We start from the raw sequence: 55,432 nt of genomic DNA on the forward strand, positions 1-55,432 counted from the left end.
ACCGATGAAGAGCGCGGGCGTCAGCTTGATGGCCGCCGCGAGACCGATGCCCACCCCGGCCCAGCGGCCGCGCCCGGTGGAAAGCAGCCATCCGTCGGTGAGGACGAGGGCCAGCAGGAGCACGTTCACCTGGCCGAAGCTGAAGGTGTCCCGCAGGGGTTCGAACAGCGCCAGTGCGCAGAGGGCGAGGGCACAGCCGTACCAGCCGTGGCGGCGCCACGCGCGGCCGGTGAGCATGCGCAGCACCGCCGCCAGCGCCAGCAGGTTCAGTACCAACGCGACGGCGATGGCGGTGTGCAGGCCGAGCAGGGCCATCGGCAGCATCGCGACGGCCGCGAACGGCGGGTAGGTGAAGCCGTACGTCGTACCGGGCACCTGGTAGTCGTAGAGCCTGCCGCCGTGGTGCACCCAGGTGTCGACGGCGCCGTAGTAGACGCGCAGGTCGAACCAGTCGCGCAGGAGCGGGACCGTCGCGGTGAACACGGTCACGGCGGTGGCGAGGGCCAGGACGAGGAGGAGCCGGGCGGCGTCCGTGCGGGGCGCTCTCATGCCGTCCGCCCGAGGGCCGGTGCCTGGGCGGCCTGGTGCGCCTGCCACAGGACGACCATGGCGAGGGCGCCGCCGGAGACCGCGAGCACCAGTTGTCCGACGTCGGCCGGGCCGCCGCTGGGCAGCACGGCGAGGGCGAGCACCGCCGTGACGGCGGCCACCCGGTGCCGTACCGAGGTGCTGGGCGCGGCGGCCGCTATGAGGAACAGACCCCACAGGGCGTACCAGGGACGTATCGCCGGGCCGAAGGCGGCCACCGCGGCGAGGCTCAGACCGAGCGCGTACACGGGGTGCGGGCGCAGCCGCCACCATATGACGAGGACGACGACCGCGGTCACCGCGAGGCCGAGCACGTGCCAGGCGGGCATCGCCAGCGGCGCGAGGTCGCTGCCGAACCGCTGGAGCAGGGCGCCGGTGGCCTTGCCGAGCAGGCTGCTCAGCGCCCAGTTGTGCGGCGAGACCGGGGTGTCCAGGGCGCCGGTCCAGCCGTATCCCGTGCCCGCCAGGGCCGTCGCGGCAACCGTGGTGGCGCCGACGGCGACCGTCGTCGTCAGGACGGCGCGGGCGGGGCGGTGGCCCGCGCGGATCTGGAGCACGAGCACCGCGGCCAGTCCGAGCGCCGCGGGCGCCTTCACCAGCGCCGCGAGGGTGATGAGTACGGCGCCGAGGACCGACCGCCCGCCGAGCGCCGCGACCAGGCCGAGGCCCAGCAGTCCGAGCATCATCGCGTCGTTGTGGGCACCCGCGACCAGGTGCAGCAGCACGAGCGGGTTGAGCACGCCCAGCCACAGGGCGGCGGCCGGATCGGCACCGCTGTGGCGGGCGAGGCGGGGCAGCGCGGCCGCCATCAGGGCCACGCCGACCAGCGCGACCAGCCGCATGCCGATGAGCCCGGCGGGGAGTTCGCCCCGGGTGAGGCCGGACAGCGCGGAGGCGACGCCGAGGAAGACCGGGCCGTAGGGGGCCGCGGTGTGCTGCCACAGCGGGGCGACCTCGTCCGCGAGCGGGCCGCCCAACTGCGCGGGCCCGTGCGCGTAGACGTCGATGTGGGCGTCCACCATGGCCCCCTGGGCCAGGTAGCTGTAGACGTCCCGGCTGAACAGCGGCGGCGCGATCAGCAGCGGGGCCGCCCACACCGCGAGCACCAGCAGCAGGGCGCGCGGGGTCGGCGGATCGGCGCTGCGGACGAGACGCCCGAGCAGCGCCCAGGCCGCTATCAGCAGCACGACGCCGAAGTACACCCCGACCAGGCCGAGGGCGGCCTGCGCCGAGGCCGGGGCGGGCAGTTCCCGGGCCGGCAGGGCGCCGGCCGTCTCACCGCCCAGCGCGAGAACGGCGGTACCGGCCAGGCCCAGAGCCTGGCAGCGGCGGAGATCGACGGGAAAAGCCATGGCCAACACTCGGTCAGGGTGTCAACGCCGGATGGCCGGAAGGCGACGGAGCGACTTCCACCCGACGGCCTGCGTATGACCGCCATGTGATCGGGGCACGAAATCGCCCACTCAGCCAGGCGCACACGACCGCCCACCCCGGAGGGGACGCCAAGTCGGCTGCCCGGTCAGGCACGCGGAAACGTCGGTCAGGCCGGCCAGGCGGGAGCTGGAACTCGTCCGCCGGGACCGGACGCCGAGGCACCCGCCCGGCCAAGGTCGCGGAACCGTCATTCCGGACGCGAGCGTGAACCCCCCGTGTCCGGGGTCGAGGAGTGGTCAGATGAACCTGGAGCTGCGTACGGGGCCGGCCGAGTTGAGACCCGCCCGGTCGCCCCGCAGCCAGGTGCCGCGTACGGCGGTGACGAACTCCGCGAGCCGGTCGTCCGGGTCCGCGGGCGTGGCGCCGTCGCCCTCGTCGGGCGCCGGGTCGGCCGCCACGATCTCCGCGGCGATCTCCGCCGCCGGGCGGTCGTCGGGTGCCGTGCGTTCCACTTCGCCGCTGTCCCCCAGCCCCAGGTGTCCCTCCCAGGGCGCCGACGCCGACTGGTGCAGCAGCGTGACGCTGTCCGCGGTCACGACCGGCAGGTCGGTCCAGTTGCTCGCGTGCTCGTGGAGCACCTGTCCCGCCGCCCGCTCCAAGAGCTGCCCGATGATCTCGGGGCCCTGGTCCGCCCGGGCCACCTCGTTGAGGTCGTAGGCGATGACGACGGTGTCCTGTCGTCCGGGAGCGAAGTCCCGCGCCGGAAGGCCCAGTACGTCGGCGGCGGCGAGGCCCAGGATCCGGCTGCCGCGGTCGGGCAGCAGCGACACGGAACGCGGGCGCGCCTCCGCGGCCTCCAGCACCGTCCGCAGCCGCAGCAGCCCCCGCAGGCACTGGTCGTGGGTGTCCTGGAGCCAGGCGAACCGTCCGGTCATCCCGGCGTCGAAGCCGTACGGGGACAACGTGCCCAGCACCGTGCCGCCCAGGACGAACTGCCAGCCCCGCAGGTCGCCGAGGTCGAGCGCGCTCAGCGCCTCGGCGCTCGCCGCGCGCTCCAGCATGCGCCCCTGACGGGCCCGCGCGCCCAGCCACCGCTGGTCCTGCGGATCCGGCAGCAGCGCGTGCTGCCGACGGGCCAGGGCCAGGTCTCCCGCCATCAGGGCGTTGTAGACGAGCAGATAGCGGTCGGGCCAGTCGGCCAGCCCGTCCTCGTGCGCGCTCAGCACCGCGACGGCCTCGGCGTGCCGGCCCTCGCGCTCGTACGCCGAGACGAGTTCGCGCAGCACAGCCGCCGAGCCGGGCGCCTGGACGAGGGCCTCACGCAGGGCGGGTATCGCCAGGTAGGGCACGTCACGCTCGACGCACGCGTAGCCATACGCGTACAGCGCCTGCGCACGGTCGGGGTCGGCGGCGAGCTCCGTGGCGGCCCGGTGGAGGTCGTCGAAGCCGGCCGTCCGCGCGGCTCCTGCCACCACGAGGGCCACCTCGTTCAACGGCAGGTTCTCGGCGCCGTCCCGCAGCGCGCGCAGGGCGCCGGGAATGTCTCCCTGGTCCAGCAGCTGCCAGGCCTTGAGCAGTTCGGGGGACTTCGAGCGGCGATTTCTGCGCGAGAACATGCCGACGATCATCGCCGACGACCCGTACGGCACTCAACCGCGTTTCCGAGCCCGGCTCTTGGACGAGTCACGCGTCCGTACGCGTTGAGTATCCGTACTCAGGACGCCGCACGGTACGGGACAGCACGCTGGTGCCATGACGACGGCACCCGTACCGCCCGCCCCGAGGCGCGACCACCCGCACCCGGTGGCCGATGTGTTCCTCGCCCTCGTGCTGCTCGCCGTGGATGCCTTGGCGGCGGTCGTCGCGTCCCTCGCGGGCCAGGCGAACGCCGGTTACGCGTTCTTCGACACCGGCGCCGACAACTCCGACGTCAGCATGACCGAGTCGGGCGTGTACGTCGCCGTCGTGGGCGTCGTCGTCCTGGTGACGGCCGTGGCGGCGGGCCGGGGGCGGGCGTACTTCACCGCCGTCGGACAGGTCGTCGCCGGACTCGTCCTCCTCGTGGTCGCGTCGGTCGCGCTGGCCGAGCAGTACCACCAGGACCACCCTCCCGCGCCGCGGCCCGGTCACAGCGGACCCCGGTCGCAGTGCCGGTCCGGCGGCGACAACAGCGAGTGCCAGGGCTCCTGAGCCGGCCGGGCGTCGACGGACCGGCTCAGAAGACGGACAGTCCGGTGAGGGTCGTGAAGCGGTCGAGCGCCGCGACCCCCACCACCGAGTTGCCGCGCTCGTCCAGACCCGGACTCCACACGCACAGCGTGCAGCGGCCCGGCACGACCGCGATGATCCCGCCGCCGACGCCGCTCTTGCCGGGCAGGCCGACACGGTAGGCGAAGTCGCCCGCCGCGTCGTAGGTGCCACAGGTCAGCATCACCGCGTTGACCTGCTTGGCCTGGCTGCGGGTGAGCAGCCGGGTGCCGTCGGCGCGAATGCCGTGGCGGGCCAGGAACGAGGTCGCCAGGGCCAGATCGGCGCAGGAGGCGGTGATCGCGCACTGGCGGAAGTACTGGTCCAGCAGGACCGGCACCGGGTTGTCGATGTTGCCGTAGGACGCCATGAAATGGGCGAGGGCCGCGTTCCGGTCGCCGTGGGCGTTCTCCGAGGCGGCGACCTCCTCGTCGAAGGCCAGGTGGGCGTTGCCGCTCTCGGCGCGCAGGAAGGCGAGCAGTTCGCCCGCCGCGTCTCCGGTACGGGTGTGCAGGCGGTCGGTGACGACGAGCGCGCCCGCGTTGATGAACGGGTTGCGCGGGATGCCGTGCTCGTACTCCAGCTGCACCAGGGAGTTGAAGGGGTTGCCGGAGGGCTCGCGGCCCACGTGCTCCCACAGGGTGTCGCCCTCACGGGCCAGGTCGAGGGCGAGGGTGAAGACCTTGGTGACGGACTGCGTGGAGAACGGCTCGCGCCAGTCCCCCACGCCGTACACCGTGCCGTCCAGCTCCGCGACGGCCATGCCGAAGCTGCGCGGGTCGCGAGCCGCGAGCGCCGGGATGTAGTCGGCGGGCCGGCCGCGGCCGGGGGTCCGTCCGACCTCGTCGGCGATGCGTTCCAGGACCGGCTGGAACGTGAGGGACGACGTCGTCACGATCACCATTCTGCCGCCGGGCCGGTCCGCGCGCGTCGCCGACGGTCGGGCCGCTCGGCGATCAGCGGGGCGGCCTCGTCACGGTGCCTCCACGACGACGGCCCTCATCGCACGGGACCGCGAGGGACGGCCAGGGACGGAGAGGGACGGAGAGCGACGGCCAGGGACGGCGCGGGACCGCGACGGACGCAGAGGGACCGCGCGCCGGCCGCTCCGCGTCGCGTGTCCTGGCTCAGACGGCTGAGTACGCGGGCAGCGTCAGTGGGTCGAGTGCGCGCACCGGCCTGACGCCGCCCACCGGCCGACCGCCCCCGAGCAGCGCCTCGCCCGCGAACTCGGCAAGGGCCGCCGGGTCGACACCCGCCCGGGCGAGGGCCGCCGCGGCGACCGGGACGCGGGCCCGGTTCGCGCCGTCGGCGATCTTGACCGCGATGGCGCGGCCGTCGGGGAGGGCGGCGACCTGGACGCCCTCGAAGCCGTCCTTGGCGAGCAGGCCGGGCACGGCCCGCATCAGCGCGGCCACGTCACGGCCGGCGCCTGAGGCCATCTCGGCGTGCTCACGCATCGCGTCCGCCACCCGCGCCTCCGGGGTGCCGGGGACGGCGGTGGTGATACGGGCGACCGCGCGGGCCAGGCCGTGCAGGGAGACGGAGAACAGCGGAGCACCGCAGCCGTCGACGCTCACCTGGGCGATGTGCTGTCCGGTGAGGTCCTCGACGATCTCCGCGATGGCCGTCTGGAGCGGATGGCCGGGATCAAGGTAACTGTCCAGGGGCCAGCCGTTGAGCCTGCACGTGTAGAGCATGGCCGCGTGCTTGCCGGAGCAGTTCTGGGCGAGCCGGGAGGGCAGCCTGCCTTCGCGCACCCAGGTGTCCCGCACGACCGGGTCGAACGGCAGGTCGGGGACGTTGCGCAGGTCGTCCTCGGTGACACCGGCGAGCTCCAGGATCCGCCGGGTACCGGCGAGATGGCGCTCCTCACCGGAGTGGCTGGCGGCGGCCAGGGAGAGCAGGTCGCCGTCGAGCGGGAGCCCGGCGCGCACCATGGCGACGGCCTGGACGGGCTTGATCGCCGAGCGCGGGTAGAAGGCGGCCTCGATGTCGCCGAGCTGGAGCCGGACCTCGCCGTCGGCGGCGAGGACGACGACGGAGCCGTAGTGGATGCCCTCGATCACCCCGCCGCGTATGAGGTGGGCGACGGGAGCGTGGAGGGGTTCACGGACCGCGGGGGCGTCCGCGAGACAACTGCTGTACATCACTGCCTGGATCGCTCGTGGGTGGACGGGGAGCGGCTCGCGGGTCACGTGCCGGCCCCGGTGGACTTGCGCGCGCCGGCCACGGCGTCGGCCTGGTGTGCCCGGCGCACGATGGCGGTGAGGCTGGTCTCGACGCGGTCGAGGTGGTGGGACATGGCCTCCACCGCGGCCCGCTCGCTGCCGTCGGCCAGTGCCTCGACGATCGCCCGGTGCTCGCGGTCGGACTGCTCGCGCCGGCCGCCCAGTTCGTTGAGGAACGCCGACTGGCGCGCCAGCGCGTCACGGATCTCCTCGATGACCCGGCGGAAGACCGGGTTCTGGGCGGACTCGGCCACGGCGAGGTGGAAGAGGGTGTCCATCGCGACCCACGCGGCGGTGTCCGTCTCCCGCTCCATGCGCTGCAGCAGCTGAGACAGGCGGTCCAGGTTCTCGGCGGTGCGGCGCCGAGCCGCGTACCCGGCGACCGGGATCTCGACGTGCCGGCGCACCTCCAGCAGGTCGCTGGCCGCGTAGTCGCCGAAGGTGGGGTCCTCGACGGCCCGGGCGATCACGAAGGTGCCCTTGCCGGTCCTGGAGACCGTCAGTCCCATCGTCTGCAGGGCGCGCAGCGCCTCCCGCAGCACGGGCCGGGAGACCTCGAGGGTGCGGCACAGCTCCGCCTCCGAGGGGAGCTTGTCGCCGATCGCGTAGGTGCCGCGCTCGATGGCGGAGCGGAGGTGGCCGAGCACCGCTTCCATCGCGCTGACGCGTCGCGGTGCCCCGCCACCTGTCTGGCTGTCTGACAGGTTCACAGGAACGATCCTGCGGCGGACGGGACGGCGATGTCAAGGCGGCGGCGACGGAGCCCGCGTGCGCGCGACCACCAGAAGCGCCCGGCCAGGAATGCCCCCGCAGGCGCGCGGCCGGAACACCCCGCCGGGAACGCCCGCGGGGTGGGAAGCCGCACGCCCCGGCTTCCCACCCCGCGCCGCACCACCGCCGCTCAGCGGTCGCTCAGCTCTCGCTCAGCTGTCGAGCACGCCCGTGGCCAGCAGACCGAACAGTGCCACGCCGATGACGATCCGGTAGATCACGAAGGCGTTGAAGGAGTGCTTGGCGACGAACTTCAGCAGCCAGGCGATCGAGCCGTAGGCGACCACGAAGGAGACGACCGTGCCGACGGCCAGCGGGGCGGCGCCGACGCCCGCGCCCAGGGCGTCCTTCAGTTCGTAGAGGCCGGCGCCGGTGAGGGCGGGGATACCGAGGAAGAACGACAGACGGGTGGCGGCCACCCGGTCCAGGTCGAGGATGAGCGCGGTGGACATCGTGGCGCCGGAGCGCGAGAACCCGGGGAAGAGCAGCGCGAGGATCTGGGAGCTGCCGACCAGCATCGCGTCCTTGAAGGAGGTGTCGTCCTCACCGCGCTTGTGGCGGCCCATCTGGTCCGCCGCCCACATCACGCCACTGCCGACGATCAGCGAGCCCGCGACCACCCACAGCGAGGCGAGCGGCCCCTCGATCAGCGGCTTGGCGGCCAGGCCCACCACGACGATCGGAATGGTCGCGTAGATGACCCACCAGGCGAACTTGTAGTCGTGGTGGTAGCGCTCCTCGCGGTTGGTCAGCCCTCGGCCCCACGCGGAGACGATGCGCACGATGTCCTTGAAGAAGTACACGAACACCGCGGCGATCGCGCCGACCTGGATGACGGCCGAGAAGCCGACGACGGCGTTGTCGTCGACGGGGATGTCCATCAGCCCCTCGGCGATCTTCAGGTGGCCGGTGGAGGAGACGGGGAGGAACTCGGTCACTCCCTCGACGGCTCCGAGGATGACGGCTTGGCCGACGGAGATGGCGCTCATGTAATCCGGAATCCAGTTCTGAGGAAATTGGTCGACAGTGCTGTAGACAGTCTTACTACGGCGGGGGCCTTCCGACCGCCTGCGCCCGCACTCCACGGGCGATTCACACCCTGGCGAACGCGCCGCCGAGGCCCGTCGCCGCGCTCGCGACGGCGTTGGCGGAAGCGTAGAGGCCCGCGCCGGTCCCGGTCGGCCGCGGCGTTTCGCGCGAGAAGGCCGAGTATGTCGTCAGGGCCTCGAACCGGCCGGTCGGTCAGGTGGCGCAGCGGGCGCCCACCATGCCGACGATGACCACCAGAGCCCAGTTCTCAACGACTTCTTACCTTCCCCGTCGTCCCCTATGACCGCTTTGTCAGCTTCGGCGGGTCAGTGCTCCCCTCCCGGCGTCACCCGTCACCCTCGAAGACCCGGAGGGGGCGGTACCCGCCGCACGCGGTGAACAGGGCCGGTCGACAGGGGACGCCGGGTTCATCGGACGGTCGGCGCCTCGCACACCGCGACGCCCCGCTCCCACAGACTGCCGAGGATCAGATGGCCATCGGCCTGACAGACGCTGGTGACCATGCGGAATCCGGAACGGCGGCGGCCGAGGTGGTGCAGCACCCGGCCGTCGTCGTCCACGGCGAGGACGCCAGCCGCTCCGATGGGACGGAAGGGTGCGCGCACGGCCAGGCCGGCCGCGGCGCGACGCACGGACGGCGCGGCGCGGTGGAGCAGGTCCAGCGGGGGCACCCGCGGTCCGGCCAGCGCCACCCAGATCGGTCCGTCGGGTCCGCCGCGCCAGATGTTGTCCGGCATGCCCGGCAGGTCCTCGACGAAGGGCTCGGCGTGGCCGGCCCGCGGTCCGGTGAGCCGGTAGCGGGTGAGCCGGCAGGCGCCGGTCTCGGCGAGGACCAGGGAGGAGCCGTCCGCGCCGAAGGCCAGACCGTTGGCGAACTGGAGCCCCTCCAGCAGCACTTCGGGCGTCCCGCTGCCGGGCGCGAGGCGCAGCAGCCGTCCCGTGCCGGTGTGTTCGACCAGGTCGCCGATCCACTGTCCGAGCGGGTAGCGGCGGCTGGAGACGGTGAAGTAGGCGGTGCCGTCGGGCCCGGAGACGACATTGCTGCAGAACCGCAGCCGCTCCCCCGCCACCGAGTCCGCGAGGATGCGGACGGTGCCGTCGTCGAGGTCGACGCGGAGCAGTCCGCGTTCCGCGTCGCACACCAGCAGGGAGCCGTCCGGCAGGAGTTCGAGGCCGAGGGGCCGTCCGCCGGTCTCGGCCAGCACCTCGACCTTGGCCGGCCCCGGGCCGGCCAGCCCGTCGAGGCGCAGGATGCGGCCGTCCTCGACGCCGGTGAGGACCCGGCCGCGGGCGTCGGCGACGACGTCCTCGGGGCCGCGGCCGCCGATGCCGACATACCGGACGGGTGCGAGAGCGGTGGATCGTCCCACGGGTACCTGGCCTTCGCTCGGGGAAGGAGCACGGCGACGCGGACTCCCGGGGTCGTTCCGGACGTTCACCAGCCCTTTTCGAACATGCGGGCCACCTCGGCCACCCGGATCTCGTCCCTACGGTAGTAGGTGCGGCGCCGGATCCGTCTGGTGCGCAGCAGGCCGATGCCCGCCAGCAGGCGCAGGTGGGTGTCGGCGACCGAGCGGCGTACGCCCATCTTCGCGGCGACGGCACCGGCGGTGACGCCGTCCTCGACGAGGTCGCCGTGCCGCTGAGGAGGGAAGTGCGCGGCGGGATCCTTGAGCCAGTCCAGGATGTCCAGACGCCTGTCACCGACCGGAGTCCTCAGCATCTCGTCCCCTCCGTCCGAGCCTCCTCGTACCGCGTGCTCCCCACTGTCGCGCAGTCGGGACCGCTTCGTCCGGGGCTTGGGCACTGCTGACCGATATCGAACGTCCAGCGCCGCGGGCCGGTCCGGCGGCGGCCGGCCGCGCGGAGACAGGCCCGGCCGCCGCCGAGCGGCCGGGCCCCGCGTCACGCGCTCAGCGGTGGCCGAACCACGCCATCGACGAGAGCGCCCTGTCGTCGTAGCCGAACAGCGCCTGGTTCTCCCAGCCGTTGCCGGACGTGGCGTCGGCCGGGTCCCAGCCGTTGCCGGTCACCGCGGTCCAGGTCGCCTCCCAGTAGAAGACGCCCAGGCCACGGCCGTTGGGCACGGCTTCCACGATGTTCGCCACGCTGTTCGTCCACGCCAACTGCCCGGCAGGCGTCGCCGGATAGCCGGAGACCAGCTCACCGGTGGTGTCGATCTGGTCGGGGAGCGAGTCGTCGCTGTCGAGACGGAAGGGGTAGGCCGTCTCGGCGACGAAGACGGGCTTGCCGTAGCGTGCGGCGACGTCGTCGAGGGTGGCCTGCGCCGCGGCGAGGGTGCCGTGCCAGTAGCCGTAGTACGACAGCCCGATCACGTCGTAACCGATGCCGTACGCGGCCGCGTTGTCGAACCACCAGCGGACGGTGGCGTCGTCGCCGGCGTTGGCCAGGTGCAGGGCGACCCGGGTGCCGGAGGAGACCGCCTTCGCCGCGCCGTAGCCGGAGTTGATGAGGCCGGCCAGCTGCGACCAGTGGTCGGTGGAGCCCTCGGACCACATCATGCCGCCGTTGATCTCATTGCCCACCTGGACCATGTCGGCCGTGGTGCCCTGCGCCTTCAACGCGTTCAACACGTCGTACGTGTGGTTGTACACGTCGGTCCTGAGTTGAGCGTACGAGTGGCCCGCCCAGGCGGCGGGCTTCGTCTGCTTGCCGGGGTCGGCCCAGGTGTCCGAGTAGTGGAAGTCGACCAGCAGCTTCATGCCCCGGGCCTTGACGCGCTTGGCCATGGCCAGCACGCGCGTCCTGTCGTTGTAGCCGTCGGCCGGGTTCACCCAGACCTTCAGGCGCGCGTAGTTCATCCCGGCGGACTTCAGGATGGCGAGCGCGTCGCCGGCGGTACCGGAGCCGGTCCGGTAGACGCCTCCGTAGGCCTCGCTCTTGGCGAGGGACGAGATGTCGGCACCCTTGATCGGCAGGCCGGTCGTACCGGACGTGAAGGTCAGGTCGTCGACATTGATCCAGTTGCCCGCGTTCGCGTCGCTGTTGACGCTGATCGTGCACTGGTTGTTCGTCACCTTGACCGACGTGACGATACGGATCCAGCTGCCGGACGAGACCGGGAGATCGGTGCGCTGCTCGGCGCTTCCGCAGTTCCTCAGGGCCAGGTAGGCGGAGTTCTGGCCGCCGCCCGAGCGGACCCAGGCGGTGAGGGTGTAGTTCCCGTCGGCCAGCCCGGACAGGTACTGATACGTCTCCACCTTGTAGGCGGTCGACGCGTACTGGCTCAGGCGGTGACCGCCGCCGTGGCCACCGGACTCGACGTACGAGGCGCCGGTGTCACCGTACTCGGACCAGCCGCCGGGCGTGGCCGTGCCGGTGCCGTCGGTCTCGAAGCCCCCGTTGGTGAGGGTGCCGGCGGCCTGTGCGCTCTGGGCGGGCGGCGTGACGAGGGCGAGCCCGGCGAGGAGCGGGAGCAGCAGGGCCCTGATGGTGCGTCTGGGATGGAACATCTTCGTTCGTCGTCCCTTCGACGTGGTGGGGTGGTGCGACGGGCGTGGGGGCGTACCCCTCCGGCCGCGCCTCACGGCTCGCACGGACGGAGGGGGGTCGGCTCAGCCGTCGAGGCGTACGACCCGGACGGCTCCCGCCGGGACCGCGAGGCGACCGGCGGCGCGTTCACCGGTGAGCAGCTCGGTGCCGTGCGTCTCGATCGGCACCTTGGCGTCCGTGGCGGTGTGGTTGATCGCGAACAGGAAGCTGCCCGGGTCGCCGGTGCGGCGCACGACCTCGACGTCGTGGGGCAGCTCGGCGCGTGGGGCGACACCCGCGTCCTGGGCGGCCCGGCCGAGGATCGTGTCGAGGCCCTGGGGGCCGAGGCGGGTGGAGACGTACCAGGCGGTGCCCTCGCCGAGCCGGTGGCGGGTGACGGCCGGGCGGCCCGCGGTCAGCCCGTCGGCGTACGTCCACACGGTCTCGGCGCCGCGCGGCACCACGAACTCCGTCCAGACGTCGCCGCCGAGTTCGCCGCCGTCGGGGCCGGTGAGCCGTACCGACTCGCCGGCCAGGAGGGGCGAGAACTCCTCGACGGTCAGGCCGAGGACGTCACGCAGCGCGCCCGGGTAGGCGCCTTCGTGGACGGCGTCGTGCTCGTCGACGATGCCGGAGAAGTACGACACGACGAGGGTGCCGCCGCCCTCGACGTACTCCTTCAGGTGGTGGCCGGCCGCCTCGGTCATCAGGTAGAGCGCGGGTACGACGACAAGGGGATAGGCCGACAGGTCGGCTTCCGGGTGGGCGAAGTCGACCGTGAGGTGGCGGTCGTAGAGCGCTTCGTAGAAGGCGTCGGCGCGTTCGCGCGGGTCGTGGTCCTCGCTGGGGCGCCACTGGAGGGTCTGCGCCCACCAGGAGTGCCAGTCCCACAGGACGGCCACGTCGGCCCGCGTGCGGGTGCCGCGGATCACGTCCAGCGCGTCGAGGCCGGTGCCGAGTTCGACGACCTCGCGCCACACGCGGGTGTCGGTGCCGCCGTGCGGGAGCATCGCCGAGTGGAACTTCTCGGCGCCGCGTCGCGACTGGCGCCACTGGAAGAACATGGCGCCCTCGGAGCCGCGGGCCACGTGGGCGAGGGAGTTGCGGGCCATCTGGCCGGGGGCCTTGGCGGGGTTGCGGGCCTGCCAGTTGACGCCCGAGGTGGAGTGTTCGAGCAGCAGCCAGGGGGCGCCGCCGGCGACGGAGCGGGCGAGGTCGGCGGCCATGGCAAGGTTGACGTGGGTGCGGCGGCCGTCGGTGATCAGGTAGTGGTCGTTGGTGACGATGTCGACCTCGCGGCCCCAGGCCCAGTAGTCGACCGAGTCGCACTGGCTGAGGGCCGTCATGAAGTTCGTGGTGACCGGGACGCCCGGCGCGAGGCGGTGCAGGATGTCCCGCTCCCGTACGAAGTTCCCGCGCATCGTGGCGTCGGCGAAGCGCCGGTAGTCCAGCGCCTGGCCGGGGTTGCCGACCGTCGGCGTCAGGCGGGGCGGGTCGATCTCGTCCAGGTCGCTGTAGCGCTGACCCCAGAAGGCGGTGCCCCAGGCCTCGTTGACGGCTTCGACGCCACCGTAGGAGTCCGCCAGCCAGTGCCGGAAGCGGGTGGCGCAGGAGGCGCAGTAGCAGGCCGAGACGGGGACGCCGTACTCGTTGTGCACGTGCCACATCGCCAGTGCCGGGTGCTGGGCGTAGCGCTCGGCGAGCCGGGTGGTGATGTCGGCGGCGGCGGCGCGGTAGTCGGGGTCGCTGTGGCAGATCGCGCCGCGCGAGCCGAACGCGTAGCGCGTGCCGTCGGCCGCCACGGGCAGCGCCTCGGGGTGCGCCCGGTAGAACCAGACGGGCGGCGCCGCGGTGGGGGTGCCCAGGTCGACGCGGATGCCGTTCTCGTGCAGCAGGTCGAGCAGTCGGTCGAGCCAGCCGAAGTCGTGGACCCCCGGCGAGGGTTCCAGGAGCGCCCAGGAGAAGATCCCGACGCTCACCATGGTGACGCCGGCCTCGCGCATCAGCCGGACGTCCTCGTGCCAGACGGACTCCGGCCACTGCTCCGGGTTGTAGTCCCCGCCGAAGGCCAGCCTGGTGAGGCCCCTGGGGGTGGTGTCCGGCATGGATCTCTCCCGTTTGAGTCGTTCATTTGGGAACGTGCACACACATGGATGACGGCGTGAGCCCAACATAACCGCACAGCAACAACCTTTGACAAGCGTCCAGGATGTTTCTCTACTGTGAACGCTCACAGAGCACGGCAAGGGCCCCCGGCTAATGGGGGCCACGCCATGTGAACGCTCACAGAAGCAGGGCGGGCGGCCCCCGCAGCAGGGCGGGGGCCCCAGGTCAGGGGAGAGATCCATGCCGAACACGAAACGCCGCCGGCTCCGCCGGGGTGTCGCCGTCACCGTCGCCGCCGCCCTCGGCGCCACCGCCCTCGCCGCCTGCGGCTCGTCGGACGACACCGGCGACGCCGAAGCGGGGCCGGTCTCGCTGACGTACTGGACCTGGACGCCCGGCATGGACAAGGTCGTCGACCTGTGGAACAAGGGCGCGGGCAAGAAGGCGCGGATCAGCGTCACGGTGAAGAAGCAGGCGTCCGGCGACACGCTGGTCACCAAGATCCTCACCGCGCACAAGGCCGAGCAGGCGCCGGACCTGGTGCAGGCCGAGTACCAGGCGCTGCCGACGCTGGTCAGCAATGACGCGCTGGCCGACATAGCGAAGGACGTCGGTGACGCGAAGAGCAAGTTCGCCGACGGCGTCTGGCAGCAGACCACCCTGGGCACGGACGCGGTGTACGCGGTCCCGCAGGACATCGGGCCGATGATGTTCTACTACCGCGCGGACCTGTTCAAGAAGTACGGCCTGACGGTGCCCACGACCTGGGACCAGTTCGCCGAGACCGCGCGCAAGCTGAAGAAGGCGGCGCCCGACACGGACCTGACCACGTTCTCCGCCAACGACTCCGGCCTCTTCGCGGGCCTGGCGCAGCAAGCAGGCGCCCGGTGGTGGACGACCTCGGGCGACAAGTGGAAGGTCGGCATCGACGACGCGGCGACCCGGAAGGTCGCCGAGTTCTGGGGCGGCCTGGTCAAGGAGGGCGCCATCGACAACCAGCCGATGTACACCCCGGCCTGGAACAAGGCGCTCGACACCGGCAAGCAGATCGCCTGGGTCAGCGCCGTGTGGGCCCCGGGCACGCTGACCACGGCCGCGCCCGACACCAAGGGCAAGTGGGCCATGGCCCCGCTCCCCCAGTGGTCCGCGAGCGACAACGTCACCGGCAGCTGGGGCGGTTCGTCCACCGCCGTCACCACGGACTCCCCGCACCGGGCGGCCGCCGCCGAGTTCGCGGCGTGGCTCAACACCGACAAGGAAGCACTGAACGCGCTGGCCAAGGAGGGCGGCATCTACCCGGCCCCCACGGCCGCCCAGCTCAGCGGCGCCTTCCTCACCCCGCCGGACTACTTCTCCGGCCAGGCCGACTTCTACACCGAGGCCGCCAAGATCGCCGAGACCACCGCGCCGTCCGCGTGGGGCCCGAACGTCAACGTCGCCTACACGTCCTTCCGGGACGCCTTCGGCGCCGCCGCCAAGAACAAGTCGGACTTCCTGACCGCCCTGCGCACCATGCAGGAGGAGACGGTGGCCGACCTCGAGAAGCAGGGCTTCGGAGTCGCTCGGTGACCAGCCCGGCGCGCCGGAGGGCGTACGGGGTCAAGGGGGCCCCGTACGCCTTCCTCCTTCCCGCGACGCTCCTCTTCTGCCTGTTCTTCGCGCTGCCCATCGGGTACGCCCTCTGGCTCAGCTTCCGCAAGGTGCGCGTCTCCGGGCTCGGCCTGGGGTCGGGCGCCCGGCGGGAGGTCTGGGCCGGCGTGGAGAACTACACCGCCGCCCTCACCGACGACGAACTGCTGGGCGGCGCGCTGCACGTGCTCGGCTACGGCTGCGTCGTCGTCCCGGTCATGCTCGGCCTCGCCCTGCTGTTCGCGCTGATGCTCGACACCGACCGGGTGCGGCTCGCCCCGTTCACCCGGCTCGCGATCTTCCTGCCCTACGCCGTCCCCGGCGTCGTGGCGGCGCTGCTGTGGGGCTTCCTGTACCTGCCGGACGTCAGCCCCTTCTCCTTCGTGCTCGAACGGCTGGGGCTGCCGCAGCCGGACCTGCTCGACGGCGGTCCGCTGTATCTGGCCCTGTCGAACATCGCCGTCTGGGGCGGCACCGGTTTCAACATGATCGTCATCTACACCGCCCTCCAGGCCATCCCGGCCGAGGTGTACGAGGCGGCCGAGCTCGACGGCGCCACTCCGCTCCAGACCGCGCTGCGGATCAAGATCCCGATGGTGGCGCCCTCGCTGGTGCTGACCTTCTTCTTCTCGATCATCGCGACGCTCCAGGTGTTCAACGAGCCCACCACCCTGAAACCGCTCACCAACTCCCTGCCCAGCACCTGGAGTCCGCTGATGAAGGTCTACCAGGACGCCTTCGGCAAGGGGGACATCCACGCGGCCGCCGCCGAGGCGACCCTGATCGCCCTCGTCACACTGGCGCTGTCCTTCGGGTTCCTGCGGACCGCGAACCGCCGCGACAAGCAGGAGGCAGCACGATGAGTTCTCTCGCCCTCGGCGAGGCCGCTCCCGCCGCGGGCACCGCCCCGGGCACCGTCCAGGGGCCGCCGCGCCGCCGTATCGCGCTGGTCCCGACCGTCACGCTGCTGCTCGGCGCGCTCTACTGTCTGCTGCCGGTGGCGTGGGTGGTGATCGCGTCCACCAAGTCCGGCAGCGAACTGTTCTCCACCTTCACCTTCCTGCCGGGCAGCGGCTTCGCCGACAACCTCGAGGATCTCGGCGCCTACCGCGACGGCGTGTACTGGACGTGGATGGGCAACTCCGCCCTCTACGCCGGCCTGGGCGCCCTCCTGTCCACGGCCGTCTCGGCGGTCAGCGGCTACGCGCTGGCGATGTACCGCTTCCGCGGCCGCGAGACGATGTTCGACATCCTGCTGGCGGGCGTGCTCATGCCGCCGGTGATCCTCGCCGTCCCGCAGTACCTGCTGATGGCGAAGGCCGGCCTCACGGACTCCCACCTGTCCGTGCTGCTCCCCCAGATCCTCTCCCCCTACGGCGTCTACCTCGCGCGGATCTACGCCACCGCCGCGGTCCCCTCCGACGTGGTCGAGGCCGGCCGGATGGACGGGGCGGGCGAGTGGCGGATCTTCACCCGGGTCGCGCTGCCGATGATGGTGCCCGGCCTGGTGACGGTGTTCCTGTTCCAGTTCGTGGCGGTGTGGAACAACTTCCTGCTGCCGTACATCATGCTCAGCGACGACGAGAAGTTCCCGGTCACGGTGGGCCTGTACACGCTCCTCGAACAGGGGGCGAACACCCCTGCCCTGTACACCCTGGTGATCACCGGAGCCTTCCTCGCCGTGCTCCCGCTGGTCGCCCTCTTCCTGGTCGTGCAACGGTTCTGGAGCCTGGATCTGCTGTCCGGGGCCGTAAAGTCATGACCATGAACAATGCGGGGGGCCGACGCAAGCCGCCGACCATCCATGACGTGGCGCGCGAGGCAGGAGTCTCACGGGGCACCGTCTCGCGTGTCCTGAACGGCGGCCACTACGTCAGCCCTTCCGCGCGGGAGGCGGTCGACGCCGCCATCCGCAGAACCGGCTACGTCGTCAACCGGCACGCCCGTTCCCTCATCACCGGACGCTCGGACTCGGTCGGCTTCCTGCTGACCGAGCCGCAGGAGAGGTTCTTCGAGGACCCCAACTTCAACATCCTGCTGCGGGGTTGCACACAGGCCCTGGCGGCGCACGACATCCCGCTGCTGCTGATGCTGGCGGGCACCGAGGACGAACGGCGGCGCATCGCGCGCTACATCACCGCCGGTCACGTGGACGGGGTGCTGCTGGTCTCCAGTCACTCCGGCGATCCGGTGGCGCAGGAGCTGTGCGCGGCGGGCGTGCCGCTGGTCGCGTGCGGCAAGCCGATCGGGCTGGGCTCCAAGGTGAGTTACGTGGCCGCCGACGACCGGGACGGTGCCCGCGACATGGTGCGCCATCTGCTGTCGCTGGGCCGCCGCCGGATCGGCGTGGTCACGGGTCCGCTCGACACCCCCGGTGGTGTGGAGCGCCTGGCCGGCTACCGGGAGGTGCTGACCGAGGCGGGTGTCGGCCTCGACGAACGGCTGGTCGTCTCCGGCGACTACAGCCGGGCCAGCGGCGAGGCGGGCGCCGAGCGGCTGCTCGCGGCGGCCCCGGACATGGACGCCGTGTTCGTCGCCTCCGACCTGATGGCCCAGGGGGTGCTGGCCACTCTGCGGCGGGCCGGCCGGCATGTGCCGGATGACATCGCTGTCGGCGGCTTCGACGACTCTCCCGCGGCGACGGCGGCCAGCCCCGCCCTCACCACCATCCGCCAGCCGTGGGACCGGATCAGCAACGAGATGGTGCGGGTGCTGCTGGCCCAGATCGGCGGCGAGGACCCGGCGGCGGTGATCCTGCCGACGGAGCTGGTCCGGCGGGAGTCGACCTGAGCGCGCGACGGCGGGGCTCCGCCGCGGCGCCGGTCCCGCACGGGGCCGTCGACAACAGGTCAGGATCGGAGAAGCCACCCGGCGCTCCCCCGGCCTAGCGTGGGAAGCACCGACCCAGACGCGTCGGTCCCTGTGACGAAGGAGCACCCCATGACCGCCGGCCTCAAGACGATCATCTACCCGGTCAAGGATCTCGCCCGGTCGAAGGCCTTGTTCAGCGCGCTGCTGGAGACCGAGCCGTACGCGGACGAGCCCTACTACGTCGGTTTCAAGGACGCCGGCCAGGACGTGGGCCTCGATCCGAACGGGCACGCCAAGGGCATGACCGGACCGGTGCCGTACTGGCACGTCTCCGACATCCGGGCCCGGCTGGCGGCCCTGCTGGCGGCGGGGGCCGAGCCGCTGCAGGACGTCCAGGACGTCGGAAACGGTAGGCTGATCGCCTCGGTCAAGGACGTCGACGGGAACCTCGTGGGGCTCATCCAGGACCCGGCGGCCTGAACCGGGACCGACCGCCGGCCGCCGGCCGCTTGCGTGCGCACTAGTTGCACACTCAATGAATGGCCGATTCGGTGTACCGTGCGGGTATGGCAGTGAAGACGCCGGCCGCCCGGCTCGAAGAACGGTGGCGGGACATCCTGTCCGTGCACGCACGCACGATGTGCGAGATCGACCGCGTACTGCACCCCCACGGCCTGGGTGCGAGTGATTTCGAGGTGCTCGACCTCCTCGCCACCGAGGCGCGCGAGGAGGGCGACCACTGCCGGGTGCAGAACATCGCCGGGCGGATCCATCTCAGTCAGAGCGCGCTGTCCCGCCTCATCGGACGGCTGGAAAAGGACGGCCTGGTCGAACGCTCCGTCTGTGTGGAGGACCGGCGGGGCGTCTGGGTCGCCCTCACCCGCAAGGGCCGCGACCTGCACACCGAGGTACGGCCCCTCCAGCGCGCCGCGCTGACACGGATGCTCGACTCCTAGGCCGTTCGCCCCGTCGCCTTCGCTACCCCTCAGCGGGCGCCTGCGGCTGCCGGTCGGCCGGACGCCGGGGTGGGACCGACGCGGCCGGGAAGTCACGGGGTCCGGTCCACGGCGCCGGGACCGCGTCGCAGCGGCGGCACAGCGCGTAGGCGACGGCCTCGTAGTTGACCCGCCAGCCGTGGAAGTGCGGCCAGGCCTGCGCGGGGGTGCGCTGGGCCCGGAACTCGGTGGTCTCCAGCATCGCCACGGCCGACTCGAACTCGGCGAACGTCAGCTGGATCGGGGCGTCCGGAGCCGGATCGGGATCGAAGGGGACACGGACCGCGCGGGCGATGTCCCGCAGCGCGGTGAATCCGGCGCGCAGCACCAGCCGGGCCTCCGTCGGGGCGTTGCGCGGGGTGAGCGCGAGCTGGAGGGCGGCCGCGTCCATCACGGCCACCAGTCCGACCAGCCAGTTGCGGTACGGCCGGGGCGACCGGAAGGCCAGCAGGACCGGATAGGTGGAGTGGCTCTCGCCCATGTCCGCCGCCAGCCGCTCCCAGGACCGGTACAGCTCCGGCAGGGCCGTCTCGGTGTCGACCAGCCACTGCCGGGCCAGGATCTCCGGCCCCCACGCGGGCTCCCCGGCCCGGGACTGGAGCAGGGTGACCTCCAGTTCACGCCGGTTGTAGGCGGCGTACAGCGTGGGCAGGTAGGCGATCTGGAGGGCGATGACGACGGGACCGGTGGCCGCCGCGACGAAGTCGAGGGCGGACAGGCTGCCCCGGGCTCCGCTGGCGAAGCCGAGCGTGAACAGGCTGGACCCGGCCTCCCGGAACGCGGTCTCCCAGGACAGCGGGGACAGCGCGTACAGGAGCATTCCGTAGCCGATCAGGGCACCGCCGAGCCAGGTCGCGAGCATGCCGATCAGCATGAGCGGGGCGAGCCAGGTCTGCGCGCGGTCGATGGCCCGGTAGCCACCGGAGAGCGCGGCCAGGCGCAGCAGCCGCCGCAGGCCCCACCACAGCCGGAAGACCAGCACGGAGTACAGGCCCCGGGGCACCACGAGGGTGCGCACGATACTGCTGAACACGAGAAGGAGGACGAGTCCGCCGGCCACGCCCGGGATCAAGAGCATGCGGTCATTCTGGACCGCGCCCGCCTCGGACCGGCGGCTCGCGTGCGGCCACGGTCACGGCCTGCCCACCCGGCCGGCCGGGTACAGCCTCCGGCCGCTCAGCCGTGCGGCCGGGCCAGCAGGGTGCGTACGCCTTCCGAGGTGAGGGTGAGGGCGTGGGTCCCGGCGGCGTCGATGGTGAGCGACAGGTCGCCGGACGGCCACTGCGCGGCGAGGGCGCCGAGCGGCACCAGGCGGTAGCGCGAGACGAAGGGCAGCAGGTGGGCCATCTCCGGCTCCGAGGTGAACACGGGCACCACCGAGGCGCCGTTCTGCTGTTCGAGGACGGGCAGCGACACGGAGGTGGCGTCGCTCGCCTCCTCCTCCGGGGCGTCGTCGGGCACGGGCACGAGCACGTCGCTGTGGGCGAGCGTGTCCAGCGCGGCCGTGTCCTCGGTGTTGTCGGCCAGCACGGCCAGCGCCCGCTGGGCGGTGCTGCCGGTGTCGTCGTGCGCGGGTGTCTCCATGGTGGATCCCCTGGTAGCGGCGGTCATGGTCCTGCCCCGTCCGGGCGGGACCCGGGCGCGGCTGGGATCGCGTACCCGATACGGACGGGACCATTCCCCGGACCGGGCCTACCGTGCCTCGCGGTAGAGGGCTGTGAGCAACTCGATCGCGTGCTGCGTGGCGGGATGCGGATCGTCCCGCCACCAGGCGAGCCGTACGGCGACGGGTTCGGCGTCGCGCACGGGCCGGTAGACCACGCCGGGCCGCGGGTACTGGTTGGCGGTCGACTCCGCGGTCACGCCGACGCACCGGCCGGTGGCGATCACGGTGAGCCAGTCGTCGACGTCGTGGGTCTCCTCGACGGCCGGGCGCGCGTCGGGCGGCCACAGATCGGGGGTGGTGGTGCCGGTGCGCCGGTCCACCAGCAGCGTCCGTCCGCCGAGTTCGGCGAGCCGCACCGAGCGGCGCCGGGCCAGCGGGTCGTCGGTGGCCAGGGCGCACAGGCGACGCTCCAGCCCGACGATCGCCGAGTCGAACCGCCGGTCGCCGGGCGGTCTGCGCACCACCGCGAGGTCGCAGCCGCCCTCCGCCAGACCGGCCGTGCCCGAGTTGGCGCGGACGAGGTGCAGTTCGGTCTCGGGACGGGTGTCGCGCCAACGGCGCTGGAAGGCCAGGGTGTGCCGTCCGAGGGCCGCCCAGGCGTACCCGACGCGCAGCCGGGTGTGGCCCGACGTGGCCTCCCGGACCAGGTCGTCGACCTCGGCGAGCACCCGCCGGGCGTGCGCGAGGACCCGCAGTCCGGTCCCGGTCGGCGTCACCTCGCGGGAGGTGCGCCTGAGCAGCCGGGTGCCCAGGGCGCGTTCGAGCGAGGCGAGGGTGCGGGAGGCGGCCGCCTGGGAGACGCCGAGCGCGATGGCGGCGTCCGTGAACGTGCCCTCGTCGACGATGGCGACGAGACAGCGCAGCTGCCGCAGTTCCACGTCCATGACTCTCGCGCCCATGACCCTCGCGCCCATGGCCCTCGCATCGATGACTCTCGCATCCATGACCGAAGCGTATAGATGGACCGCCGCATGCATTTTCCGTAAGGACGTGGGCCGCCGCACGATCGGGGCATGCGATCAGCTCCCGCACGTCCGTCGGTGCCGGTGGTCCACGCCGAGAGGGCCTCCCTGGCCGGCGTGGGCACCATGGTCGGCAGCGGCCTGTCCAACCAGGTCGGTGCCGCGGTCGGCTCGCTCGCGTTCCCGGTGCTGGGTCCGGTCGGGGTCGTCGCGGTCCGCCAGTACGTCGCCGCGATCGTCCTGCTGGCCGTGGCGCGGCCCCGGCTGCGCGACTTCACCCGGGAGCAGTGGTCGCCCGTACTGCTGCTCGCCCTGGTGTTCGCGACGATGAACGTGTCCCTGTACACCGCCATCGACCGCGTCGGCCTGGGTCTCGCGGTGACGCTGGAGTTCCTGGGCCCGCTGAGCATCGCGCTGGCCGCGGCACGGCGGCGCGTGGACGCGTGCTGTGCGGTGATCGGCGCGGCGGGCGTCGTCGTCCTGCTGCGGCCGCGGCCCTCCGCGGACTATCCCGGGATGGGCCTCGGCCTGCTCGCCGCGCTCTGCTGGGCGTCGTACATCCTCCTCAACCGCACCGTGGGCCGCCGGCTCCCGGGAGCGCAGGGGTCGGCGGCCGCCGCGGGGGTCTCCGCCCTGGCGTTCCTGCCCGTCGGGCTGGTCGTCGCCCTGACGCGTCCGCCGACCATGGGCGCCGCGGGGTGCGCGGTGGTGGCGGGCCTGCTGTCGTCCGCGGTGCCGTATCTCGCCGACCTGTTCACCCTGCGCCGGGTGTCCGCGCAGGCCTTCGGGCTGTTCATGAGCGTCAACCCGGTGCTGGCGGCGCTGGTCGGCCGGGTCGTCCTGGGCCAGGAGCTGGGCCGGGTGGAGCTGGCCGGCATCGGGGCCGTGGTCGCCGCCAACGCGGTCAGCATGCTCACCCGGCGCCGCTGACCTGCGATTCTCCGCCTCCGGTCCCGGCCGTCGCGGTCGCTCCCGCGACCCTCCTCGGGGCCTGGATCCGCCACGGGTTAACATCTGAGCACCGCCTAGCTCGAAAGATGAACCTGTGACTGTCAACGAGGACTCGTTCACCAACTGGAAGACCCGCGAGGAGATCGCGGAGTCCATGATCCCGATGATCGGGAAGCTGCACAGGGAGCGGGACGTCACCGTTCTGCTGCACAGCCGTTCGTTGGTGAACAAGTCGGTGGTCAGCATCCTCAAGACCCACCGATTCGCCCGGCAGATAGCCGGTGAGGAGCTCTCGGTCACCGAGACGCTGCCGTTCCTCCAGGCCCTGACCGTGCTCGATCTCGGCCCTTCGCAGATCGACATCGGCATGCTCGCCGCGACCTACCGCACCGACGACCGCGGTCTGTCGGTGGCGGAGTTCACCTCCGAGGCCGTCGCCGGCGCCACCGGCGGCAACAAGATCGAGCGCCGTGAACCGCGTGACGTCGTCCTCTACGGCTTCGGACGCATCGGCCGCCTCGTCGCCCGTCTGCTGATCGAGAAGTCCGGCTCCGGCAACGGTCTGCGGCTGCGCGCCATCGTCGTGCGCCGGGGCGGTGAGCAGGACATCGTCAAGCGCGCCTCGCTGCTGCGCCGCGACTCCATCCACGGCCAGTTCCAGGGCACGATCACCGTCGACGAGACGAACAGCACGATCGTGGCCAACGGCAACGAGATCAAGGTGATCTACGCGGGCGACCCCTCGGAGGTCGACTACACGGCGTACGGCATCAGGGACGCCATCCTCATCGACAACACCGGCAAGTGGCGTGACCGCGAAGGCCTGTCCCAGCACCTGCGTCCCGGGATCGACAAGGTGGTCCTCACCGCGCCCGGCAAGGGCGACGTCCCCAACATCGTGCACGGCGTCAACCACGACACGATCAAGCCGGACGAGCAGATCCTGTCCTGCGCGTCCTGCACCACGAACGCGATCGTCCCGCCGCTGAAGGCGATGGCGGACGAGTACGGCGTGCTGCGCGGCCACGTGGAGACCGTCCACTCGTTCACCAACGACCAGAACCTGCTGGACAATTACCACAGTTCCGACCGCCGGGGCCGCTCCGCGCCGCTCAACATGGTCATCACCGAGACGGGTGCCGCCTCCGCCGTCGCCAAGGCGCTGCCCGACCTCAAGGCGCCGATCACCGGCAGCTCGATCCGGGTCCCGGTGCCGGACGTCTCGATCGCGATCCTCAGTCTGCGGCTCGGCCGCGAGACCACCCGCGAGGAGGTCCTCGACCACCTGCGCGAGGTGTCGCTGACGTCGCCGCTCAAGCGCCAGATCGACTTCACCACCGCACCCGACGCGGTGTCGAGCGACTTCATCGGCTCCCGCCACGCGTCGATCATCGACGCCGGTCCCACCAAGGTCGACGGCGACAACGCGATCCTCTACCTCTGGTACGACAACGAGTTCGGCTACTCCTGCCAGGTCATCCGGGTCGTCCAGCACGTCTCCGGCGTGGAGTACCCGACCTACCCGGCCCCGGCCGTCTGACGCACCCGGCCCGCCCGGTCCGCACGTACGGGGACCGGGCGGAGGCGGAGGCCGGTCCGGCCGGCGCGCGGGTCGGCCGGCTCGTGGGTCCGCCGGAACGCAGGTCGCCCGTGGGTCCGCCGGAACGCGGGTCCGCCGGAACGCATTTGCGGTATCCCGTGCCCGGTTGACACGCTGCGATCATGACCTCCGAGTTCGACGACGTCCCCGGCTCCGCCACGCCGAGCCGGGCGACGGACTGGATCAGTACGCCCATCACCGCGGACCTCGTGCGTGGCGCCCTCGAACTGGAGCGCACCGAACTGGGTCTGCTGCCGCACCGGCTGCCCGCCCGGGCCCGCGCGCAGTCCTCCGACCCGCAACTGGCCATGGCGGAGGCCCAGCCGTCCGGAGTACGGCTGGTCTTCCGCACCCGGGCCACCGCCGTCGAACTGGACGTGCTGCCCACCAAGATGTCCTATCCGGGCCTCCCGTCCCATCCCCACGGCGTGTACGACCTGCTGGTCGACGGCCGTCTCGTCCACCGGGCCGTGGCGACCGGCGGGAACCTTCTGATCGTGGATATGACCAAGGGGACCAGGCAGACGCGGCCCGGCCCGGTCGGCAGCGTCCGGTTCGGGGCCCTGCCCGCCGACGCCAAGGACGTCGAGATCTGGCTGCCGTACACGGAGATCACCGAGTTGGTCGGCCTGCGCACCGACGCCCCCGTCGAGGCGGTGCCGGACCGGGGCCGCAAGGTGTGGCTGCATCACGGCAGTTCGATCAGCCACGGCTCCAACGCCGAGAGCGCGAGCACCACTTGGCCGGCGGTGGCCGCCTCCCTCGGCGGGGTGGAGCTGGTCAACCTGGGCCTCGGCGGCAGCGCCCTGCTCGATCCGTTCACCGCCCGCGCCCTGCGCGACACCCCTGCCGACCTGATCAGTGTCAAGATCGGCATCAACCTGGTGAACACCGATCTGATGCGGCTGCGCGCCTTCGCGCCGGCGGTCCACGGCTTCCTCGACACCATCCGCGAGGGGCATCCGACCACTCCCCTGCTGGTGATCTCGCCGCTGTACTGTCCCCTCCACGAGGACACTCCGGGTCCCACCGTCCCCGACTTCGTGGACGGGAACGTGTCGTTCGTCGCCGCGGGCGACCCCGCCGAGCGCGCCGCCGGGAAGCTGACGCTCCAGGTCATCCGGGAGGAACTCGCCCGGATCACCGCCGACCGGGCGGCCGGCGATCCCCGTCTGCGCCATCTCGACGGCCGTGAACTGTACGGCGAGGCGGACTTCGCCGAACTGCCGTTGCCCGACCGGCTCCATCCGGACCCGGCCGCCCACGTGCGGATCGGCGAACGCTTCGCCGGGCTGGCCTTCGACGCCGCCGGCCCGTTCGGCGAAGCGGGCGCCTGAACGGGCCCCGGGGCGGGACCGCGGCCGCCGAGTCAGCGGTCGCGGCCCGCACCAGGGGCCTGGTCCCGGAGGCGTCGGTTCGGCCTCCGGGGGGCGACTACCGGCGCGGACGCTCGAAGGTCAGCAGCAGTCCCTCGACGGCTCCGGGACCTATCCGGCCCTTGACGTCGGCGGAGGTGATCGCCTTCAGGCCCCACCCGTCCTCGGCGTGCTTGTTCAAGACCTTCTCCAGCTTGTCGCTGTCCAGCGCGTCGCCGATGAGCGACTCCCGGAAGGTGACGACCTTGTACTCGTAGCTGTAGGGGCTGCTCATGGTGGCGAAGTCCTCCTGCGGTCGGGCCGAATGGTGGTGTGGTGACCGGGGCCAGCCAATCATCCTCGGCGGCGCCGGACACCGACGGCCCCACCGCGCGGGACATCATCCGGTGATCCGACTGTCGTGTCACCGGGACGGCCGACGGGCGAAGACGTAGCGTTGCCCGCGGTGCGGAGGACGGAACCGACGGTGAATCCCTTGGTGGCGTGATGTGTTGGAGTGCGACGGCCGATCTCGTCGTGGGCGCCGGTGTCACGGCGGTCGGCGCGGCCTGTGTGGCGCGGGTGCGCGAGCCCCGGGATCTGCTGCTGGCCGGGCTGCCGTTGCTGCTCGGCGCCCATCAGATCACCGAGTCGCTGGTCTGGGACGCGGGCGGGGGCGGCGGGCCCGCCACCGTCGTCTGGGCCGTCATCGCCCTGCCCCTGCTGGCGCTGTGGGTGCCGGCGGGGGTGATGTGCGCCGCTCCGCCGCACGCCCGCCGCCGGCTGCTCCTCCCGCTCGCCGCCGGAACCGCGACCGCCGCGGTGCTGGCACACGCCGTGGCCACCGGCCCGGTGACGGCCGAGATCCGCGGTCATACGGTCGGCTACGTCCTCGGCCTCTCCCACGCGTCGCTGCTCGTCCCGGGCTATCTCCTGGCCACCGTGGGCTCGCTGCTGCTGTCCGGTGACCGACGGCTGCTGGTGCTGGGGATCCTGGTCGCGGTGGGCGCGGCGGTCTGCTGGACCGTGTGGCGGATGGAGTTCGTCTCGACCTGGTGCGCGCTCGCGGCCGTGTGCTCGGTGGTGCTGTTCGGCTGGGTACGCGCGCGCCGGGCCGCCGCGGCGCCGCTGCCCGGGCCGTTCGCGGGAGTCTGACCCCTCACCCGTCCCACCCCCACCGCCCTGCGCCGACCGAGGCGACGGGGGTGGTCGGCGTCCGGGCTCCCGCGCGACGGGAGCCCGGTCCGTCGTCAGCAGATCCTGGGCAGTTGTTCCCCGAGCGGCAGGTCGACCACGCGCGTGCCGCCCAGCCCGGTACGGGCCACCACCATGCCCGGGTGCTCCTCGACCGCCTCGCCGATGATCACGGCGTCCGCGCCCAGCGGGTGGGCGCGCATCGCCGCCAGGACCGCGTCGGCGTGCTCACGCGGCACGAAGGCCACCAACTTGCCCTCGTTGGCGACATACATGGGGTCCAGCCCCAGGATGGCGCACGCGTTGGCCACGGTCGGCGGGACGGGCAGGTCCCGCTCCCGGACGACGACGCCCGCGCCGGAGGCCGCCGCGATCTCGTTGAGCGCCGCCGCCAGACCGCCGCGGGTGGGATCCCGCAGCACGTGCAGATCCGGAGTGACCGCGAGCATGGCGTCGACGAGCCCGCCGAGCGCCGCGCAGTCGCTCTCCAGCTCCACTCCGAACTCCAGGTGCTCACGGACGCTCAGGATCGCCACGCCGTGGACGCCGATCCCCCCGCTGACGATCACGACGTCGCCGGGGACGACCCGCTGCGGCCGCAGGTCGACGCCCTCCGGGATGAGCCCGATCCCCGCGGTGTTGATGAAGATCCCGTCGCCGTGACCGGCCTCCACCACCTTGGTGTCGCCGGTCGCCACCTCGACCCGGGCGGCCCGCGCCGCGGCGCCGAGCGCCTTGGCCACCCGGTCGACGACGTCCAGTTCGACGCCCTCCTCCAGGATGAACCCGCAGGACAGGTAGGCCGCGCGGGCACCGCTCATGGCGAGGTCGTTGACGGTGCCGTTGACGGCCAGGTCGCCGATGCTGCCGCCGGGGAAGAACAGCGGTCGCACCACGAAGGTGTCGGTGGAGAACGCCAGCCGTACGCCGCCCAGGGTGAGGGCCGCGGCGTCGCCCATCCCGGCGAGCGCCTCGCCCCCGTAGGCGGGCGCGAAGATGTCCCGCACGAGCTCGGCGGAGAGTGCCCCGCCGCCGCCGTGGCCCATGACGACCCGGGGCCGGTCCCGCAGCGGAGCCGGACAGGACCAGGCCGCGGGGTCGAGGGTGATCTCAGACAACGGGGCTCGCCTCCCGGGGCGCGGTGGGGATGTCCAGTCGCCGGTAGAGGTAGTACGCGGCGCAGGCGCCCTCGCTGGAGACCATGGTGGCGCCGAGCGGGGTGCGGGGGGTGCAGAGGGTGCCGAACGCCGCGCACTCGTGCGGCTTGAGCAGGCCCTGGAGGACCTCGCCGCTGCGGCACTCCTCCGGTTCGCGGGTGCGGATGCCGGTGACGGAGAAGCGGTGCTCGGCGTCGTAGGCCCGGTACTTCGGGGACAGCCGCCAGCCGCTGTCGGGGATGACGCCGATGCCGCGCCAGGCGCGGTCGGTGACCTCGAAGACGTCCTCCAGCATGGCCTGGGCGGCGGGGTTGCCCTCCGGGCGGACGGCACGGGCGTAGGCGTTGTCGACGGTGTGCTCGCCGCGTTCGAGCTGGCGGACGGTCCGGCGGACGCCCTCCAGGATGTCCAGCGGCTCGAATCCGGTGACGACGATCGGCACCCGGTGGCGTTCGGCCAGTTCCGGATACTCCCGCACGCCCATCACGCTGCACACATGGCCGGCCGCCAGGAAGCCCTGGACCCGGCAGCTCGGGGACGTCATGATCGCCTCGATGGCCGGGGGCACCCGGACATGGGACACCAGCAGGCTGAAGTTGCGGATGCCGAGCTTGCGGGCCTGGTACACCGTCATGGCGTTGGGCGGCGCGGTGGTCTCGAAGCCGATGCCGAAGAACACCACCTCGCGGTCCGGGTTCTGCTGGGCGACCCGCAGGGCGTCGAGGGGCGAGTAGACGACGCGTACGTCGCCGCCCTCGCCGCGCACCTGGAACAGGTCCCGGCCGGTTCCGGGCACCCGCAGCATGTCGCCGAAGGAGCAGAAGATCACCCCGGGCCGGGAGGCGATCTCCAGTGCCTTGTCGATGACCTCCAGCGGGGTCACGCAGACGGGACAGCCCGGGCCGTGGATCAGTTCGACCTGGTCCGGCAGGAGTTGGTCGATGCCGTGGCGGATGATGGTGTGGGTCTGTCCGCCGCACACCTCCATCAGGGCCCAGGGCCTGGTCACCGTGGCGTGGATGTCGTCGAGGAGCCGGCGGGCCAGCTCCGGGTCCTGGAACTCGTCGATGTACTTCACTTGGACGCCTCCTCTACGGCGTTCCCGGCCATGGGCGGGGCGGCTCCGCCCGCGGCGGCCTCCCAGGGGTCGCCGAACTCCTCCTGCAGCATGCCGAGGGTGGCGAAGAGCTCCAGCGTCCGCTTCGCCGACTCCTCGTCCAGCCGTTGCAGGGCGAACCCGACATGGACGATGGCGTACTCACCGACCTGGAGGTCGGGCAGGTACTCCAGGCACACCTCCTTGACCACGCCGCCGAAGTCGACGTTGGCCATCCGGGTACCGTCACGTTCCTCGATGTCCAGCACTCGGCCGGGTACCGCCAGGCACATGGGCCTCTCCTCGCTGTGGGTCGTGTGCGTCGCCCGGTGCTACCGGGGCGGTTGTCGGTCGGCGCCCTCCGGCCGGGCCCCGGTGCGGGCGGCCACCACCAGCTGGCCGAGGGCGAGTCCGCCGTCGTTGGGCGGGACCAGGCGGTGGCGCAGGACGGTGAACCCGTCCGCGCGCAGCGCCGTGGCGCAGGCCGAGGAGAGCAGGGTGTTGGCGAACACCCCGCCGCTGAGGGCGACCGTGTCCAGCCCGTGCCGCTCACGGGCCAGGACACACATCGCGTGGACCAGGGCGCTGACGGCCCGGTGGAAGCGGGCGGCGACGAGGTCCGGGGGCGTGCCCGCCCGCAGGTCCTCGACGATCCGCGCGAGGACGGGCGCCGGGTCGGCCCGTACGGGGCCGTCGCCGTCCGGTTCGGGAGGCCGCAGGTCGAACGCGTAGGCGGTGGTGCCGGTGTCCTGTGCCGCGCGCAGGGCCGCGGCCTCCAGCTCGACGGCGGCCTGGGCCTCGTATCCGGCCCGGTGGCAGACGCCCACGAGCGACGACACGGCGTCGAAGAGCCGTCCCATGCTGGAGGTGGGGACGCAGTTGAGCCCGCGTGCCAACTGCGTACGCAGCACCCGGCGTTCGTCCGCCGGGCAGGCCGTGACGCAGGCCAGGTCGTCCGACCAGTCGACACCGGCCGCGCTCAGGTGCGCGAGCGCCATGCGGTACGGCCGGCGTACGGCGGTGTCGCCACCGGGCAGCGGGACGTACGCGAGCTGCCCGAACCGGGTGAAGCCGTCGTAGTCCGCGAGCAGGATCTCCCCGCCCCACACCGCGCCGTCGTCCCCGTGGCCGGTGCCGTCGAAGGCGACGCCGATCACCGGACGGCCGCCGTCCAGCCCGTGTTCGGCCATGGCCGAGGCGACATGGGCGTGGTGGTGCTGGACGCGGACGACGGTCCGCCCGTCCGCGTTGCGGTCGGCCCACCCGGCGGAGCGGTAGCCGGGATGCCGGTCGGCCGCCAGCAGTTCGGGCCGTACCCCGGTGATCGACTCCAGGTGTGCCGCGGCGCGCTCGAAGGCCCGCTGGGTGCTCAGTTCGTCCATGTCGCCGATGTGCGCGGACAGCCACGCCCGGCGTCCTTCCCCGACGCAGAACGCGTTCTTCAGGTCCCCGCCGACGGCGAGCGCGGCCCGCACCGGCACCGGGAGCGACACGGGAAGCGGCGCGTAGCCCCGGGCGCGCCGGATCACGAGGGGCTCCTGGTCGCAGATGCGTACGACGGAGTCGTCGCACGGCACGCGGATCGGCCGGTCGTGGGCGAGCCAGGCGTCGGCCAGGTGCGCCAGCCGCCGCAGCGCCTCGCCGTCGTCGGTGACGATCGGCTCACCGGCCACGTTGCCGCTGGTCATGACCAGCAGCCGGGGCCCGTCGGGGTCGCCGGGCAGTCCGAGCAGCAGATGGTGCACGGGCGTGTACGGCAGCATCACACCGAGGTCCGGGCTGCCGGGCGCGACGTCCGCGGCCGGGCACGGAGCCTGCGACCGCGCTGCCGGGCCGGTGCGGCGGCGCAGCAGCACGATGGGCCGGGTGCCGCTCTCCAGCAGGGCGAGCTCCTCGGGACCGACGCGGACGAGGTGGCGGACGTCGTCCACGCTCCTGGCCATGACGGCGAACGGTTTGTCGCCGCGGGCCTTGCGGCGGCGCAGCAGCGCGACGGCGTCGGGATTCGAGGCGTCGCAGGCGAGGTGGTAGCCGCCCAGTCCCTTGACCGCGAGGACGGCGCCCGCCGCCAGCAGCGCGCGGGCGCCGGCCACCGGGTCCGTCCCGGCGTCGGGCGCCGCCCGCCCGCCGGGAGCCGGTCGCGGGACGAACAGCCGCAGCCGCGGACCGCAGGCGGGACACGCGACCGGCTGGGCGTGGAAGCGGCGGTCGGCCGGATCCGCGTACTCCCGGGCGCAGTCGGAGCACATCGCGAAGCCCGCCATGGTGGTGTGCGCCCGGTCGTACGGCACACCGGTGACGATCGTGAAGCGTGGTCCGCAGTGGGTGCAGTTGACGAACGGGTGGCGGTGGCGGCGGTCGGCCGGGTCCGCCAGTTCGCGCAGGCAGTCGGCGCAGGTGGCCGTGTCCGGTGAGACCAGGGTGCGGGCGGGGCCGCCGGTGTGGGAGGCCAGGATGGTGAACGCGGTGCCGCCCGCGACGGGTACCTCCCGGTGCTCGACGGACTCGACCCGGGCCAGCGGTGGCGCCTCACCGGCGATCCGCTCGCAGAACCGGGCGACCGCCGTGGGCGCTCCCTCGATCTCGGCGACGACGCCCTCAGGGGTGTTGGTCACATGGCCGGACAGGTCGAGGCCGGTGGCGAGGCCGTAGAGGTAGGGCCGGAAGCCGACGCCCTGGACCACGCCCCGGACGGTGACGCGGCGGCGCTGCGGCGGGCCGCCGGCCACCGCGGGCGGAGCGGTGCTCACGGGTGGGTGTGGGCCACGGCGCCGGCGTGCGGGTGGGAGTGAGGATGCGGGTGCGTGTGCTGATGGGCGTCCGCCGTGCGGGCCATGACGGGCCGGTGGACCGGCGCGCCCTCCGCTGCCGCCAGTGCCCGGTCGAGCAGCGCGCCCACGCCCCGGCCGCGCCGGGCGGAGGTCAGCACCACCTCGACTCCCGGGTTGACCTGCTCGACGTGCGCGCGGAAGGCCGCCTCGTCGAACTCGACGGCCTCGGCGATGTCGGTCTTGGTGACCAGCACCAGGTGGGCGAGTCCGAAGGCGGTGGGGTATTTCAGCGGCTTGTCCTCGCCCTCGGTGACCGAGGCGAGGACGACGCGCAGGGTCTCGCCGAGGTCGTAGGTGGCGGGGCAGACGAGGTTGCCGACGTTCTCCACGAACAGCAGCCGGGTGTCGTCGGGCAGCCATCCGCGAAGGTGCCCGGCGAGCATCTCGGACTCCAGGTGGCACAGACCGTCGGTGAGGATCTGCTTGACCGGGACGCCCGAACGCGCGAGCCGCGTCGCGTCGTTCTCGGTGGCGAGGTCCGCGGTCAGCGCCGCGACGGGCACCGACCGTCGGCGCGCCAGCAGCAGTTCGCTCTCCAGCAGCGCGGTCTTGCCGCTGCCGGGGCTGGAGAGGATGTTGACGACGGCGGTCCGGCGCGCGGCCATCTCCGCGCGCAGGGTCTGCGCGCCCGCGTCGTTCTTGGCGAGTACGGCCTGTTGCAGGTCGACCACACGGCACATGGCTTTCAGCGCTCCTCTGGGCTCGGTTCGCGGTCTTGTGCGTGCGTCCGGCCGTCGTCCCAGTGCACGCTGACGATCTGCAGTTCCCGTCCGGCCAGCAGATCGGTGTCGGTCCCGCCGCACCCCGGGCAGCTCAGCCGGGGCGGCATGCCCACGGCCCACTCCTGTGCGCAGGGCGCGCAGCGGGCTCGGCCCGGTACCGCGTCGGTGACGAGCTCGGCGCCCTCCAGGAGGGTCCCGGCGCAGGCCAGTTCGAAGGAGAAGGAGAGGGAGTCGGCTACGACACCGGCCAGTTGACCGACCTGGAGACGTACCGATCGCACCGCCGTGACGTCGCCGGCCTGCCGTGCGGCCCGCTCGACCTGGTCGATCACCGCCAGCGCGATGGACATCTCGTGCATCGGTACCCGTTCTCCCGCGGGCCGGTGCCGTGGCTCGGCCCTAGGCCCTCATTACAGGGGAGGGGCCGGTGCCCGGGGTCCCGGCACGCCGTGCCGGGGCGGTGGGGTCCGCCGTTCGACGTAACGGCACGGCGCACCGGACCGGGCGCCGTGTGCGTCGCTCGCCGACGGGTCACATCCTGCGGATCCGCAGGTAGCGCATGATGTCGGGAAGGACCTGCTTGACGAGGGCGGCGACGACGACGGCACCCGCTCCGCCCATGATGGCCTTCTTCATCCCGTGTCTCCTGTCATTTCGCGACTCGTTCGGCGGCCTGGCCGGCCGTGGTCCGCGGCGCGGACTCTCCCGGCCCGTCGGCCGACAGCAACTCCTCGATCAGCCGGACGGCCCGGGGTACGGCGTCGGAGACCGGGCCGCTGAGACCGATGCCCTCCTCCAGCGAGGCGGGTTCGCATCCGACGATCAGGGTGCGCCGGGGCGGCTGTCCGCCGGTTCCGGCGCAGAGCGTGCCCAGCAGCGCCAGGACGGTGTCGGGGGTCATCCGGTGGCCGTCGAGCGCGGGGGCCCCGGCGGGGTCGTGCGCGGCGGTGCCGTCGTGCTCGATCACGTACAGCGTGCCGGGGGCCTCGCCGCGTGCCGTGGCGTCCACCAGGACGAGGGTGTCGTAGCCGTCCAGGAGCTGGTAGGCGAGGTGCACTCCGCGTACGCCGATGTCGGCGACCTCGATGTGCGCGGGCAGGTCCCGCTCGGTGAGCCGGCGCGCGGTCTCGACGCCGAAGCCGTCGTCTCCGAGGAAGATGTTCCCGATGCCGGCGACCAGGGCTCGGGAACCCGTCGGCGGGGAGGTGGTCACGCGTCCTCCAGCGGTGCGACCTCGTCGGGCTGGAAGTACAGGAACCGGCCCTGCTCCCGGCGGATGTCGGCGCCCGGATCGCCCTCGACCGTGACGGCCAGGTGCACCCCGCCGTCCACGTCGTGCAGCACCGCCTCGACCGTCGCGCCGCGGCCGTGCAGGAAGAGGTCCTGCGCGTCGGTGCGGCGCAGGCCCGGGCGCAGCACGACACGGCTGCCCGCGCCCAGCGAGCGGCCGTCCACGACGACGCGGTCGCGCGCCGGGTCGAAGCCGGCGTCGCTCGCCGGGTCCCACCACGGGGTGTCCTGGCGCCGCACGCCGTGTTCGTCGGGGAACCCCGGGCCCGCGGCGCCGGACGGGTTCGCGGGGCCGGGACCGGTCACCTCGCGCAGGCCCCGTACCGCCCCGTGCAGGCGTTCCAGGACCTCGGGGGGCATCGAGTCGGCCAGGTCGATCACCGCGGCGGCCCGTTCGTCGGTCCCGCGGGCCTCGCGCTTCTCCTCGTCGGTGAGGGCCGCGGTGCGCAGCGCCAGGATCTCGTCGATCTCGGTGGCGTCGTAGAGCGCTCCGGGGCTCTCCGGGGCGATCGCGGGGTGGTCGTCCAGGATGATCGGCGAGGACAGCACCAGGTCGCCGCGGCCGGGTTCACCGGCGAGCACGGGCCAGGTGTGCAGGTTGCGGCAGGACGCGACGGCGCCCTTGGCCCACTCCGGGGGGTCCGTCATGGACAGGAACGACCCGGCGCTCAGGCCCATGAGGAGGTGTGCGGCGACCAGGCAGTGCGGCAGCGCCGCGTCCCGGTCGGCGGTCCGCCCCTGCGGGGGCGTCCAGGGGTTGGTGTTCTCGACGACGGCGGTGAGCCGCAACGCCCGGTAGGGCCCGTCGAGTTCACGGGCCGAAAGCCGGATCGCGCCGCGGATCTCCTCGCAGCGGCGGACCAGCCGGCCGACGGTCTCACCGGACGGGCCGAGGACGGGCTCGGTCTCCTCCCGGGCGGGGCGGGTGAAGGGCACGGTGACGCCGTCCCCGAGAAGGTCCTCCACCGGGGCGACGACCTCGACGTGTTCCTCGGTCCCCTCGTCCCAGGGGACCAGGACCCGGTCGTCCAGGCGCAGTTCGGGCACCGTGTCGAAGTCGCCGTCCGGGCGGAGCCGCTGCACGGTGCGCCGCCGGGCGTGCAGGAAGCGCAGTTCGACCGACAGGGCCGCGCCCGCCTTCGGTTCCATCAGGCACTCGGTGTGCTGGAAGTCGTGTTCCTCGCACTCGGCGCCCCAGGCGGGCGGGACGAGCACGCCGAACTGCCAGCGCAGCCGGTTCTTGGCCGCCGAGGCGCGGTACGGGTAGAGCACGTAGCCCTCGAAGAGGACGGCGTCGGCGACCTTGCGGGCCAGGGCGAACCGTTCCTCGACGGCCGGGGTGAACGCGGTCACGGTCATGGGGCCGTCCTTCCGGTGCCGCGCGTCAGCGCCGCGAACGGGTCCGTACGCGGCGCGTCCGGCCGGGCCCCGGCGGCGGGGCGGACGGCTGCGCCGCTCGCGTCGAGGAGCGCCAGCAGGGTGGCCTCCCAGGAGGGCAGTGCCTGCCGTGAGCGGTAGGCGAGGAGGGCGTCCATGGTGTCGCGGGGCAGCCGGATCCAGCCGCAGCCGGGGAAGTGCTGCTCGACCATCTCCCGCCATGCCGTGACCGGCATCCGGAAGGACGCCTCCCGGTCCCACGGCACCGGCTCGACCCGGAAGCCGGCGTCCCCGGTGAACGCCGTACCGGAGAAGAGCATCAGCAGCGGGACCTCGCCGCCGTCGAGGGCGTCCAGGTAGCGGGTCGCGGCGACGTCCATGTCGTAGGTGCAGGGCACGACGAGGTCGGTCTCGGTCTCGCCGGTGAAGCTGGGCACCATCACCGAGACCTGCGCGAACTGCACCGGCTGGAGAGTGCTGCCCCATCGCGAGCGCTCACCGAAGAGGTCCTTGAGTCCGTCGGCCTCGGCGGGCTCGTAGCCGCGCCGGGCCGGTTCGATGCGGATCTGGCAGCGCAGCGCGAGGGCGTGCACCCGGGCGTCGTCGGCGGCGGTGACGCGCAGCCGGAAGACCAGGGTCGGTCCGGCGGCGTAGCGGTCGGCGCGCACGCCGGTGCACGCGAAGGAGAACGTCGTCACGACCGGCCCGCCTCGCCGACCGCTCGCGCCCGCCGCGCGACGTGCGCGAAGAACGCGTCGAGGGCGGACCGGGCCTCGGCCCCGCCGTCGAAGCCCTGCCACAACAGCCGCATACGGCCCACCAGTTCGTAACAGATGTCGACGGGTACGAGGTAGCACTCGCAGCGGCCCTCGGTGCGCCGCAGCAGCAGGGCCTCCACGTCGGGTTCGAGCAGCGCGGCGAGCCGGCTGTCGCCGAGGGCCGCCGTCCAGACCGCCGGTTCGAGTTCGCTCTCGGTGGCTCCGGCGGGGCTCGGGTAGAGGGCGACGAGCCGGTCCAGGGCGGCGTTGCGGAAGAAGAAGGCGACGCCGACCGGGATCTGGAGCGAGTCCCACGCGCTGTCGTCGAGGCGGTGTTCCGGGTCGGTGAGATACCGGTCCGGGACCGCGCGGAAGCGGCCGGCGGCGGCGCCCGGCTGTTCCATCAGCAGCGCGCACGCGGTACAGGCGCAGACCAGGGCCCGCTGTTCGATGTCGACCAGGTGCCGGTGGTCGGCCTCGGGTACCGGCGCCGCGCACAGCTCGCAGCGCTCCGGCCGGGGCGGCCGCTCGGTGAGGAACCTGCGCAGGCCGCCCACGGCACGCGCGGTCGGCCCGGGCGGCGGGACGAGGGGTGTCCGGGATGCGCTCATGGTGTCTTCGCCGCCAGGGGGGCGCTCTTGGGGCGGTCGCCGATCTGGAGCAGCGCCGGTCCGGCGGGGGCGGCGGCCTGGATGTCGACCGTCGTCACCTCCGGGGCGAAGCAGGCGAGGGCGTTCTCGACGGCCTGCCGGGCGGGCGGGGCCGTGGCGGCGGCGCAGCCGCACCCCGAGCCCGCCGCGGTGGCCCGCAGCCGCAGGGTGCCGCTGGGCTCGTCGAAGTCCACGACCTCCAGTTCCTGGTCGCGTACGGCGCCCAGGGCCCGGGCGATCCGCGCGTCCAGGTCCTCGGGATGGAGATCGTGCAGGACGAGCAGGCTCGCCACCAGTTCGTCGCCGAGCAGCGCGGCCAGCGGATCGCCCGCGGGGCGCCGGTCGCCGGTCGCCGACAGCAGCTCCACGACACGGGTCAGGCCGGCGCCGTAGAAGTCCATGAGGGACCGGACGAGTTCCTCCGCCGCCGCGGCGGCGGCCCCGTCCCCGGTGGCCGCCAGCCGGTCCAGCACCTCCTCGACCCGGCGCCCGGTCTGTTCCGCGTTCACCGCGCGCACCGCCTCGTTCCTCGCCTCCACCGCGCTCAACCGCCCAGTCCGCTCAGCCCGGTGGGTACGTGCATCTTCTGTACGGTCTTGCCGCCGCCGACGTACATGTGGACGCCGCACGGCAGACAGGGGTCGAAGCTGCGGACGGCGCGCATGATGTCGATGCCCTTGAAGTTCTCCGGGGTGTTCTCCTCGAAGATCGGGGTGTTCTGCACGGCGTCCTCGTACGGGCCCGGGGTACCGTAGGAGTCGCGGACGCTGGCGTTCCAGGGGGTGGGCGGGTACGGGTGGTAGTTGGCGATCTTGCCGTCCCGGATCACCATGTGGTGGGAGAGGACGCCTCGGACGGCCTCGGTGAAGCCGCAGCCGATGCTCTCGTCCGGCACCTCGAACTTCTCCCAGGTCTGGGTGCGTCCGGCGCGGACCTCGGCCAGCCCCTGCTCCGCGCAGTGCAGGGCGACGGCGGCGGCGTAGGCCTGGAAGTAGGTGCGCGCGCGGTTGCGCTCCAGCGCGTTGGACCACTTCGGGATCTTCCACTCGAAGGTGGTCTCCGGTTTGGTCATGGTGCGCGGCAGGTTGATGACCACGCTCTGGCCGGTGGCCTTCACGTAGCCGATGTCGACGAGCCCGGACAGGGCGGTGGACCACAGACGGGCGAGGGGACCGCCGCCGGTGTCCAGCGCGAGGTGGTCCTTGCCGTCGAACCAGCGGGGTGACATGACCCAGCTGTACTTGTCGTCGAAGTTCCGCTTCTGCGGGGCGGGGATGGTGTGCTGGTTCCACGGGTGGCGCGGGTCGACCGGGTTGCCGAGCGGGTCGTGGGTGACGAACTGCTCCTGTCCCTGCCAGTCCTCGTAGTACGAGCTGCCGAGCAGGATGCGGATGCCGAGGTTGATCTCGGTCAGGTCGTTGGTGACCAGCTTGCCGTCCACCACGACACCGGGCGTGACGAACATCCGCCGGCCCCAGTCCGTCATGTTGGCGTACGTGAAGTCGCAGTACTCGGGGTCGTTGAGCGCGCCCCAGCAGCCGAGCAGGACGCGCCGGCGGCCGACCTCCTCGTAGCCGGGCAGCGCCTCGTAGAAGAAGTCGAAGAGGTCGTCGTGCAGCGGCACCACGCGCTTCATGAACTCGACGTACCGCATGAGGCGGCTGAGGTAGTCCGTGAAGAGCTGTACGGAGGCGATCGTGCCGACACCACCGGGGTAGAGCGTGGAGGGGTGCACATGGCGCCCCTCCATCAGGCAGAACATCTCCCGGGTGTAGCGGCTGACCTGGAGGGCCTCGCGGTAGAACTCGCCCTCGATGGGGTTCAGCGAGCGCATGATGTCGGCGATCGTGCGGTACCCGTGGTCCGCCGCGTGGGGGGCCTCGGTGCGCTCGGCCAGCTCCAGGACGCCGGGGTTGGTCTCCTTGACCATCTTCTCGCAGTAGTCGACCCCGACCAGGTTCTCCTGGAAGATGTTGTGGTCGAACATGTACTCCGCGGACTCGCCGAGGTTGATGATCCACTCAGCGAGGTGCGGGGGCTTCACGCCGTACGCCATGTTCTGCGCGTACACCGAGCAGGTGGCGTGGTTGTCACCGCAGATGCCGCAGATGCGGCTGGTGATGAAGTGCGCGTCCCGCGGGTCCTTGCCGCGCATGAAGACGCTGTAGCCGCGGAAGACCGACGAGGTGCTGTAGCACTCCGCGACCCGCTTCTGCTTGAAGTCGATCTTGGTGTGGATGCCCAGGCTGCCCACGATCCGGGTGATCGGGTCCCAGGCCATCTCCACCAGGCCGCTGCCGTCGCCGGCCGCCTTCGTCGTCGGTGCCATCTCTGTGTGCCGTGCCCTTCGTTGCGCGCGAGTGGGGGTGGTGGGTCGGGTCAGGGGCTCACATACGGCGGGGACTCACCACGGGGGCCGGTAGCCGGTGGTGATGCGCTCCCCGGTGTGGCGCCACTTGGGCTCCTTGTCCAGGGTCCGGGCCGTCACGGAACGCAGCTTGCGGATCACGGCGCCATAGGCGCCGCTCGCGGTGCTGGACACCTTGGCCCCGGGCGGTTCGTCCATGAAGGGCATGAACTTGTCGGGGAAGCCGGGCATGGTGCACGCGATGCAGATGCCGCCGACGTTCGGGCAGCCGCCGATGCCGTTCATCCAGCCGCGCTTGGGCACGTTGCACTTGACGACCGGACCCCAGCAGCCGAGCTTGACCAGGCACTTCGGCGAGTCGTACGTCTCGGCGAACTGGCCCTGCTCGTAGTACCCGGCGCGGTCGCAGCCCTCGTGCACGGTGGCGCCGAACAGCCAGGTCGGGCGCAGCTTGTCGTCGAGCGGGATCATCGGGGCGGCACCGGCCGCCTGGTAGAGCAGGTACGTGAGCGTCTCGGAGAAGTTGTCGGGCTGGATCGGACAGCCCGGGACGCACACGATGGGGATGCCGGCCTGCGAGGTCCAGTCCCAGCCGAGGTAGTCGGGCACACCCATGGCACCGGTCGGGTTGCCGGCCATCGCGTGGATGCCGCCGTAGGTGGCGCAGGTGCCGATGGCGACGACGGCGAGCGCCTTCGGGGCGAGGCGGTCGATCCATTCGCTGGTCGTGATCGGCTGGCCGGTCTCCGGGTTGTCGCCGAAGCCGCACCAGTAGCCCTCGGGCTTGATCGCTTCATTGGGGATGGACCCCTCGACGACCAGCACGAACGGGTCGATCTCGCCCCGCTCGCCCTTGAAGAACCACTCGATGAACGTGTCCGCGCCGCCGACCGGGCCGCACTCGAAGTCGATCAGCGGCCAGTGCACCGCGATCTTCGGCAGGCCGGGCAGCACGCCGAGCACGATCTCCTCGATGCTCGGCTGCATCGCCGCGGTCAGCGCGACCGAGTCGCCGTCACAGCTCAGACCTGCGTTGATCCAGAGGATGTGGATCGTGGGTGCCTCGTCTGCGGGCGCGTTTCCGTCGTCCACAGCCTCGACCGGGTTCGGCGTTGCTGCAGTCATAGGGACCGCCTCCTCGCGGCGTAAGGAACAAAGTCCTACATATCGACCCTCAGTCTTCTTGCTACCAGCGATCCGGACCCGGCGGGACGTCTGATTGGGCCGTTCCAGTGACACGCCCCGAGGAGTGATCTGCTCCGATCGTCGTCACGCCGCGAGGCCGGGAGGCGGAGGCAGGCTGTGAGGTCACCTGAAAGCACGCGCCGCGACGGGGGGGCGGGGATGGGGGGCGGGGCGGGGCGCCGGGCGCCGAGGCGGGATCGCCGGACCAACCCGCTCGACCGAGGCCGAGCGGCAGGCGGCAGGCGGCAGGCGGCAGGCGGCAGCAGATATTCCGTGACATGCCTCATATCGGCGCCACGCACTAAGCGGGCCGAATAGTAGATGCCGCTCTGGCGACATGGCGGATTTGTCCGGCTTGACCCGAGCCTCTATCACGCCGAACGGGACGGCATCCCGCACAGCGGGCGATTTCACCCGCGCTCGGCCGCACAGCGGTTTCTGACGCGGCGACAGTCCCTCCCCCGCGTACGCGTGGACCGGGGCAGCACGCCCGCACGCCCCTGGCAAGGGTCATGGGTGCCTACGAAGCGGGGTAGTACGAAGGCCCTTTGCGCTCGATGTGAGGACTTCCCAAGAATGCGAACCTCAGGACGTCCTCGCAGCTCAGGAGCGGAGTCTGCGCAGAGCAAGCCGCACAAGGGGCGCCGCGACTACCGAGTGAGGTCTCTCATGGGGAAGCATCGCAAGAACAACCACCTCCGACGGATAGCCGTCGCCGTCATCGCCGTGGGCGCCGTGGGCGTGCCGTCCGCCGCCATGGCCTGTACCGACTGGCCGAACGGCGGAGGAGAGCAAGCCTCCGCCGCCACCGCGCGACCCGTGTCCACGTTCTGGCGGGGCGAGGCCGCGTGGGACCACGACTGGAACGGCGCCGGTATCGCCGCGCCCGCTTCGACGGCACCGGGGACGGCGGCAGCCGCCGCGAGCCCTTCGAAGACCGCCACGCCGAAGCACCGGCCCACCACGCCGAAGCACCGGCATGTCGTGCCGAAGCACTGGCACGCCGCGCCGTCCGGCACCGCGACGACCGCGGCTCCCAAGCCCTGGACCACCAAGGCCCCCCGCCCTCCGCAGACCGTCACCCCCACGACTCCCTCCACCCCCGCCACGCCGACGGCCCCCACCTCCGCGACGCCCACGGCCACCCCGTCCCCGACGGCCACCGCGTCCGGTGACGTCGCCCGTGTCGTGCAGCTCGTCAACGCCGAACGCGGCAAGGTCGGTTGCCCGGCCCTGACCCTGAACGCGACCCTGAGCAAGGCCGCCCAGGCGCACAGTGCGGACATGGCCTCCCACCAGAACATGTCGCACACCGGGTCCGACGGATCCGACCCGGGTCAGCGGATCACCGCCGCCGGTTACACCTGGCGCACCTACGGCGAGAACGTCGCCTACGGTTACGCGGGCCCCGAGCAGGTCATGGCCGGCTGGATGGCCAGCCCCGGACACAAGGCCAACATCCTCAACTGCTCGTTCAAGGAGATCGGCGTCGGTCTCGCCGAGCCCAACAGCTACTGGACCCAGGACTTCGGCACCGCCAGGTAGGCGTCGACAGGACAGCGGACATCGGCTCACATCAGGCTCCCGACGACCGACGCGCGGTGGCGCGCGAGGGTCGCCGGGAGCCTGATGTCGCTGTGCGTGACGAAGCCGGCGGCGGGGTCAGCTGAGGATTCTGCGCTTCTGCTCCGCGAACTCGGCCTCGGTGAGGGCACCCTCCGCCTTGAGGTCCCCCAGCTCCTTCAGCTGATCGATCTTGATGCTCATGGTCTCGGCGAGATCGAGGTCAGCGGGGGTGACGGGCAGGGGCGCGACAGCGGACGCGGGCTGCGACGGCGCGCCAGGCCGAGGGTCCTGCTGGGCCCAGCGGCCCTGCTGCCGGCGCGACACGCGGTTCGACACGGCAGTGGCCGTACCGGCCACCACGGCTGTGCGGGCGACCCCGCGGAGAAGACCTGGCATGGTGGTTTCCCTTCTCCCAGGAGGCGTACGAGACACCGCCGCGTGAGACATTCATGTCCAGGTGAGACATCCACGTCCATTGGAACACCGCGGGGAGACCGACGCACCTCAGCCCCGGGGAGGACCGACGCCTACCTCATCGGCTGGCTCACGTCCGTCGCGTCCAGTGCGGCCAGGACGGCCGGCACCGGGATCCGTCCGGAGGCGACCATCTGCGCACCGCCCCGGCGCAGGGCGGCGGCGAAGGGCGCGGCCCAGAGGTTCTCGTAGACGAGGATCCCGGCGGAGTTGCCGGGTGCCAGCACGGCGGCCGCCTGCTCGATGTCGTCCTGGCCCAGGATGCCGGAGGACACGCCCTCGAAGACAGCCAGCTCCGGGGCGCCGTCACGGGCGAGGTCGGCGATCTCCAGACCGACCACGGATCCGTCGGCCCGCTTGCCGACGAAGATCAGATCGAGAATCCGGATGAGACCCCGGTCCACCAGGTCGACCAGGATCGGAAAACCCTCGCCGGTCATGCGGTTGCCGGGAAACTCGACCACGACGTAGTCGATCGGTCCCATGTCGACAGATTCATCGCCCACGATGTCACCCCTGGGTGGTCACGGCGTTCTCGCTGCCCCGCCTCCCATTGCAGCATCGGAGCGGAGCCACCGCATTTCGGTCCGTCACCGACAGCGCGGGCACCGTGCCGAGACCGAGTCCTCGACCCTGCCGTCCCCGAGCGCGCCGAGACCGAGTCCTCGATCGTGCCGAGACCGGGCGTGCCGAAGCCGACTCGCCGGGGACATCACCCGGAGATACCTTGGTGGGTGCCTCGGACGTCCTCTTCTCCCGGCAGGGCTTCACGACTTCTCCCGGCAGGGCTTCACGACTGCCGCTCGTCGACTGAACGCGGCAGCAGGGCAGCGGAGTTGACGGTGACCGGCGCGACGCCGTCGGGCCCCAGGGCGGGCGGCGTCCAGTCGGCCCGCGTGTCGGCTGCGGCGGCCCGGCAAGGAGAGCAAGCATGGATCGCTATCCGCCCATCGCCGAGCACGGACTGGTCGGCGACCTCCAGACCGCGGCGCTGGTGTCGTCGCACGGGGTGATCGACTGGTTCGCGGCCCCGCGCTTCGACTCGCCGAGCATCTTCGCCGCCCTGCTCGACCACGACGGCGGCGGCCATTTCCTGCTCGCGCCCGAGAGCCCCGAAGGAACCTGGAAGCAGCTCTACTACCCGGACACCGCTGTCGTGGTGACCCGCTTCATGTCACCCGACGGCGTCGGCGAGATCATCGACCACATGCCGGTCCACGCGAGCCTGACGCCGAACGACCGGCACAGCCTGGTGCGTGTCGCCCGCGCGGTGCGCGGCAGCGTGCGTTTCGTCCTCGAGTGCCGGCCGCGGTTCGACTACGCGCGGGCCGCCCACGAGCTGGAACTGACGCCCGGCACGGCGACGTTCCGGGCTCCGGGGACGACGGCCCACCTCCAGAGCACCTTCCCGCTCGAACGGGACGGGCAGGACGTCCGCGGTGCCGTCACCCTCAACGACGGCGAGTCGGCCGCCGTGGTGTTCACCACCTGCGCTCCGGGCGCGGAGCCGCCGCCGCCTCCCACTGTCGAGAGGATCACCGAGGCGCTCTGGGACAACGTCGACTTCTGGCAGCGGTGGGTGCGCACCTCGCGTTACCGCGGCCGCTGGACGGAGGCGGTGCACCGCTCCGCCATCACCCTCAAGCTCCTCACCTACGCTCCCACCGGCGCACCGGTGGCCGCCGCCACGATGGGGCTGCCCGAGCGGGTCGGCGGTGAGCGCAACTGGGACTACCGGTACACCTGGGTGCGGGACGGTTCCCTGTCCGTGCGGGCACTGCTCGACCTCGGCTTCGTGGAGGAGGCGACGCGCTTCACCCGCTGGCTCGGCGACCGGCTGCACGACCGCGAGGGGCCGGGCGACGAACCCCTCCAGATCATGTACCGGGTCGACGGCGACCCGCTGTTGGCGGAGGAGATCCTGGAGCACTTCGAGGGCTATCGCGGCTCCTACCCGGTCCGGGCGGGCAACGCGGCCACCGAGCAGCTCCAGCTCGACATCTACGGCGAGGCCCTCTACGCCCTGGCCGAGAGCCGGGCGGTCGGCGAACAGTCGGGCTACCACGGATGGAAGGGCCTGGCCGCGACCCTGGACTGGCTCGCGGATTCCTGGGACCGGCCCGACGAGGGCATCTGGGAGATCCGGGGCGGCCGCAAGGACTTCACCTACAGCCGGGTGATGTGCTGGGCCGCCTTCGACCGCGGTCTGAAGCTGGCGGCCGAGTTCAGCAGACCGGCCGACACCGTGCTGTGGACCCGGGCCCGGGACACGATCCTCGAACAGGTCATGGAGCGTGGCTGGAGCAAGAAGCAGGAGGCCCTCGTCCAGCACTACGACGGTGACGTCCTCGACGCCTCCCTGCTGCTGGCGGCCCGGGTCGGATTCATCTCCCCCCGCAGCCCCGGCTGGCTCAGCACGCTCGACGCCATCGACCGCGTCCTCGTCTCCGACAGCCTCGTCTACCGCTACGACCCCGAGGCCTCCCCCGACGGACTGCGCGGCACGGAGGGCACGTTCAGTCTGTGCACGTTCCTGTACGTCGACGCCCTCGCCCGCGCGGGGCGCCTCTCCCCGGCCCGCTACACCTTCGAGAAGATGCAGACGTACGCGAACCATGTCGGCCTGTTCGCCGAGGAGATCGGCCCGAGCGGCGAGCAACTCGGCAACTTCCCGCAGGCGTTCACCCATCTCTCGCTCATCATGGCCGCGACGACCCTGGACAAGGCCTTGGACGAGGCCCTCGACGCCCGCCGCCGCTCCTAGCCGGAGGCACGCCCTGGCAAAGACCGCACGGAGCGGTCAGCCGCTCGGTGGAACCGCGCGGCTGACCACTTCGTGGAACCGCGCGCGGCAGGCCGGCCGGGGCTTCACCCGGCCCAGGAATCCGCCCGGGCAGCGCTTCACTCGGGCCGGCGCCTCAGTCGGCCCAGGGCTTCACTCAGGCCCAGAGCGCCGGTCGGCCCTGGCCTTCACTCGGCCCAGGGCTGGAAACCGGTGTCGAGGACGGCCGCGAGGGATGTGCGCAGCCGGGCCGCGTCGTCGGCGCCGAAGGCCTCCTCGAACCGGGTCTGCACCGTGCTCCACAGCGGCAGCGCCGCCTTCAGCCGCGCGTGGCCGTCCGGTGTCATGGTGACGATCCGCGCGCGGCGGTCGGCCGGCGACGGCTCGACGGTGACCAGGCCGTCCCGCACGAGCGGCTTGAGGTTCGTCGCCATCGTCGTACGGTCCATGGCGATCATGTCGGCAAGGGTGGTGATGGTCGTCTCGCCGTGCGCGTTGAGCTTCTGCAGGATGCTGAACTGTGTGGCCCGAAGACCGACCGGGGCGAGCGCCTTGTCGTAGGTCGCGCTCAGGTACCGGGCCGCCTTGCGCAGGGCCAGGTTGTTGCAGAACTCGGTGGTGTGCGGGGGCGCGGGGGTCGTCGGCGCAGGGGTCATGTTCTTCTCCAGGGTCGCCCGTCCATGATACGAGCCTATGCGCCTAATCCCTCGTGCGAATTTGCCCTCCCTCCATTAGGAGCATATGCTCCTAATTATGATCGGGGCGTGCCGCGTCACGCCCGCCCGGCCGAACCCGCGCCGCACCCCCCTCCCCAGAAAGCTCCCGCATGGAAACCCCTGTCGGATCCGCCCCCGAGAGCGAGCAGATCCCCGCCGCGGCGCCCACGCGGCACCGGCGCCACGCCGTCCGTCACCGGCCTCCGGTGCGGGCCTGGCTCCAGCCGGCCGTGATCGCCCTGGTCGTGGCGACAGCCTTCATCAGCTGCTACGTCGGCCTTCAGCGCAACCCCCAGCCGCATCAGATCCCGCTCGCCGTGGCCGGGCCGGGCCTGCCGGAAGCGATCCACCAGGCCCTCGGCGACAGCGTCGAGGTCCGTCCGGCCGCCGACGCCCAGGCCGCCCGCCAAGCGCTGGAGAACCACGACGTCGTCGCCGCGCTCAGCTCCGGGAGCCCGCACCAGCTGCGCCTGGAGGTCGCGGGCGCCGCCGGATCGTCCACGACAGCGGCGGTGAAGAACCTCGTCAGCGCCTACGCCCACGGCGCGGGCGAGCACGTCACCACCGCGGACGTCGTACCCCTCGACCACTACGACGCCCGCGGGCTGGCCGGCTTCTACATGGCCTTCGGGGTGACGCTGGCCGGTTTCGTCCTCGGTTCGAACGCGCTCGGTCTGGCCGGTCTGCTGCTCCTGCGCCACCGGTTCTGGCTGCTGGCCGGAGTCTCCGTCGCCATCGGCGCCATCGCCGCGATCATCGCCGGCCCCATCCTCGGAGCGGTCCCGGCCCCGGTCGCCCCGCTGATCTTCACCCTCGCGCTCCTGGCCGCCGCGGCCTCGTTCACCACCAAGCTGCTGGGGACCTACCTCGGCCCCGTCGGCGTACCCGTCGCCACCCTTCTGCTCCTCACCGTCGGCAACGCCACCAGCGGGGCCACCATCGGCGCCGATCTGCTGCCCACCGCGGCCCGGACCGTCTCCGCGCTCCTGCCGCCGGGCGCGGCCGTCCGCGCGGTCACCGACCTGAGCTACTTCGACGGCGCGCACGCGGCGGGTCCTGTGATCACACTCGCACTGTGGGCCGTCATCGCCGCGCTGCTGCTCGGCATGCGCCCGCGCCTGATCCGGCGGCGTGCCGTAGCCCTCGCCTGAGGGCCGCGCCGCCGGTCGCGACCGGGTGAGCGCACCCCGATCAGCCGATCAGCCGATCAGCCGACCAGAAGGAGTCCGATCGATGGCTACCAACAACCTCGTTCTCGTCGGCAACGCCGGTGAGGTGGGCCGTGGCGTCCTCGAACAGTTGCGCGCTCAGGATGTACCGGTGCGCGCGGTGGTCCGCCACGACGACGACCGCGCGGCGGCGCTGCGCGCGCTCGGCGCGGAGGTCGTCATCGGTGATCTGACCCGGCCCGAGTCCGTCGCGGCGGCGCTGAAGGGGGTCGCGAGGATGTACTTCGCGATGCCCGTGTCCCCGAGCCATCTGCTGGCGACGACCGTGGTGGCCACCGTGGCGCGCGAGTACGGGCAGCTGGACTGTCTGGTCGACATGTCCCAGATGACGGTGTCGCAGATGACCGCCACCAGTACCACGGAGTCGGACCAGCAGCGGCTGCACTGGCTTGGAGAGCAGGTGCTGGACTGGTCGGGTCTGCCGGTGGTGCACATCAGGCCGACGGCGTTCCTGAACAACCCGCTGTTCACCACGCTGGCGGCACGGTCCATCCAGGAGAACGGCACGATCGTGCTGCCCTTCGGCACCGGGCGCACCTCGCCGATCGCCGTCGACGACGTCGCCCGGGTGGTCGCCACCGTGCTGCGCGACCCGGCCCCGCACGTCGGCGGGGTCTACGAACTGACCGGGCCGCGCACGCTCGACATGACCGAGATCGCCGAGGAGTTCTCCCGCGGGCTGGGGCGGACGGTGACGTACGTGGACATGCCGCTGGACCGGTGGCGGGCCGAGGTGCTCGTCAAGGCGGGACTGCCCCCGCACACCGAACAGCACATCGCCACCATGGCCCGGTTGCACCGCGAGAACCGCTACGACCGCGCGTCCGACGACGTCGAACGCGTGACCGGCGTACCGGCCGGGTCGGTCGAGGCGTTCGTGGCCGCCCGCAAGGACTTCTACCTCGGCCACCCCACCCGGGAGACCGGCCACTGACACCGTGACGGCCCGCCGACGCGCCGCACCGATCCTCGGGCGGGTGTCGGACCGGTCCTGGGCCTACCCCCGATCGCGTCGCCGGCCCTCCCGCGTCCGCGTCCGTCGGTCCCCACATCCATGCCCGCCCTTCTCCACCGGAGAGGCGGACATGGGCGTATCACGTACACCTCTCCCCCGAACTATGTAGTCCCACCACATGTGCGCCAGACCTGCGGCTTCCTACGGTGTGCCGACACCTACCGTCCCCACCGCACACGAGGAAGTGGCGCACATGGCCTCAGCAGCATCCGCTCCCCCGACACCCCCCGCCCATCTCAAGCGCATCGTCGCCGCCAGCCTCATCGGCACCACCATCGAGTGGTACGACTTCTTCCTCTACGGCTCCGCCGCCGCGCTGGTCTTCAACAAGCTGTTCTTCCCGGACTCCGACCCGCTGGTGGGCACGCTGCTGTCGTTCCTGACGTACGCCGTCGGGTTCGCCGCCCGGCCGCTGGGCGCGCTGGTGTTCGGGCACTTCGGCGACCGGCTCGGCCGCAAGAAGCTGCTGGTCCTGAGTCTGCTGTTGATGGGCGGGGCCACCTTCGCGATCGGGCTGCTGCCCACCCACGCGACGGTCGGGGCGGCCGCCCCGGTGCTGCTGACCGCGCTGCGCCTGGTGCAGGGCTTCGCGCTCGGCGGTGAGTGGGGCGGAGCCGTCCTGCTGGTGTCCGAGCACGGGGACGCGCGGCGGCGCGGGTTCTGGGCGTCCTGGCCGCAGACCGGGGCGCCGGCCGGGCAGCTCCTGGCGACCGGTGTGCTCTCTTTGCTGACGGCCGTGCTGTCGGACGAGGCCTTCGGCAGCTGGGGCTGGCGGATCCCGTTCCTGCTGTCCGGTGTTCTCGTCGTCGTCGGTCTGTGGATTCGTCTGTCTGTCGACGAATCACCGGTCTTCCGGCAGGCGCTGGCGCAGGCCGAGGCCCGCAAGGCCGCGCACGCGCAGGAGGACGAGGACGCCGTCGCCGGCAAGGCGGCCGCGGAGACCGACGAAGCGGAGCGGCTGCCGCTCGTGTCCGTGCTGCGGTACCACTGGCGCGACATCCTGGTGGCGATGGGCGCGCGCATGGCCGAGAACATCAGCTACTACGTCATCACCGCCTTCATCCTCGTCTACGCCACCACCTCGGCCGGCGTCTCCAAGCAGACCGCCCTCAACTCGGTGCTGATCGCGTCGGCTGTGCACTTCGCGGTCATCCCGGCGTGGGGCGCGCTGTCGGACCGGGTGGGCCGTCGGCCCGTGTACCTGCTGGGCGCGGTCGGTGTCGGGCTGTGGATGTTCCCCTTCTTCTCGCTCGTCGACACCGGCGACTTCGGCGGCCTCGTCCTCGCGGTGACGGTGGGCCTCGTGCTGCACGGTGCGATGTACGCGCCCCAGGCCGCCTTCTTCTCCGAGATGTTCGCGACCCGGATGCGCTACTCCGGTGCCTCCATCGGTGCCCAGTTCGCCTCCGTCGCCGCGGGCGCGCCGGCGCCGCTCATCGCCACCGCGCTGCTGGCCGACTACGGCAGCTCCACTCCGATCGCCCTGTACGTGATCGGCGCGGTCGTCGTGACGGTCGTCGCCGTGGCGGTCGCCAAGGAGACCCGGATGCGCGACCTGTCGGCCATCGAGCCCGCCGCCGGGACCGAGCTCTCGACGGCTCCGGCGGCGGACGCGCACCGCGTCTGACGTACCGGACCGCCGTCCGCCCCTGACCCTCGCGGTCAGGGGCGGCGCGCGTCCGACAAGCGGTGCAGGCGCAGGGCGAGCTGGATCTCCAGGGCCCGGGCCGAACTCTGCCAGTCGTCGCCGAGCAGCCGACCGACCCGCTCCAGCCGCTGGGCGACCGTGTTGACGTGGACGTGCAGTGCGTCCTTGGTGCGCGCCGGGCTCATGCCGCAGGCGAAGTACGCGTCCAGGGTGTGCAGCAGTTCGGTGCCGCGCCGCTCGTCGTAGTCGGCGACCTGGCCGATGGTGCGGTCGACGAAGCCGGCTATGTCCCGGTCGCCGGCCAGGAGCAGCCCGAGGAAGCCGAAGTCGTCGGCCGCCGCGCCGTCTCCGCCGCGGCCGAGGAGCCGGAGGGCGTCGAGGCAGCGCCGGCCCTCCGCGTACGCCGCGGCCACGGCGTCGGGGTCCGCGGCGAGGCCGTCCACCGGAGCGGAGGCGCCTACGGTGACGGCTTCGTGGACGGCCGTGCCCAGGTGTCGCGCGGTGCGGCGGGCGAGGTCCGTGACCGTGTCCCCGGCGGCGAGGGGCAGCAGCAGGACGGTGCCGCCGTCGCGCGCCGCGGCCAGGCCCTGTCGGGTGGCGGCGAGGTGGGAGGCGGCCGACCACAGGCGCCGACGGGCGGCGGCCTCCTGGTCGGCGTCGGCCGCGGCGCCGTCGAGACGGGCCGCCAGCACGACGTGGGTGGCGTCGAGGTCGGCGTGCAGCCGGGTCGCGCGCTCACGCAGCAGGCGGGGGTCGCGGTCGCGGGCGTCCAGCAGGTCGTCGAGGAGTTCGCCGCGTACCCGCTGTTCGGCCTCGGCGGCCGAGCGCCGGGCGAGGAGGAGCAGCGAGGTGACCATAGCCGCCCGTTCCAGGGTGCGCTGGTCGACCGGGTCGAGGCCCGGGTGGCCGTGCAGCACCAGCGCGCCGAGCAGCTCGCCGCCGGCGGTCACGGCGGCGATCCAGTCCGTACCGTGCCGTACCGCGTGCCCTTCGGCGCGGGACGCCTCCACAGCGCGGGCCGGGGTGTCGGCGGACTCGGTGAACTCGACGGTGCCGTCCAGGACCTGGGAGACCGCGGCGGCCACGTCGTGCACGCCGCCGCCGCGCAGGACGAGTTCGGCGAGCCGGTCGTGGACGTCGGAGGCCCGCTCGATGACGCCGCTGCGGTCCTGGATGATCTCGTTGGCCCGTTCCAGGTCGGCGAGGGCGGAGCGGGTCTCCGTAAGCAGGTTGGCGGTGTCGATGGCGGCCGCGGCGAGGGCGGCGAACGAGCCGAGCAGCGCGATCTGTTCCCGCTCGAAGACACGGGCCCGGCGGTCCGCGGCGAACAGGACGCCGATGACGTGCGGTCCCAGCATCAGGGGCACGCCGAGGATGGCGACCAGGCCCTCGTCCCGTACGCCCGCGTCGATGGTGGAGGTGTGCTGGAAGCGGCCGTCGCGGAAGTAGTCGTCGGTGACGTAGGGGCGGGCGGTCTGGGCGACGAGGCCGCCGAGGCCCTCACCCATCCCGAGGCGCAGCTGCTGGAAGCGGGCCGCGACCGAGCCCTCGGTCACGCGCATGTACGTGTCGCCCCTGGCCGGGTCGTTCAGGCTGAGGTAGGCGACGTCCGTGCCGAGCAGCGACCGGGCGCGCTGGACGATGGCCGGCAGGACGGCGTCGAGGTCCCGCAGCCCGGCCAGGTCGTGCGCGGTCTCGAAGAGCGCGGACAGCTCGGCCTCGCGCCTGCGCCGTCCCTCCAGTTCCGAGCGCACCCGCAGGGCGAGCAGCTTGGCGTGTTCGAGTGCGGCGATCCGCTCGGGCGGCGCGTCGGCGGCGCGGGCGAGCAGCACGGGCCGCTCGTAGGCGTCGACGGCCGCGCCGCGGGCCAGCAGCTCCAGGAACGGCGCGCCGGCGCCGTGGGGCGACGGCTCGGCGCCACTGACGGAGCGTTCGGCGGGCAGGTGATCGCGGGACATGTTCACAGGATTCCTCATCACGCGGCCGCGCCGTCAGGCCTGTGGACAACTCGGACGCCGAGCGGCGCGGTCCGGCTCAGTGCGCAGTCCAGCCGCCGTCCAGGACCAGCGAGGTACCGGTCACGAACGACGCCTGTGGGCTGCACAGATAGGCCACGGCCTCGGCGACCTCCGCCGGTTCGATCAGCCGTTTGACGGCGCAGTCCTGGAGGAACACCTCGGACAGCACGCGCTCCTCGGGGATCCCGTGCGCCCGCGCCTGGTCGGTGAGCTGCGTCTCGATCAGGGGGGTCCGCACGTAGGCGGGATTGACGCAGTTCGAGGTGACGCCGTGCGGCGCGCCTTCCAGGGCGGCCGTCTTGGACAGCCCTTCCAGGCCGTGCTTGGCGGCCACGTAGGCGGACTTGTAGGCCGAGGCGCGCAGCCCGTGCACCGAGGACACGTTCACGATGCGGCCCCACCCCTGCCCGTACATGTGCGGAAGGGCGCCGCGGATCAGCCGGAACGGCGCTTCCAGCATCACGGTGAGCACGGTGTGGAAGACGTCCGGCGGGAACTCCTCGATGGGGCGCACCAGCTGAAGGCCGGCGTTGTTGATCAGGATGTCGGTGCCCGCGGCGGCGAGTTCGGCGGTGTCGAGGTCGGTGAGGTCGAGGACGTGCGGCTCGACACCGCCCGGCAGGTCCGCCGCCAGGCCGGCGAGCGCCTCCAGGCCTCCGGCGTCCCGGTCGACCGCCCTCACCTCGGCCCCGGCGGCGGCCAGTCGCAGGACGCAGGCGCTGCCGATGCCGCCGGCGGCACCGGTGACCAGGGCGGTGCGACCGCCGAGGTCGAGGGGGAGAGCGTGGGGGGCGGGGAGGGCAGTGGGCGCGGTCATGGTTCGACCCTAGGCAGCCGCACCGCGCCACCCCATGTGCGCATCGCCCATACTTCGGAGTGATCTCATGGGAGCACCAGCCATGCCCACACCCCTGTGTGCGTCCTACGGCTCCCCGGCCACCCCGTCGTCCCCCTCGGCTCCGGCGCCCGGGACCGGATCCGCCGGGTCGAACCAGGTGGCCGTGTCCGACAGCGCCTGCTTGATCCGCGACTGTCCGAACGCGTTCAGCTCCGGCAGGGCGTCCACCTCGAACCAGCCCACCTCCAGCGACTCGTCGTCGTTCACCCGCGCCTCCCCGCCGACGGCGCGGCAGCGGAAGGTGATGTCCATGTACTGGCAGATGTCCCCGTTGGCGTAGGTGACCGGCTCCAGTGCCTGGACGAGGACGACCCGCTCGACGACGCACCGCACCGCGGTCTCCTCCTCGACCTCCCGTACGGCGCAGGCCGCCGGCTGCTCCCCCGGCTCCGGGATTCCGCCGATGACGGACCACTTGCGGGTGTCGGAGCGGCGGCCCAGCAGCACGCGGCCCGCGTCGTCGAAGACGATGGCGGTGACCCCGGGCAGCCAGAGCAGCTGGTGGCCGGCGGAGGCCCGGAGCGTGCGGATGAAGTCAGGAGTAGCCATGGCCCGACCCTAACGGTTCGGCCCTGTCGCCCCAGGTGGACGGCGGCGGCGTACGCCGGGTGTACGGCTACACGCCACCGGCGCGCCGCCCGCGCACCCCGGCGGCGACGGCCCAGCCGAGTCCTCCGGCGGCCACGAGCACGAGGGCGATCTCCGGCAGGATGCCCATTCGCGTCGCGGGCGTCTCGGAGGAGCGCAGCGGCACCTTCTGCACGAGGGAGTCGGCCACGAACATGCCGGTCTTCTGAGTGATCTTCCCGTCCGGCATGATGATCGCGCTGACGCCGCTGGTCACCGGGACGGTGACGGTCCGGCTGTGCTCGACGGCGCGGACCCGGGACATGGCGAGCTGCTGGTAGGTCATCTCGCTGCGGTCGAAGGTGGCGTTGTTGCTCGGCACGGAGATCAGCTGGGCGCCGTGGGTGACGTTGTCACGCACGGCCCAGTCGAAGGCGGCTTCGTAGCAGGTCGCGAGGCCGACCTTGGTGCCGTTCATGTCGAACACGCCCGGCTCGGTGCCCCGGCTGAAGTCCTGGCGGACCATGGTGGTCCAGTCCTTGTTGATCGCGCCGAGGAGCGAGCGCAGCGGAAGGTACTCGCCGAACGGCTGGATCTGCCGCTTGTCGTACGTGTCGACGGCGCCCTTCTCCGGGTCCCAGAGGATCTGCTCGTTGAAGAGCTTGCCGTCCCGCTCGACGACGCCGCCGACCGAGATGGGCGCGCCGATCGCCTTGGCCGCCTGGTCGATGACGGCGGCCGCGTCGGGGTTGGCGAAGGGGTCGATGTCGGAGGAGTTCTCCGGCCACAGCACGAAGTCGGGCCGGGGCACCTTGCCCGCTTCGACCTCGGCGGCCAGTCGTTCCGTCTCGCGCGCGTGGAAGTCGAGCACGGCCCGTCGCTGCGCGTTGAACTCCAGGCCCAGGCGCGGAACGTTGCCCTGGATGACGGCGACGGTCGCCGTGCCGTCCTCGGCCTTGTCGCTGACCAGCGGGCGGGCGGCGACGGCGGCCGCCACCGGTACGGCCACGCTCAGCAGGGCGACGGCCGCGGCGGACCGCCGCACGCTGCGCGTACCGCGCGCCTCGACGGCCAGTCGCACGACCTCGTACAGGCCGAATCCGCACAGGACGACCGCGAAGCCGAGCACGGGTGTGCCGCCGACCGCCGCGAGCGGCAGGAACACGCCGTCCGCCTGCCCGAACGCGATCTTGCCCCAGGGGAAGCCGCGGAACGGCACCCGCGCGCGTGCCGCCTCACCGGCGATCCACACCGCCGCCGCCCACAGCGGCCAGCCGGGGAGCCGGGACACCGCGGCGACGCCCGCGCCGACCAGCGCGACGAAGACCGCCTCGATCACGACCAGGGCGATCCAGGGTCCGGGGCCGACCTCCACACCGGTCCACACCAGCAGCGGCAGCAGGAAACCGAGGCCGAAGAGGTAACCGAGGCCCAGGGCCGCCTTCCAGCTGCGGCCGCGCAGCACCCAGCCGAAGACGGCGAAGGCCGGCAGGGCCAGCCACCACAGGGTGCGCGGCGGGAAGCTGACGTAGAGCAGCACTCCGGAGAGCACCGCGGCGATGGCCGGGACGAAGCGCACGAGCCGCGCGCCGCGCGAGGCGGGCACGATCGGGGGCTCCAGCTGGTCCGACTGGCCCACGGAGGTTGCGGTGACGGTCACTCCGGGAGTGTACGGCGGGTGACCTTGCCCCCGACAGTTCGGCCCGTGGGGCCACCCCGCGCCCTCCACCCGGCACCGGGGGGTCGCGCCCGCCACGGCGGGCACCCCTGCCGCAACGTTCCTGCGCATCTCGGCGCAACTCATCCACAAACCGTCCATCAGCCGTTACGGTGTGCCGAAGCCTCAGTCGCAGGGCCGTTCACGGCCCTGGCGGAGGGCCGGACGGCGGGGTCCGGCACAGGTCGGGGGCGACCGGGTTCGGGGGGACGGAGTGGGGTCCACGGGCAGGACGTCTACGGCCGGTCCGGCCACGGACGGCGAAAGACGCAACGGTTCCGACACCGCGGGTGTGGTGGTGCTCGGGGCCTGTGCCGCCTGGTCGCTGATCACGGCGGCCGCGCAC

General features: G+C 72.4%; 53 protein-coding genes (2 of these 53 running past the window's edge). 17 read left to right on the top strand and 36 right to left on the bottom strand.

What is annotated here, in order from left to right; translation table 11 throughout:
- The 3 genes from ACWCQK_RS14945 to ACWCQK_RS14955 form a co-directional block, all read right to left on the bottom strand.
- A protein-coding gene (locus ACWCQK_RS14945) for a glycosyltransferase 87 family protein (protein ID WP_451155530.1) crosses the window boundary here: on the bottom strand, positions 1–549 show its 5' portion. 828 nt of this gene lie to the left of the window's left edge; the window shows 549 of its 1,377 coding nt (coding positions 1–549); it begins with the start codon at positions 547–549; its stop codon lies off the left edge, out of view.
- Positions 546–1,940 carry a polyprenol phosphomannose-dependent alpha 1,6 mannosyltransferase MptB gene (mptB, locus tag ACWCQK_RS14950; protein WP_451155531.1) on the bottom strand — a complete coding sequence of 465 codons (1,395 nt, stop codon included), beginning with the start codon at positions 1,938–1,940 and terminating at the stop codon, positions 546–548. The genes ACWCQK_RS14945 and mptB overlap by 4 nt, the downstream gene beginning before the upstream one ends.
- Before the next feature lie 318 nt (positions 1,941–2,258).
- Positions 2,259–3,578, bottom strand: a complete 1,320-nt coding sequence (locus ACWCQK_RS14955; RefSeq protein WP_451155532.1) for a hypothetical protein — start codon at positions 3,576–3,578, stop codon at positions 2,259–2,261.
- Between the two features lie 136 nt (positions 3,579–3,714).
- Between ACWCQK_RS14955 and ACWCQK_RS14960 the strand changes: the two genes are divergently transcribed.
- The gene (locus tag ACWCQK_RS14960) at positions 3,715–4,152 is read left to right on the top strand and encodes a DUF6234 family protein (RefSeq protein WP_451155533.1); all 438 of its coding nucleotides are present in this window, start codon (positions 3,715–3,717) and stop codon (positions 4,150–4,152) included.
- Positions 4,153–4,177: 25 nt separating this feature from the next.
- Here the strand turns inward: ACWCQK_RS14960 and ACWCQK_RS14965 are convergent, their stop codons facing one another.
- From ACWCQK_RS14965 to ACWCQK_RS15000, 8 genes are all read right to left on the bottom strand, one after another.
- Positions 4,178–5,113, bottom strand: a complete 936-nt coding sequence (locus tag ACWCQK_RS14965; protein ID WP_451155534.1) for a glutaminase — start codon at positions 5,111–5,113, stop codon at positions 4,178–4,180.
- 223 nt (positions 5,114–5,336) lie between these two features.
- Complete coding sequence (locus ACWCQK_RS14970; RefSeq protein ID WP_451155535.1) at positions 5,337–6,359, bottom strand: asparaginase; 1,023 nt, start codon at positions 6,357–6,359, stop codon at positions 5,337–5,339.
- 44 nt (positions 6,360–6,403) lie between these two features.
- On the bottom strand, positions 6,404–7,150 hold the full coding sequence (locus ACWCQK_RS14975) for a FadR/GntR family transcriptional regulator (protein ID WP_451155536.1): 747 nt from the start codon (positions 7,148–7,150) through the stop codon (positions 6,404–6,406).
- A gap of 213 nt (positions 7,151–7,363) precedes the next feature.
- On the bottom strand, positions 7,364–8,200 hold the full coding sequence (locus ACWCQK_RS14980; RefSeq protein WP_451155537.1) for an undecaprenyl-diphosphate phosphatase: 837 nt from the start codon (positions 8,198–8,200) through the stop codon (positions 7,364–7,366).
- Between the two features lie 468 nt (positions 8,201–8,668).
- Complete coding sequence (locus ACWCQK_RS14985) at positions 8,669–9,631, bottom strand: SMP-30/gluconolactonase/LRE family protein (protein ID WP_451155538.1); 963 nt, start codon at positions 9,629–9,631, stop codon at positions 8,669–8,671.
- 65 nt (positions 9,632–9,696) lie between these two features.
- Entirely contained in the window at positions 9,697–9,984 is a 288-nt protein-coding gene (locus ACWCQK_RS14990) for an ArsR family transcriptional regulator (protein WP_451155539.1), read from the bottom strand.
- Positions 9,985–10,174: 190 nt separating this feature from the next.
- The gene (locus tag ACWCQK_RS14995; RefSeq protein ID WP_451155540.1) at positions 10,175–11,734 is read right to left on the bottom strand and encodes a glycoside hydrolase family 53 protein; all 1,560 of its coding nucleotides are present in this window, start codon (positions 11,732–11,734) and stop codon (positions 10,175–10,177) included.
- Between the two features lie 102 nt (positions 11,735–11,836).
- Positions 11,837–13,858 (bottom strand): beta-galactosidase, encoded by a 2,022-nt coding sequence (locus tag ACWCQK_RS15000; protein WP_451155541.1) that lies wholly within the window; start codon positions 13,856–13,858, stop codon positions 11,837–11,839.
- Between the two features lie 241 nt (positions 13,859–14,099).
- Here ACWCQK_RS15000 and ACWCQK_RS15005 point away from each other — a divergent pair, with 241 nt between their 5' ends.
- From ACWCQK_RS15005 to ACWCQK_RS15030, 6 genes are all read left to right on the top strand, one after another.
- Positions 14,100–15,428, top strand: a complete 1,329-nt coding sequence (locus ACWCQK_RS15005; RefSeq protein ID WP_451155542.1) for an ABC transporter substrate-binding protein — start codon at positions 14,100–14,102, stop codon at positions 15,426–15,428.
- Complete coding sequence (locus ACWCQK_RS15010; protein WP_451155543.1) at positions 15,425–16,351, top strand: carbohydrate ABC transporter permease; 927 nt, start codon at positions 15,425–15,427, stop codon at positions 16,349–16,351. Before ACWCQK_RS15005 ends, ACWCQK_RS15010 begins: the two co-directional genes overlap by 4 nt.
- The gene (locus ACWCQK_RS15015; RefSeq protein WP_451155544.1) at positions 16,348–17,250 is read left to right on the top strand and encodes a carbohydrate ABC transporter permease; all 903 of its coding nucleotides are present in this window, start codon (positions 16,348–16,350) and stop codon (positions 17,248–17,250) included. Before ACWCQK_RS15010 ends, ACWCQK_RS15015 begins: the two co-directional genes overlap by 4 nt.
- Positions 17,247–18,278, top strand: a complete 1,032-nt coding sequence (locus tag ACWCQK_RS15020) for a LacI family DNA-binding transcriptional regulator (protein WP_451155545.1) — start codon at positions 17,247–17,249, stop codon at positions 18,276–18,278. Before ACWCQK_RS15015 ends, ACWCQK_RS15020 begins: the two co-directional genes overlap by 4 nt.
- 150 nt (positions 18,279–18,428) lie before the next feature.
- Positions 18,429–18,779 carry a VOC family protein gene (locus ACWCQK_RS15025; RefSeq protein WP_451155546.1) on the top strand — a complete coding sequence of 117 codons (351 nt, stop codon included), beginning with the start codon at positions 18,429–18,431 and terminating at the stop codon, positions 18,777–18,779.
- 86 nt (positions 18,780–18,865) lie between these two features.
- The gene (locus tag ACWCQK_RS15030; RefSeq protein WP_451155547.1) at positions 18,866–19,255 is read left to right on the top strand and encodes a MarR family winged helix-turn-helix transcriptional regulator; all 390 of its coding nucleotides are present in this window, start codon (positions 18,866–18,868) and stop codon (positions 19,253–19,255) included.
- A 22-nt stretch (positions 19,256–19,277) separates the two neighbouring features.
- On the opposite strand, the gene ACWCQK_RS15035 is transcribed toward ACWCQK_RS15030, so the two are convergent.
- The 3 genes from ACWCQK_RS15035 to ACWCQK_RS15045 all read right to left on the bottom strand — a co-directional run bounded on the left by ACWCQK_RS15035 (position 19,278) and on the right by ACWCQK_RS15045 (position 21,844).
- Positions 19,278–20,372 (bottom strand): hypothetical protein, encoded by a 1,095-nt coding sequence (locus ACWCQK_RS15035; RefSeq protein WP_451155548.1) that lies wholly within the window; start codon positions 20,370–20,372, stop codon positions 19,278–19,280.
- A 98-nt stretch (positions 20,373–20,470) separates the two neighbouring features.
- Complete coding sequence (locus ACWCQK_RS15040; RefSeq protein ID WP_451155549.1) at positions 20,471–20,878, bottom strand: SseB family protein; 408 nt, start codon at positions 20,876–20,878, stop codon at positions 20,471–20,473.
- Between the two features lie 108 nt (positions 20,879–20,986).
- The gene (locus ACWCQK_RS15045; protein ID WP_451155705.1) at positions 20,987–21,844 is read right to left on the bottom strand and encodes a LysR family transcriptional regulator; all 858 of its coding nucleotides are present in this window, start codon (positions 21,842–21,844) and stop codon (positions 20,987–20,989) included.
- Positions 21,845–21,973: 129 nt separating this feature from the next.
- On the opposite strand from ACWCQK_RS15045, the gene ACWCQK_RS15050 reads away from it, so the two are divergent.
- From ACWCQK_RS15050 to ACWCQK_RS15060, 3 genes are all read left to right on the top strand, one after another.
- The gene (locus ACWCQK_RS15050) at positions 21,974–22,852 is read left to right on the top strand and encodes an EamA family transporter (RefSeq protein ID WP_451155550.1); all 879 of its coding nucleotides are present in this window, start codon (positions 21,974–21,976) and stop codon (positions 22,850–22,852) included.
- Positions 22,853–22,967: 115 nt separating this feature from the next.
- Positions 22,968–24,413 carry a glyceraldehyde-3-phosphate dehydrogenase gene (locus ACWCQK_RS15055; protein ID WP_451155551.1) on the top strand — a complete coding sequence of 482 codons (1,446 nt, stop codon included), beginning with the start codon at positions 22,968–22,970 and terminating at the stop codon, positions 24,411–24,413.
- A 182-nt stretch (positions 24,414–24,595) separates the two neighbouring features.
- Positions 24,596–25,810: a GDSL-type esterase/lipase family protein gene (locus ACWCQK_RS15060; protein WP_451155552.1), complete on the top strand. Its 1,215-nt coding sequence runs from the start codon at positions 24,596–24,598 to the stop codon at positions 25,808–25,810.
- Between the two features lie 97 nt (positions 25,811–25,907).
- On the opposite strand, the gene ACWCQK_RS15065 is transcribed toward ACWCQK_RS15060, so the two are convergent.
- Positions 25,908–26,123 carry a DUF4177 domain-containing protein gene (locus ACWCQK_RS15065; protein WP_451155553.1) on the bottom strand — a complete coding sequence of 72 codons (216 nt, stop codon included), beginning with the start codon at positions 26,121–26,123 and terminating at the stop codon, positions 25,908–25,910.
- Between the two features lie 212 nt (positions 26,124–26,335).
- Between ACWCQK_RS15065 and ACWCQK_RS15070 the strand changes: the two genes are divergently transcribed.
- Positions 26,336–26,983 carry a DUF6629 family protein gene (locus tag ACWCQK_RS15070; protein WP_451155706.1) on the top strand — a complete coding sequence of 216 codons (648 nt, stop codon included), beginning with the start codon at positions 26,336–26,338 and terminating at the stop codon, positions 26,981–26,983.
- A 95-nt stretch (positions 26,984–27,078) separates the two neighbouring features.
- Here the strand turns inward: ACWCQK_RS15070 and hypE are convergent, their stop codons facing one another.
- From hypE to ACWCQK_RS15140, 14 genes are all read right to left on the bottom strand, one after another.
- Positions 27,079–28,068, bottom strand: coding sequence for a hydrogenase expression/formation protein HypE (hypE, locus tag ACWCQK_RS15075; protein WP_451155707.1), 990 nt, complete (start codon positions 28,066–28,068; stop codon positions 27,079–27,081).
- Positions 28,069–28,132: 64 nt separating this feature from the next.
- Positions 28,133–29,257, bottom strand: a complete 1,125-nt coding sequence (hypD, locus tag ACWCQK_RS15080) for a hydrogenase formation protein HypD (RefSeq protein WP_451155554.1) — start codon at positions 29,255–29,257, stop codon at positions 28,133–28,135.
- Complete coding sequence (locus ACWCQK_RS15085) at positions 29,254–29,568, bottom strand: HypC/HybG/HupF family hydrogenase formation chaperone (protein ID WP_451155555.1); 315 nt, start codon at positions 29,566–29,568, stop codon at positions 29,254–29,256. Before ACWCQK_RS15085 ends, hypD begins: the two co-directional genes overlap by 4 nt.
- Before the next feature lie 39 nt (positions 29,569–29,607).
- A complete protein-coding gene (gene hypF / locus ACWCQK_RS15090) occupies positions 29,608–32,025 on the bottom strand; it encodes a carbamoyltransferase HypF (RefSeq protein ID WP_451155556.1) in 2,418 nt (805 codons plus the stop codon).
- Positions 32,022–32,786: a hydrogenase nickel incorporation protein HypB gene (gene hypB / locus ACWCQK_RS15095; protein WP_451155557.1), complete on the bottom strand. Its 765-nt coding sequence runs from the start codon at positions 32,784–32,786 to the stop codon at positions 32,022–32,024. The genes hypF and hypB overlap by 4 nt, the downstream gene beginning before the upstream one ends.
- A 5-nt stretch (positions 32,787–32,791) precedes the next feature.
- On the bottom strand, positions 32,792–33,187 hold the full coding sequence (locus ACWCQK_RS15100) for a hydrogenase maturation nickel metallochaperone HypA/HybF (RefSeq protein ID WP_451155558.1): 396 nt from the start codon (positions 33,185–33,187) through the stop codon (positions 32,792–32,794).
- Positions 33,188–33,359: 172 nt separating this feature from the next.
- Positions 33,360–33,464, bottom strand: a complete 105-nt coding sequence (locus tag ACWCQK_RS15105) for a DUF6893 family small protein (protein WP_385772661.1) — start codon at positions 33,462–33,464, stop codon at positions 33,360–33,362.
- A 13-nt stretch (positions 33,465–33,477) separates the two neighbouring features.
- Entirely contained in the window at positions 33,478–34,041 is a 564-nt protein-coding gene (locus tag ACWCQK_RS15110) for a hydrogenase maturation protease (protein ID WP_451155559.1), read from the bottom strand.
- Positions 34,038–35,477, bottom strand: coding sequence for a hypothetical protein (locus tag ACWCQK_RS15115; protein WP_451155560.1), 1,440 nt, complete (start codon positions 35,475–35,477; stop codon positions 34,038–34,040). Before ACWCQK_RS15115 ends, ACWCQK_RS15110 begins: the two co-directional genes overlap by 4 nt.
- Positions 35,474–36,193 carry a DUF6084 family protein gene (locus tag ACWCQK_RS15120; protein ID WP_451155561.1) on the bottom strand — a complete coding sequence of 240 codons (720 nt, stop codon included), beginning with the start codon at positions 36,191–36,193 and terminating at the stop codon, positions 35,474–35,476. The genes ACWCQK_RS15115 and ACWCQK_RS15120 overlap by 4 nt, the downstream gene beginning before the upstream one ends.
- A complete protein-coding gene (locus ACWCQK_RS15125; RefSeq protein ID WP_451155562.1) occupies positions 36,190–36,864 on the bottom strand; it encodes a DUF5947 family protein in 675 nt (224 codons plus the stop codon). Before ACWCQK_RS15125 ends, ACWCQK_RS15120 begins: the two co-directional genes overlap by 4 nt.
- Complete coding sequence (locus ACWCQK_RS15130) at positions 36,861–37,421, bottom strand: hypothetical protein (RefSeq protein ID WP_451155563.1); 561 nt, start codon at positions 37,419–37,421, stop codon at positions 36,861–36,863. Before ACWCQK_RS15130 ends, ACWCQK_RS15125 begins: the two co-directional genes overlap by 4 nt.
- Before the next feature lie 26 nt (positions 37,422–37,447).
- On the bottom strand, positions 37,448–39,232 hold the full coding sequence (locus ACWCQK_RS15135; RefSeq protein WP_451155564.1) for a nickel-dependent hydrogenase large subunit: 1,785 nt from the start codon (positions 39,230–39,232) through the stop codon (positions 37,448–37,450).
- 75 nt (positions 39,233–39,307) lie between these two features.
- A complete protein-coding gene (locus ACWCQK_RS15140; protein WP_451155565.1) occupies positions 39,308–40,396 on the bottom strand; it encodes an NADH-quinone oxidoreductase subunit B family protein in 1,089 nt (362 codons plus the stop codon).
- Between the two features lie 729 nt (positions 40,397–41,125).
- Between ACWCQK_RS15140 and ACWCQK_RS15145 the strand changes: the two genes are divergently transcribed.
- Entirely contained in the window at positions 41,126–42,001 is an 876-nt protein-coding gene (locus ACWCQK_RS15145; protein WP_451155566.1) for a CAP domain-containing protein, read from the top strand.
- Positions 42,002–42,118: 117 nt separating this feature from the next.
- Here the strand turns inward: ACWCQK_RS15145 and ACWCQK_RS15150 are convergent, their stop codons facing one another.
- Complete coding sequence (locus ACWCQK_RS15150) at positions 42,119–42,418, bottom strand: SHOCT domain-containing protein (protein WP_451155567.1); 300 nt, start codon at positions 42,416–42,418, stop codon at positions 42,119–42,121.
- Between the two features lie 131 nt (positions 42,419–42,549).
- The gene (locus tag ACWCQK_RS15155; RefSeq protein ID WP_451155708.1) at positions 42,550–42,981 is read right to left on the bottom strand and encodes a DUF6325 family protein; all 432 of its coding nucleotides are present in this window, start codon (positions 42,979–42,981) and stop codon (positions 42,550–42,552) included.
- A gap of 446 nt (positions 42,982–43,427) precedes the next feature.
- Between ACWCQK_RS15155 and ACWCQK_RS15160 the strand changes: the two genes are divergently transcribed.
- Positions 43,428–45,260, top strand: a complete 1,833-nt coding sequence (locus ACWCQK_RS15160; protein WP_451155568.1) for a glycoside hydrolase family 15 protein — start codon at positions 43,428–43,430, stop codon at positions 45,258–45,260.
- A 206-nt stretch (positions 45,261–45,466) separates the two neighbouring features.
- Here the strand turns inward: ACWCQK_RS15160 and ACWCQK_RS15165 are convergent, their stop codons facing one another.
- The gene (locus tag ACWCQK_RS15165) at positions 45,467–45,934 is read right to left on the bottom strand and encodes a MarR family winged helix-turn-helix transcriptional regulator (protein ID WP_451155569.1); all 468 of its coding nucleotides are present in this window, start codon (positions 45,932–45,934) and stop codon (positions 45,467–45,469) included.
- Between the two features lie 170 nt (positions 45,935–46,104).
- Between ACWCQK_RS15165 and ACWCQK_RS15170 the strand changes: the two genes are divergently transcribed.
- From ACWCQK_RS15170 to ACWCQK_RS15180, 3 genes are all read left to right on the top strand, one after another.
- The gene (locus tag ACWCQK_RS15170) at positions 46,105–47,145 is read left to right on the top strand and encodes a hypothetical protein (RefSeq protein WP_451155570.1); all 1,041 of its coding nucleotides are present in this window, start codon (positions 46,105–46,107) and stop codon (positions 47,143–47,145) included.
- A gap of 82 nt (positions 47,146–47,227) precedes the next feature.
- Entirely contained in the window at positions 47,228–48,157 is a 930-nt protein-coding gene (locus ACWCQK_RS15175; protein ID WP_451155571.1) for an NmrA family NAD(P)-binding protein, read from the top strand.
- Positions 48,158–48,431: 274 nt separating this feature from the next.
- Complete coding sequence (locus tag ACWCQK_RS15180) at positions 48,432–49,865, top strand: MFS transporter (protein ID WP_451155572.1); 1,434 nt, start codon at positions 48,432–48,434, stop codon at positions 49,863–49,865.
- A gap of 35 nt (positions 49,866–49,900) precedes the next feature.
- Here ACWCQK_RS15180 and ACWCQK_RS15185 read toward each other — a convergent pair whose 3' ends face one another.
- The 4 genes from ACWCQK_RS15185 to lnt all read right to left on the bottom strand — a co-directional run bounded on the left by ACWCQK_RS15185 (position 49,901) and on the right by lnt (position 55,029).
- Positions 49,901–51,844, bottom strand: coding sequence for a helix-turn-helix domain-containing protein (locus ACWCQK_RS15185; RefSeq protein ID WP_451155573.1), 1,944 nt, complete (start codon positions 51,842–51,844; stop codon positions 49,901–49,903).
- Positions 51,845–51,920: 76 nt separating this feature from the next.
- Positions 51,921–52,721 carry a 3-hydroxybutyrate dehydrogenase gene (locus ACWCQK_RS15190; protein ID WP_451155574.1) on the bottom strand — a complete coding sequence of 267 codons (801 nt, stop codon included), beginning with the start codon at positions 52,719–52,721 and terminating at the stop codon, positions 51,921–51,923.
- A 105-nt stretch (positions 52,722–52,826) separates the two neighbouring features.
- Positions 52,827–53,351, bottom strand: a complete 525-nt coding sequence (locus ACWCQK_RS15195; RefSeq protein ID WP_451155575.1) for an NUDIX hydrolase — start codon at positions 53,349–53,351, stop codon at positions 52,827–52,829.
- Between the two features lie 67 nt (positions 53,352–53,418).
- A complete protein-coding gene (gene lnt / locus ACWCQK_RS15200) occupies positions 53,419–55,029 on the bottom strand; it encodes an apolipoprotein N-acyltransferase (protein WP_451155576.1) in 1,611 nt (536 codons plus the stop codon).
- 352 nt (positions 55,030–55,381) lie between these two features.
- On the opposite strand from lnt, the gene ACWCQK_RS15205 reads away from it, so the two are divergent.
- Positions 55,382–55,432 carry the 5' portion of an O-antigen ligase family protein gene (locus ACWCQK_RS15205; RefSeq protein ID WP_451155709.1) on the top strand. The gene runs 948 nt beyond the window's last position, so 51 of the gene's 999 nt are visible here — the first part of the coding sequence; it begins with the start codon at positions 55,382–55,384; its stop codon lies off the right edge, out of view.

This window comes from Streptomyces sp. NPDC002306 (assembly GCF_053593435.1).

What these genes read in the sequence shown, in the direction of transcription:
- mptB (WP_451155531.1), bottom strand. Translation starts at nt 1,940, where the DNA reads ATGGCTTTTCCCGTCGATCTCCGCCGCTGCCAGGCTCTGGGCCTGGCC.
- ACWCQK_RS14955 (WP_451155532.1), bottom strand. Translation starts at nt 3,578, where the DNA reads ATGTTCTCGCGCAGAAATCGCCGCTCGAAGTCCCCCGAACTGCTCAAG.
- ACWCQK_RS14960 (WP_451155533.1), top strand. Translation starts at nt 3,715, where the DNA reads ATGACGACGGCACCCGTACCGCCCGCCCCGAGGCGCGACCACCCGCAC.
- ACWCQK_RS14965 (WP_451155534.1), bottom strand. Translation starts at nt 5,113, where the DNA reads ATGGTGATCGTGACGACGTCGTCCCTCACGTTCCAGCCGGTCCTGGAA.
- ACWCQK_RS14970 (WP_451155535.1), bottom strand. Translation starts at nt 6,359, where the DNA reads ATGTACAGCAGTTGTCTCGCGGACGCCCCCGCGGTCCGTGAACCCCTC.
- ACWCQK_RS14980 (WP_451155537.1), bottom strand. Translation starts at nt 8,200, where the DNA reads ATGAGCGCCATCTCCGTCGGCCAAGCCGTCATCCTCGGAGCCGTCGAG.
- ACWCQK_RS14990 (WP_451155539.1), bottom strand. Translation starts at nt 9,984, where the DNA reads ATGCTGAGGACTCCGGTCGGTGACAGGCGTCTGGACATCCTGGACTGG.
- ACWCQK_RS14995 (WP_451155540.1), bottom strand. Translation starts at nt 11,734, where the DNA reads ATGTTCCATCCCAGACGCACCATCAGGGCCCTGCTGCTCCCGCTCCTC.
- ACWCQK_RS15000 (WP_451155541.1), bottom strand. Translation starts at nt 13,858, where the DNA reads ATGCCGGACACCACCCCCAGGGGCCTCACCAGGCTGGCCTTCGGCGGG.
- ACWCQK_RS15005 (WP_451155542.1), top strand. Translation starts at nt 14,100, where the DNA reads ATGCCGAACACGAAACGCCGCCGGCTCCGCCGGGGTGTCGCCGTCACC.
- ACWCQK_RS15015 (WP_451155544.1), top strand. Translation starts at nt 16,348, where the DNA reads ATGAGTTCTCTCGCCCTCGGCGAGGCCGCTCCCGCCGCGGGCACCGCC.
- ACWCQK_RS15020 (WP_451155545.1), top strand. Translation starts at nt 17,247, where the DNA reads ATGACCATGAACAATGCGGGGGGCCGACGCAAGCCGCCGACCATCCAT.
- ACWCQK_RS15025 (WP_451155546.1), top strand. Translation starts at nt 18,429, where the DNA reads ATGACCGCCGGCCTCAAGACGATCATCTACCCGGTCAAGGATCTCGCC.
- ACWCQK_RS15030 (WP_451155547.1), top strand. Translation starts at nt 18,866, where the DNA reads ATGGCAGTGAAGACGCCGGCCGCCCGGCTCGAAGAACGGTGGCGGGAC.
- ACWCQK_RS15035 (WP_451155548.1), bottom strand. Translation starts at nt 20,372, where the DNA reads ATGCTCTTGATCCCGGGCGTGGCCGGCGGACTCGTCCTCCTTCTCGTG.
- ACWCQK_RS15040 (WP_451155549.1), bottom strand. Translation starts at nt 20,878, where the DNA reads ATGGAGACACCCGCGCACGACGACACCGGCAGCACCGCCCAGCGGGCG.
- ACWCQK_RS15045 (WP_451155705.1), bottom strand. Translation starts at nt 21,844, where the DNA reads ATGGACGTGGAACTGCGGCAGCTGCGCTGTCTCGTCGCCATCGTCGAC.
- ACWCQK_RS15050 (WP_451155550.1), top strand. Translation starts at nt 21,974, where the DNA reads ATGCGATCAGCTCCCGCACGTCCGTCGGTGCCGGTGGTCCACGCCGAG.
- ACWCQK_RS15060 (WP_451155552.1), top strand. Translation starts at nt 24,596, where the DNA reads ATGACCTCCGAGTTCGACGACGTCCCCGGCTCCGCCACGCCGAGCCGG.
- ACWCQK_RS15065 (WP_451155553.1), bottom strand. Translation starts at nt 26,123, where the DNA reads ATGAGCAGCCCCTACAGCTACGAGTACAAGGTCGTCACCTTCCGGGAG.
- ACWCQK_RS15070 (WP_451155706.1), top strand. Translation starts at nt 26,336, where the DNA reads ATGTGTTGGAGTGCGACGGCCGATCTCGTCGTGGGCGCCGGTGTCACG.
- hypE (WP_451155707.1), bottom strand. Translation starts at nt 28,068, where the DNA reads ATGGGCCACGGCGGCGGCGGGGCACTCTCCGCCGAGCTCGTGCGGGAC.
- ACWCQK_RS15085 (WP_451155555.1), bottom strand. Translation starts at nt 29,568, where the DNA reads ATGTGCCTGGCGGTACCCGGCCGAGTGCTGGACATCGAGGAACGTGAC.
- hypB (WP_451155557.1), bottom strand. Translation starts at nt 32,786, where the DNA reads ATGTGCCGTGTGGTCGACCTGCAACAGGCCGTACTCGCCAAGAACGAC.
- ACWCQK_RS15100 (WP_451155558.1), bottom strand. Translation starts at nt 33,187, where the DNA reads ATGCACGAGATGTCCATCGCGCTGGCGGTGATCGACCAGGTCGAGCGG.
- ACWCQK_RS15105 (WP_385772661.1), bottom strand. Translation starts at nt 33,464, where the DNA reads ATGAAGAAGGCCATCATGGGCGGAGCGGGTGCCGTCGTCGTCGCCGCC.
- ACWCQK_RS15115 (WP_451155560.1), bottom strand. Translation starts at nt 35,477, where the DNA reads ATGACCGTGACCGCGTTCACCCCGGCCGTCGAGGAACGGTTCGCCCTG.
- ACWCQK_RS15125 (WP_451155562.1), bottom strand. Translation starts at nt 36,864, where the DNA reads ATGAGCGCATCCCGGACACCCCTCGTCCCGCCGCCCGGGCCGACCGCG.
- ACWCQK_RS15135 (WP_451155564.1), bottom strand. Translation starts at nt 39,232, where the DNA reads ATGGCACCGACGACGAAGGCGGCCGGCGACGGCAGCGGCCTGGTGGAG.
- ACWCQK_RS15140 (WP_451155565.1), bottom strand. Translation starts at nt 40,396, where the DNA reads ATGACTGCAGCAACGCCGAACCCGGTCGAGGCTGTGGACGACGGAAAC.
- ACWCQK_RS15145 (WP_451155566.1), top strand. Translation starts at nt 41,126, where the DNA reads ATGGGGAAGCATCGCAAGAACAACCACCTCCGACGGATAGCCGTCGCC.
- ACWCQK_RS15150 (WP_451155567.1), bottom strand. Translation starts at nt 42,418, where the DNA reads ATGCCAGGTCTTCTCCGCGGGGTCGCCCGCACAGCCGTGGTGGCCGGT.
- ACWCQK_RS15155 (WP_451155708.1), bottom strand. Translation starts at nt 42,981, where the DNA reads ATGGGACCGATCGACTACGTCGTGGTCGAGTTTCCCGGCAACCGCATG.
- ACWCQK_RS15160 (WP_451155568.1), top strand. Translation starts at nt 43,428, where the DNA reads ATGGATCGCTATCCGCCCATCGCCGAGCACGGACTGGTCGGCGACCTC.
- ACWCQK_RS15165 (WP_451155569.1), bottom strand. Translation starts at nt 45,934, where the DNA reads ATGACCCCTGCGCCGACGACCCCCGCGCCCCCGCACACCACCGAGTTC.
- ACWCQK_RS15170 (WP_451155570.1), top strand. Translation starts at nt 46,105, where the DNA reads ATGGAAACCCCTGTCGGATCCGCCCCCGAGAGCGAGCAGATCCCCGCC.
- ACWCQK_RS15175 (WP_451155571.1), top strand. Translation starts at nt 47,228, where the DNA reads ATGGCTACCAACAACCTCGTTCTCGTCGGCAACGCCGGTGAGGTGGGC.
- ACWCQK_RS15180 (WP_451155572.1), top strand. Translation starts at nt 48,432, where the DNA reads ATGGCCTCAGCAGCATCCGCTCCCCCGACACCCCCCGCCCATCTCAAG.
- ACWCQK_RS15185 (WP_451155573.1), bottom strand. Translation starts at nt 51,844, where the DNA reads ATGTCCCGCGATCACCTGCCCGCCGAACGCTCCGTCAGTGGCGCCGAG.
- ACWCQK_RS15190 (WP_451155574.1), bottom strand. Translation starts at nt 52,721, where the DNA reads ATGACCGCGCCCACTGCCCTCCCCGCCCCCCACGCTCTCCCCCTCGAC.
- ACWCQK_RS15195 (WP_451155575.1), bottom strand. Translation starts at nt 53,351, where the DNA reads ATGGCTACTCCTGACTTCATCCGCACGCTCCGGGCCTCCGCCGGCCAC.